Genomic DNA, 57415 nt, shown 5'->3' with positions numbered 1-57415 from the left:
TCCTGGTCTCCGCCACCCCGGAGGTGCCCGCGCCGTCCGCCGATGCCGATGTCGAGGAGGTCTTCCTCGGCGGGCTCGACCGGGCCGGCGGGGTGGACATCCTGGAGCGCACGGTCGGGCGGGTGCTCACCGAGGAGGAGGCCAACTGGGCGGGCGACCTGTGGTTCGAGTCCGAGGGGCTGCCGCTGCGCTTCGTCCAGGCGGGCGCGTTGCTGCGGCAGCGGGACCAACTGCGGGCCGAGACCGGGGCGGTGGACGAGTACGGCGTCTTCGAGGACGTACGGCCCGTGGTGCACACGGTGCGGGAGTTCTCCGGCGAGGACGGCGGACCGCTGCCCTCGCTCGGCGAGGCGGCCGCCCCCGCGCCGCTGCTCGCCTCCCGGCTCAGCGCCTCCGCCCGCGCCACGCTGCGCTTCGCGGTCGCCCTCGGGGGCGAGGTCCCGCACCAGGCGCACCTGCCCGCGCTGGTCGGCGACACCCATGCCGACGCGGCGCTCGGCGAGTTGGCGAGCTGCGGGCTGGTCTCCCCGGCGGGCTCGCGCTACCGGCTCGCGGCGGGCGTGCGCGCCCAGCTGGAGGCCGCGGGGTACGGCGACGACGCGCCGGAGCGGGCGCGCACCGCCGCCGAGCACTACGCCTGGTGGGCCGGGCACCCCTCCGTCACCCCCGAGCGGGTCGGCGCGGAGGCCGACGCGGTGCTCGCGGCGCTGGCGGCCGTGGTGCCACCGGCCGAGGACGACGAAGGGCGGGCGGTACGGCTCGCGCGCACCGCCGCGCCCGCGTTCGCCGCCGCGCTGCGGTGGAGCGCCTGGGAACGGGCCCTGCGGCTCGGGGCGCAGGCCGCGCTGCACTCCGGCGAGGTGCCCGAACAAGCCTATTTCCACCACGAGTTGGGAGTCCTCGCGCTGTGCGGGGGACGACTGGACCGGGCCCGCGCGGAGCTGGAGGCGTCGATCGGGCTGCGCGGCGCGCTCGCCGACAAGCGGGGCGCGGTCGCGGGGCGCCGGGCGCTGGCGCTGGTCGCGGACCGGGCGGGGGAGCTGCCCGGAGTGCCGGTACAGGCGCCGGTGCCGGTACCGGGCGTCGTGGGGGAGCCGGCGACGGAGCCGCTGCCGGCGCTGCCGTCCGTGCTGTCGGTGTCGGCTGTGCCGGACACCCTGGTCACGCCGCAGGTCGTCGCCGCGCCCCCGGCGAAGGGGATCGGCATCCGGCGGCTGGCGCGCCGCAACCTGGTGGCGGCCGGTTCCGGCGCGCTGCTCGCGGCGGTCCTGGGCACGGTGGTGACGCTCGGGATGACCTCTCACGACGGCGACGACAAGAACCCCGCGGGACGGGCCGACGACAACCCCTCCACCAGCCAGGACGCGGGCGGCCCGGCCACCGGACCGGCCCCGGCGGGGGCTACGGGCACGGACTCGGGCCCGGCCACGGGGCAGCGTTCGACCCCGGTGCCGGCGGGCACGTACGCCGGGACGAACGCCCCCGTGCGGCCGTCGACGAGCCCCACGGCGGACCCGACGGGCCCGACGGGCGCGGGCACGGCCACCGGTGGCGGCGGCACCGGGAGCAGCGGAGGCAGCGGGGGCACGTCCCCGGCGCCGACCAGGACCGGGACCAAGTCGCCGTCCCCGACCCCGACCAAGCCGACGCCGAGCGCGCCCTCGACCTCCCCGTCCGGCTCGACCACCCCGCCGACCCCGACGGGCCCGCCCTCGGGCTCCGCGAGCGACCTGGCGCCGTTCACCAGGTCGGCGTCCGAGCCGGCCGCACCGACGGACTCGGACCCGGCGGCACCGTCCCAGCAGTGACAAACGGCGGTGCCGACCCGGCACCGCCGTTCACCGCCGTTCAACGCCGTACGAGAGCCGTCGCCGCGGGAGAGAGTCGCCGCCCTCGGGACCAGCGCCCCCCCTGGAAGGCTCCCGGTCCCTCAGAACAGCCGCAGCTTGTCGTCCTCGATGCCGCGCAGGGCGTCGTAGTCCATGATGTGGCAGTCGATGCCCCGGTCGGTGGCGAGGACGCGGGCCTGGGGCTTGATCTCCTGGGCGGCGAAGATGCCGCGGACCGGCGCGAGGTGGGGGTCGCGGTTGAGGAGTTCGAGGTAGCGGGTCAGCTGCTCCACGCCGTCGATCTCACCGCGGCGCTTGATCTCGATCGCGACCGTCCGGCCCTCGCCGTCCCGGCACAGGATGTCCACCGGGCCGATCGCCGTCATGTACTCGCGGCGGATGAGCGTGTACCCCTCGCCGAGCGTCTCGATGCGGTCGGCGAGCAGCTCCTGGAGGTGCGCTTCCACGCCGTCCTTGATGAGGCCCGGATCCACACCCAGCTCGTGCGAGGAGTCGTGGAGGATCTCCTCCATCGTGATGATCAGTTTCTCGCCCGCCTTGTTGACGACGGTCCACACGCCCTCGTCCTCGCCCGTGCCCTCCTTCAGCGTGCAGGGCGGCGACATCCAGTTGAGGGGCTTGTAGGCCCGGTCATCGGCGTGGATGGAGACGCTGCCGTCCGCCTTGACCAGGATCAGGCGGGGCGCCGAGGGCAGGTGGGCGGTGAGCCGGCCGGCGTAGTCGACCGAGCACCGGGCAATGACGAGACGCATGGTCGGCAACGCTACTCGACACCCGCCGCCGCACGCGATTCGCCCGAGCCGCTCCCTGTGGATCGTCCCACTTGTCACTGCTTTGTCCCTGGAAACTCTTGTTCATCCATGGCCGATTGTGGGTGCAACCCGACCGTTCCATATACGCATTCTGGTGGTGTGGTCACCGACCGTTGCCTACCGTAGGGACGGGAGGTCGCGATCCATGTACTCAGCGTGTTTTCCGGCGCCGAACTCCCTTTATCCGTCCGGCAACCCCTGCTCGTCGGGGGTGCGAGAGGAGAACCCATGTCGCTCGACGTCTCACCGGCCCTACTCGACGCGGCCGAGCGAGGCGAGGTCGACGAAGCAGACTTCGTCGACTGCGTCCGGACCTCCCTGCCCTACGCATGGGAGATGATCAGCTCCCTGGTGGCCCAGCTGAAGGTGGACGGCGGACCCTTCGCCGACAACCAGACGCCCCCGCCCAACGAGCAGGCGCGTGGCCAGCTGCTGCGCGCCCTCGCGAGTGACGCCATCCGCGGCGCGCTGCAACGGCACTTCGGCGTGCGGCTGGCCTTCCAGAACTGCCACCGGGTCGCGGTGTTCCCGCTGGACGCCTCGGTGGACGAGACGCTGACCCGCTTCACCTCGGTGCGGGCCCAGCTGCTGAACCAGTCGCCGGAGCTTCGGGACTGCTGACCCGCTGCCCCGGTGCGTCCGGGGCGGTGCGTCGCCTGCTTGCCGCTCCGCCCGTGGGAGGTGCACTCGGTGCTGGGGCGGCAAGCCCCCCAGGTGGCTTGCCAGTCGTACCGTTTCGTCAGCCTTGGCCGACCTGTGTCAGCGCATCCGCCGGCTTGTGTCAGCGCAGCTGCGGCAGCACCTCGGCGCCCAGGCGCCGCAGGGTGTCCTCCGTCGCCGCCAGATCGCCCGAGCCCTCGACCAGCAGGGCGAAGCGGGAGATGCCCGTGCGCTCGGCGGTGGCCGCGAGCCGGTCGCCGGCGAGCCGGGGGGTGCCCACCGGGTGCAGCCCGCAGAGCAGCTCGGTGTAGGCGACCGGGTCGCGCATCGCGCGCTTGCGCCCGTCGACCGTCACATGCGCGTCGAGCCCCTGTTTCAGCCAACCCGGCATCGCCTTCAGCAGGGTCTCCGCCGCGTCCTGACGGCGGTCGGCGAGCTGGCAGACCCCGGCCGCCACATGCGCCGCCGCCGCGATCTCCTCGGGATCCCGGCCCGCCGCACGGGCGGTGCGCCGCCACAGGGCGACCATCTCGGCCTTCTCCTCGTCGCCCGCGTGCATCCCGAGCAGCATCGGCAGCCCGCGCTCCGCGGCCAGCCGTACGCTCGTGGGCGAGGTGCAGGCGACGACGACCTCCGGGCCCGGAGTGTCCGTCAGGGCCTCCGAGGGGCGGGGTACGACGGGCACCTCGCGGAACGCGAACCGCTCCCCGGAGGCGCCCACCGCGGGCTCGCGCAGCCAGCGCAGCAGCAGATCGAGTGACTCGGGGAACCCGTTTTCGTACGCGTCCAGGCCGCTGCCGAACACCTCCAGGTCAACCCAGGGGCCGCCGCGGCCCACCCCGAGGGTGAACCGTCCGCCGCTCGTCAGGTGCAGCAGCGCGGCCTGCTCGCCGAGGGCGACCGGGTGGACCGTGGGCAGTACGCTGACCGCGGTGCCCACCCGGATCCGGCGGGTGCGGCCGAGCAGCAGCGCGGCCAGGGTGACGGCAGACGGACAGGTGCCGTACGGCACGAAGTGGTGTTCCGCCAGCCACACCGAGTCCAGCCCGGCCTCCTCGGCGACCTCCGCCGAGCGGACCGCCCGGTACAGGGCCTCCCCCTGGCCCTGGCCCGGGAACTGGGCGCCCAGCACAAAGCTTCCTACGTACATCGCATTTCCCGCCTTCTCGGCTCCGACCCGAGCTCCCCCACCGGCATAACCGTCTGACACGTGCCAAGGACACGGCCTGGCGAGGTAATTGACGGATTGTCTTCAGAATCGGCTGTCGTGGAGGGGGACTTGCGCCGCTTGGCGGCCTTCGCGTACCCCGCCCGGCGGCGCGTACGCTGGGCGCAGCCCTTTCTTGCCGCCGAGCCCCGAGAGGTGTCCCGTGTCCCCGCGCCGCAACCGACCGAAGGCCGCCGGCTCGTCCGGCCGCAGCGCCGAGGACGACCCCAGCCGGCGGTACGGCGGCTTCCAGTCCACCGAGGACTGGCAGGGCGAGGAGTGGAGCGTGCGCCATGTCGCGGGCGCGAGCGCCGAGGGCAAGACGTACCGCTGCCCCGGCTGCGACCAGATGATCCCCTCCGCGGTGCCGCATGTGGTGGCCTGGCCGGAGTACGCGGGCGTGGACGACCGCCGCCACTGGCACAAGGCCTGCTGGAACGCGCGAGACCGCCGCACCAGCCGGGTGCGGCGGTCTCGTAACGCGCCGAAGTTCTGAGGGCCCGCGCTCACACGTCCCGGTTGCGCAGCAGCGCGTACGCGCCCGCGCCGGCCGCCGCGGTCAGCCCCATCATGATCCACAGCGGGTCCCAGCCGCGGGGGCCGGAGCCGCTGAGCGTGTTGTCGTAGAAGACGCTGAGCTGGCTCGGGAAGCTGTACTCGAACAGGAAGTCGCGCACCGAGTGCAGCGACTCGGTCGCCATGAACAGCGCCAGCACCAGCGGGGCGAGCACCAGGCCGATCATGATGGTGATGCCGCCCGCCGAGTGCCGGATCATCGAGCCGACGAGCAGCGCGAGCAGGCCGAGCAGCGCGATGTACAGGCTCACGCCGACGGTGGCCTTGAACCAGTCCGCGCCGGAGGGCGACTTCGCGCCGGAGCCGGTCAGCATGGACGACTGCACCATCGCCACGAAGGTGACCGACACCAGGGACACCACGAAGGCCACCGCGAAGAACACGATCGCCTTGGCGGCCAGCACCCGGCCGCGGCTCGGGCACGCCGTCATCGTCGTACGGATCATGCCGGTGCCGTACTCCGAGGCCGTGGTCAGCACGCCGAGCGTGATGAGGCACATGTTGCCGACGAGCAGCCCGAAGAAGCCGAAGGAGAGCGGGTTGGTGCCGCTCAGCGAGGACTCGCTCGCGTGGGCCGACACCAGCGCTCCGACGAGCAGGCCGATGCCCACCACGAGGAACACGAAGACGCTGAGCGTCCAGATCGTGGAGCGGACCGACTTGATCTTCGTCCACTCCGAGGCCACCGCGTGCCCGAGATGGGTGGGCACGACGGGGATCGGCGAGGTGTAGCCGGGGTACGGCCCGCCGGGCGCCGCCTGCCGGTCGGGCGCGGCGGGGGCCTGCGGCATCGGGGGCTGGTGGGTGCTCATCGGGCGTCCTCGGGCTGGTTCGGGTCGGCGGCGGGGGAGGAGGCGTCAGGAGTGGCGGCGGGGGCGGCCGGGGGCGCGGCGGGGGCCTGCAGCTGCGCGGCCGGGGCCTGCGGGGCCGGCTGGGCGTACGGGTTGGCGGCGGCGGGCGCCGGGCCCGCGGGGGCCGCGGGAGCGCCGTACGCGCCCGCCGGGGCGCCGCCGTACGGGCCCGCGGGCGCGCCGGGGCCGCCCGCCGGCATCCCGAAGGGCTGCCCGCCCTGCTGGGGCGGCGGCGGGGCGTACCAGCCGGGCTGGCCCTGGCCGGGCACCGGCATGGGCGGCTCGGCGCCGGGCGGCAGCGGCTGCTGGAGCCCCGCCTTCTGGTCGGTGGTGGAGCGGTAGTCCACCGCGCCCTGGGTCATCCGCATGTACGCCTCCTCCAGCGAGGCCTGGTGCGGGGACAGCTCCCACAGCCGTACGCCCGCCTCGTGCGCGAGGTCGCTGATGCGGGGCAGCGGCAGCCCCATCACGCGCAGCGCGCCGTCCTGCTCCGGCAGCACCTGGCCGCCCGCGCCGGTGAGCGCGGCGCCGAGCTTCTCGCGCAGCTGCGGCTCGGTGTCGGGGGTGCGCACCCGCGCGAAGTCGGCGGAGTTGGCGGAGATGAAGTCCTTGACGCTCATGTCGGCGAGGAGCTGGCCGCGCCCGATCACGATGAGGTGGTCGGCGGTCAGCGCCATCTCGCTCATCAGATGGGAGGAGACGAAGACCGTCCGGCCCTCCGCGGCCAGCGCCTTCATCAGGTTGCGCACCCAGAGGATGCCCTCGGGGTCGAGGCCGTTGACCGGCTCGTCGAAAAGCAGCACCTGAGGGTCGCCGAGCAGCGCGGCGGCGATGCCGAGGCGCTGGCCCATGCCGAGGGAGAAGCCCTTGGAGCGCTTCTTGGCGACGTCCTGGAGGCCGACCACGCCGAGCACCTCGTCCACGCGGCGGGCCGGGATGCCCGACAGCTGGGCGAGGCTCAGCAGATGGTTGCGGGCGGAGCGGCCGCCGTGCACGGCCTTGGCGTCGAGCAGCGCGCCGACCTGGCGGGGCGCGTTGGGCAGCCTGCGGTACGGGTGACCGCCGATGGTCACCTGGCCGGACGTGGGGTTGTCCAGGCCGAGGATCATCCGCATCGTGGTGGACTTGCCCGAGCCGTTGGGCCCGAGGAAGCCGGTCACGGCTCCCGGTCGCACCTGGAAGGAAAGGTTGTACACGGCGGTCTTGTCGCCGTACCGCTTCGTCAGGCCTACAGCCTCGATCATGCTCCGCACCCATCGGAAGGTTCAGGACAGCCGGGAACCGCCCCCGTAAGGGTTAGGAGGATAACGGGGCGCTGACGGTTCCGCCCAAAGAAAAGTAAAGCTGAAGTAATACGCTGCGTGAACGGGGCCTCTACTGCGCGTCCCGGCGCCTGAGCAGCGCGTACCCGCCCGCGAGGGCGGCGATCACCCACAGCGCCATGATCCCGAGCCCGCCCCAGGGCCCGTAGGGGGTGCCGTCGGCGCCCGGCACCGCCTGCATGATCCGGCTGCCGGCCTGGTCGGGCAGGTACCGGGCGACCTTCTTGGTGGTGTCGACGGCGGCCAGGATGTTGGAGATCAGGAAGAAGAACGGCATCAGGATGCCGAGCGACAGCAGCGGCGAGCGCAGCATGGTGGCCACGCCCATGGAGAACACCGCGATCAGGGTGAGGTACAGCCCGCCGCCCACCACCGCGCGCAGCACTCCGGGGTCGCCGAGCCCCGCCCGGTAGGGGCCGAGCATGGCCTGCCCGAGGAAGAACGCGGCGAAGCTGGTGACCATCCCGACGAGCAGGGCGAGCGCGCCCGCCACCGCGATCTTGCCGGACAGGAAGGCGCCGCGGCGCGGTACGGCGGCCAGCGAGACCCGGATCATGCCGGTGCTGTACTCGCTGGTGACCACCAGCACGCCGAACACGATCATGGCGAGCTGGCCGAGGGTCATGCCGGCGAAGCTGGTGAAGGTCGCGTCGAAGGCCAGCCGCTCCCGGACCGGCATCGAGTCGTACTCGTTGCGGGTCAGCGCGGAGATGAGCATGCCGATGCCGATGGTGACCACGACGGCGACCGAGAGGGTCCAGCCCGTGGACGACACCGACCGGATCTTCGTCCACTCGGACCGCAGGATCCGCGCGGCACGGGCGCCCGCCGGGCCGGCGCTCGTCATGCCGTACCCCCCTGCCGGCCGGCGCCCCAGCCCCGCGGGGCGGTATCCGACTGCGCGTGGTACTCCACCGACCCGGCCGTCAGCCGCATGAACGCCTCCTCCAGGGACGCCTGCCGGGGGCTCAGCTCGTGCAGCACGATCCCGTGGCCCGCGGCCAGCTCCCCGATCCGCTCGGCCTGGTCGCCCTCCGCCTCCAGCGCCCCGTCCGCCGCCCCGGCCACGGTGATCCCGGCCTCGTGCAGCGCGTCCAGGAGCCGTTCGCGCTGGGGCGAGCGGATGCGCACATAGCTGCGCGCGTGCCGCCGGATGAACTCCGCCATGGAGGTGTCCGCGAGCAGCCGGCCCTGCCCGATCACGATGAGGTGGTCGGCGGTCTGCGCCATCTCGCTCATCAGATGGGAGGAGACGAAGACCGTCCGGCCCTGCGCGGCCAGCGATGTCATCAGATTGCGGATCCAGTGGATGCCCTCGGGGTCGAGCCCGTTCACCGGCTCGTCGAACATCAGGATCCGCGGGTCCCCGAGCAGCGCGGCGGCGATCCCCAGCCGCTGCGACATGCCGTACGAGAACCCCTTGGCCTTCTGCCGGGCGACGGCCATCAGGCCCACCGTCTCCAGCACCTCGCCCACCCGTGCGCGCGGGATGCCGTTGCTCTGCGCGAGGCACAGCAGATGGTGGTAGGCGCTGCGCCCGCCGTGCACCGCCTTGGCGTCCAGCAGCGCGCCGATGTACGTCAGCGGGTCCGTCAGCTGGTCGTACCGCCTGCCGTCGATCCGCACAGCACCGGCGGTCGGATGGTCGAGCCCCAGGATCATCCGCATGGTCGTGGACTTCCCGGCGCCATTGGGCCCGAGGAACCCGGTGACGACGCCGGGCCGCACCGCACAGGTCAGACCGTCGACGGCCACCTTCTCGCCGTACCGCTTGGTCAGCCCGTCCAGCTCGATCATGGAGCCACGCTAGAACGGGACAAAGCCCCCTGCCACTTGAGGCAGGGGGCTCACACGCGTGCCCCGTAAGGGGCGCGGGGCATCGCCGGTATGGGCTCCGCCGCGTGGGCGCGGCCGGCCACAACGGGCCCGCGGCCACCCCGCGACCGGCGACTACCGCGTCTGCTGCGCCGGAACTCCACGGGAAACAGGCTCGTCCTCACCGGTCGTGCCGGCGGCGGCCACCGCCGCGCCGGTCAGCGTCGCCAGCATCTCGCGGACGTTCGTCAGCTGGGCGTTGATGCTGTCGCGGCGGTTGGTGAGGGCCGCCAGCTCCCGCTCGGATTCCGAACGGATGCGGTCCGCCTTGGCGTTGGCGTCGGCCACGATGTCCTCGGCCTGGCGCTGCGCGGTCTCCACCGTCTGGCGGGCGCGGCGCTCGGCGTCGGTGCGCAGCTTCTCCGCCTCCAGGCGCAGCTGCTCGGCGCGGTGCTCGATCTCCGCCAGCCGCTTCTCCGCCTTCTGCTGACGCGAGGCCAGGTCGCGCTCGGACTGCTCGCGGCGCTTGGCCAGGTTCGTCTCGAAGTCGGCGGCGGCCTGCGCGGCCTTGGCGCGGGTCTCCTCGAAGAGGGCGTCCGCCTCCTCGCGCTTGGACTGCGCGTCCTTCTGCGCGTCGGCCCGCAGCTGAGAGGCCTCGCCCTTGGCCTTCTCGACGATCCGCGCGCCCTCGTCCTCCGCCTTCGCCTTGCGCTCGGTGGCGTAGGACTCGGCGTCGTTGCGCACCTGCTGGGCGGCCGACTCGGCCAGCTCGCGGTGCTGTTCGGCCGCGCGGCGGGCCTCCTCACGCAGCTCCTTTGCCTCTTCCTCGGCCAGGCGCAGGATCTTCTCGACCCGCGCGCCGAGACCGGCGTACGACGGCTCGGCGTCGCTCACCTGGGTCTGGGCGTTCTGCGTCTCGAGGTGCAGCTCCTCGATCCGCTTCTCCAGGGCGGTGATACGGGCGTTGGCCTGGTCACGTTGGGAGACGAGGTTGGAGATACGTTCGTCCACCTGAGCGCGGTCGTACCCACGCCGCACAAGCTCGAAGCCGTAGGGGGAAGTGTCGCTCATGGGGTTCCTGTCAAATGAGACCGGTGAGGTGATAGGGGGAATCCTAGGCGCCGAAGCGGTGTGTCATCGAGCGGATACGTGTTTGATCTGGAGAATGACACCTCTTTTGAGTGGCTGACCGCCAGAGGGCTTGCCAACGAGCAGGGCAAAGCCCTCAGTCGACACCGAAACACCCCTTGGATGCTAGCCGTCTGACGACTTGCCACCCGAACGGGGGGCGCCGACCGTCGCACCGGCCTTGACCGAACCGTCCTTGCCCGCACCCGGCGCCTCGAAGGACTCCAGCGCGTCCAGCACATCCTGGACGCGGGAGATCTCGGCGTTGATGTCCTTGCGCCTGCGCACCAGGACCTCCAGCTCGCGCTTGCCCTCCTCGACCGAGCGCCGCGCCTCCTGGATGGCCTCCGCCTTCAGCTCCTCGGCCTCCTTGACCAGCCGCGCCTTCTTCTGCTCGGCCTCCTTCAGCAGGCCCTCCGCCTTCTTGACGGCCGCGATGCGCACCTTGCCCGCCTCGGAGTCGGCGTCCGAGAGGATCTCCTTCGCCTTCGTCCGGGCCTTCTCCAGCTGCTCCTCGGCTGCCTTGATGAGCGCGTCGCAGCGGTCGCCGGCGGACTTCATCGTCTCGGCGGCCTCCCGGCGGGCCCGCGTGTGCAGCTCCTCGATCTCGGCGGTGACCCGCTCGCGCAGCTCCTCCGCCCGCTCCCGGATCGCGGTCGCGTCCCGGCGCGCGCCCACCAGCAGCTCGTCCGCGTCCGTACGGGCCTTCTCCACCAGGGAGTTGCCCTCGATGGTCGACTCGGCGACGATCCGCTCGGCCTCGCTGCGGGCCGCGCCCACCATGGTGTCGGCCTGCGCCTCGGCGTCCGCCGTGGTCTTCAGCGCCTGCTGCTGCGCCTCGGTGAGCAGCTTGTCGGCCTCGGCCGTGGTCTCCCCGATGAGCTTGTCGACCTGCTCGGCCGCCTCCGAACGCCGCTTGTTGGCCTCCTTGCGGGCCTCGTCCAGCGTCCGCTCGGCCTCCTCGCGCGCCGAACCGAGGAGCCGTTCGGCCTCCGCCGCCGCGTCCGCCTTGACCCGCTCGGCCTCCGCCCGCGTCTGCTCGGCGTGCGCCTGCGCGGAACCCACCGTCTCGGCGGCCTCGGCCCGCAGCCGCTCCGCCTCCGTGGTGGCCTCGCCGACCAGCTGGTCCGCGGCGGCCCGCGCCTCGGCCCGCACCCGCTCGGCCTCGGCCACGGACTCCGAACGCACACGCTCGGCCTGAGCCAGGGATTCCGTGCGCAGTCGTTCGGCCTGAGCCTCCGACTCCGTGCGCACCCGCTCGGCCTCGGCGGCGGTCTCCGCCTGGAGCCGCTCCGCCTCCGCGACCGTCTCGGTCTGGAGGAGCTCGGCCTCCTTGCGGGCCTCCGTGATGAGCCGGTCGGCCTGCGCCGCCGCGTCCGAACGGATGCGGTTGGCGTCCTCGCGGGCGTCCGCACGCGTCCTCGCCGCCGCCTGGTCCGCCTCCGCCAGCGCGTCGGACGCCTCGGTCCGCACCCGCTGCGCGTACTCGCCCGCGTCCGCCCGCAGCCGCTCGGCCTCCGCCGTCGCCTCCGCGAGGGTGCGCTCGGCCAGCTCCCTGGCCGCCTCGGACTCCTCGCGCGCCTCCTGCCGCAGCCGCCCGGCGTCCTCGCCCGCCCGCTCCCGCTCGGCGTGCGCGTCGGCCCGCAGCCGCGCGGCCTCCTCCTCGGCCTCCGCCCGCGTACGCTCCGCCGCGTGCTCGGCGGCCGAGCGCAGCCCGGCGATCTCCTCCTGCGCCTGCTCGTGCAGCCCGGCCACGGAGTCCCGCACCTGCTGCGCGTGCTGCTCGGCGGCGGACACCATCTCGCCGGCCCGCCGCTCGGCCTCCTCGACCAGCCGGACCGCCTCGGCCTGCGCGTCCTCGACCCGCTTGCGCGCCGAGGCCAGCAGCTCCTCGCTCTGCTCGCGGGCCCGCCGGCGCTCCTCGTCGGCCTCCTCGCGGGCCGCGCCGAGCAGTTCCTCGGCCTCGCGGCGGCGCCGGGCGGCCTCCTCCTGCGCGGCGGCCAGCGTCTCGGACGCCTCGGCCGCCAGCCGCTCGGCGGCCGACTGCGCCTCCGCGCGCACCCGGTCGGCGCTCTCCTGCGCCTCCGTCTTCAGCCGCTCCGCCTCGGTCGCGGCCTCGCTGCGCAGCCGTATGGCGACGGCCTCGCCCTCGGCGCGGGAGGCGGACGCGTCGGCCGCCGCCTCGGTGCGCAGCCGGTCCGCCTCGGTCTCGGCCTGCTCCTGGAGCGTCCGGATCCGCTCGGCGGCCTCGGTGCGCAGCCGCTCGGTCTCCTCGGCGGCCTCCTTGCGGATCCGCCCGGCCTCCTCGCGGGCGTCCGTGAGCGCCTGCTCGGCCGCGGTGAGCCGCTCCTGCGCCTCGGTCCCGAGCCGGGTCAGCTCCTCGGCGACCTCCGCGCGCCGCGCCTCGACCGCCTTGTCGGTCTCCTCGCGCAGCTCGCGGGCTGCCCGCTCGGCCTCCGCCTCGACCGACTCGGCCCGCTCGGCGGCTTCGGTGCGCAGCCGCTCGGCCTCCTCGCGGGCGCGCTCCAGGGTCTCCTCGGCCTGCCGGCGCAGCGCCGTGGCCCGCTCGATGGCCTCGGTGCGGACCTTCTCGCTGTCGGCGGTCGCCTTCTGCCGCAGCTCGTCGGCGTCCGCCTTGGCCTTGGCCAGCAGTTCCTCGGCGGACTTGGCCGCCTCCTCGATCTTGGTGACCGACTCCCGGCGGGCCTCCGCGCGGATCGACTCGCCCTCGGCCACCGCGTCGGCGCGCAGCTGCTCGGCCTCGCCGCGCAGCCGGCGGGCCTCCTCCTGGAGCTCGACCGTCTTGGCGCGGTACTCCTCGGTGTCGTCCTTCGCCGCGCCCTTGAGCTGCTCGGCGATGTCGTGCGCCTCGGCGCGCAGCCGGTCCGCCTCGGCCTCGGCCTCCTTGCGGATCCGCTCGGCCTTCTCGGCGGCGGCCTTCGTGGTCTTCTGGGCGTCCTCCGACGCCTTGTTGAGGACCTCCTCGGCGGTCCTGGCCGCCTTGGACAGCTGGGTCGCGGTCTCCTCCGCGGTGACCGCGCGGGCCTTCTCCGCGGCCTCGGCGACGATCTTCTCCGCCTCGGCACGGGCGTCCGCCACCAGCTGCTCGGCCTCCGAGCGGGTGGCCTCGGCCTCCTTGGTGGCCTCCTCGACCAACCGCGCGACCTGCTCCTTGGCGGTGCGAGTGCGCGTCTCGTTGGCGGCCTCGGCGCTCGCCAGCTTCTTGGCGGCGGCCTCCTCGGCCGCGGCGACCAGCTTCTCGGCCTCGGACTGCGCCTTGCGCAGCGCCTCCTCCGCCTCGGCCATCTGCTTCTCGGCGGCCCGGCTCAGCTCGGTCGCCTGCCGGCGGGCGGCGTCCGACTCGGTGGCCGTGGTGGTGCGCAGCCGCTCGGCGTGCTCGGTGGCCTCCTGCGCCTGCGTGGACGCCGCGTTCAGCAGCCGCTCGGCGTCGGTGCGGGCCCGGCGCAGGATCTGCTCGGCCTCCGCGCGGGCCTCCTCGGCCTCGCCGCGCAGCCGCTCGCGGGCCTCGCGGGTCAGCCGTTCGGCCTCCGCACGGGCCGCGGCCATCGCCTGCTCGGCCTCCGCGCGGGACTCGTCGAGCAGCCGGCGGGCCTGCTGCTCGGTGCGGGCGCGCAGCTGCTCCGCCCACGCCACGTTCTCGTTGACGTGCGACTCGACGGTCGCCCTGCGCTCGGCCAGCTCCTGGTCGAGCTGCTGGCGCCGGGTCACCGCCTCCTGGTGCAGCTCGGCCTGGAGCCGCGCGGCCTGCTCGGCGTGCTCCTGGAGGATCCGCTGGGTCTGCGCGCGCACCTGGCTCAGCTCGCGCTCGGCGTCCTGCCGCAGCTGCTCCGCCTGCATCTGGGCATTGCGGAGCAACTGTTCGGCCTGGTAGCCGATGTCGCCGCCGTCGAAGGCGGGACGGGTCATCAGGGTGCGGCGCGCCTCGTGCAGCTTGGCGCGCAGCACCTCGACCTGGTAGCCGAGGTCCTCGGCGTGCTGGATCGCCTTCTCCCGCTCGGTCCTCAGCCGCTTCATATCGGCCTCGAACCGAGAGAGGTGGTCGACGTCAGCCGCCGGCTCTCGCTCCTGGCTCTCGTAGCCCCGCACTGCGCGGTCCCATCCGTCCCCTGGTCAGCTTCTCCAACGAGCCACGTCCAACCGCCGAACGGGGCCCCCGGGGAAATGGTGTCAGATCAACGGCGGAGCACGGCCTGCTGCCCCGACGCACGTCCCCCGAAACCCGGACCCCGGCATGCGGCCGCCCCGGTTCAACGGGACGACCGCCCCCAACCCTACCGGCCCTTATGTACGGCGGTCAGTGCTCGGGAGACTCAACAGGCGCCGAAGTCACCAGTTCTGTGAGGACGCCATGGCAGTCCTTGGGGTGCAGGAAGGTGATCCGGGACCCCATGGAACCGCGTCGCGGCTCGTCGTAGAGCACCCGTACGCCCTTGCCGCGGATGTCCGCGGAGTCGGCGTCGACGTCCGCCGTGCCGAAGGCGATGTGATGCACGCCCTCGCCGTTCTTTGCCAGCCACTTGCCGACCGCGGAGTCCTCGCGGGTCGGCTCCAGGAGCTGGAGGTAGGAGGCGCCGCCGTCCGAGGTCTCGTTGATCTTGAGCATGGCCTCGCGCACGCCCTGTTCCTCGTTGACCTCGGTGTGGAACACCTCGAAGCCGTAGGTGGCACGGTAGAACTCGACGGTGGCGTCGAGGTCGTGGCAGGCGATCCCGATGTGGTCGATTCGCGTCAGCATGGATTCAGTGCAGCGCCACGGCGGTGGTTACGCAACGTGCGCGCGATCACACCGACAGGACGATGACGGCACTGAGTGACGCTCAGTACATTCGAGTAAACCCTCGTTCACTCCTCGGCTCTGCGGAGCTGGAAGGGGATCGCACCTCATGTCTTCTGGAACGAACAGCTCGGTGATCGTCGCGGGCGCCCGTACGCCCATGGGGCGGCTGCTGGGCTCCCTGAAGTCCTTCTCCGCGGCCGACCTGGGCGGCTTCGCGATCAAGGCCGCCCTGGACCGCGCGGGCATCGGCGGCGACCAGGTGCAGTACGTGATCATGGGCCAGGTGCTCCAGGCCGGCGCCGGCCAGATCCCGGCCCGCCAGGCCGCCGTCAAGGGCGGCATCCCGATGAGCGTCCCGGCCCTCACCGTCAACAAGGTGTGCCTGTCCGGGCTCGACGCGATCGCCCTGGCCGACCAGCTGATCCGCGCCGGCGAGTTCGACATCGTCGTGGCGGGCGGCATGGAGTCCATGACCAACGCCCCGCACCTGCTGCCCAAGTCCCGCGAGGGCTACAAGTACGGCGCCATCGAGATGCTCGACTCGATGGCGTACGACGGCCTGACCGACTCCTTCGAGAACATCGCCATGGGCGAGTCCACCGAGCACCACAACGGCCGGCTCGGCATCGGCCGCGCCGAGCAGGACGAGATCGGCGCCCTGTCCCACCAGCGGGCCGCCGCCGCGCAGAAGAACGGCGTGTTCGAGGCGGAGATCACCCCCGTGGAGATCCCGCAGCGCAAGGGCGACCCGATCCTGTTCAGCAAGGACGAGGGCATCCGCGCCGACACCACCGTGGAGAGCCTGGGCAAGCTGCGCCCGTCCTTCACCAAGGACGGCACCATCACCGCCGGCACCTCCTCGCAGATCTCCGACGGCGCCGCCGCCGTGGTCGTGATGAGCAAGGCCAAGGCGGAGGAGCTGGGCCTTCAGTGGCTCGCCGAGATCGGCGCGCACGGCAATGTGGCGGGCCCGGACAACTCGCTGCACTCCCAGCCGTCCAACGCCATCCGCCACGCCCTCGGCAAGGAGGGCAAGGAGGTCGCCGACCTCGACCTGATCGAGATCAACGAGGCCTTCGCCGCCGTCGCCGTGCAGTCAATGAAGGACCTCGGTGTGTCCACGGAAAAGGTGAACGTCAACGGCGGCGCGATCGCGCTCGGCCACCCGATCGGCATGTCCGGCGCCCGCCTCGTGCTCCACTTGGCGCTGGAGCTCAAGCGCCGGGGCGGCGGCCTCGGCGCGGCCGCGCTGTGCGGTGGCGGCGGCCAGGGTGACGCGCTGATCGTGCGGGTACCGAAGGCCTGAGCCCTTCCGTCGGTCGGTGAAGTGAACGGAGCTGTGCGATGCAGGACGTCTCCTCTCTGGTGGCCCAGGCCAGGGACGGCAGGCCGCGGGCCGTGGCCCGGCTGATCTCCCTGGTGGAGGGGGCGTCCCCGCAGCTCAGGGAGGTCATGGCGGCGCTGGCCCCGCTGACCGGCAACGCCTATGTGGTGGGCCTGACCGGCTCGCCGGGCGTCGGCAAGTCGACCTCCACCTCCGCGCTCGTCGCGGCCTACCGCAAGCAGGGCAGGCGGGTCGGCGTGCTGGCCGTCGACCCGTCCTCGCCCTTCTCCGGCGGCGCCCTGCTGGGCGATCGCGTGCGCATGTCGGAGCACGCCTCCGACCCCGGCGTCTACATCCGCTCCATGGCCACCCGCGGCCACCTCGGCGGCCTCGCCTGGTCCGCCCCGCAGGCGATCCGCGTCCTGGACGCGGCCGGCTGCGACGTGGTCCTGGTCGAGACGGTGGGCGTGGGCCAGTCCGAGGTGGAGATCGCCGCCCAGGCGGACACCAGCGTGGTGCTGCTGGCGCCGGGCATGGGCGACGGCATCCAGGCCGCCAAGGCGGGCATCCTGGAGATCGGCGACGTCTACGTCGTCAACAAGGCGGACCGGGACGGCGCCGACGCCACCGCCCGCGAGCTGAACCACATGCTGGGCCTCGGCGAGGCCCGCAAACCCGGCGACTGGCGGCCGCCCATCGTGAAGACGGTCGCCTCCCGCGCCGAGGGCGTGGACGAGGTGGTCGAGGCGCTGGAGAAGCACCGCGCCTGGATGGAGGAGCACGGGGTGCTCACCGAACGCCGGCGCGCCCGCGCGGCCCGCGAGGTGGAGTCCATCGCGGTCACGGCGCTGCGCGAGCGCATCGGGGACCTGCACGGCGACCGGCGCCTGGGCGCCCTCGCGGAGCGGATCGTCGCGGGCGAACTCGACCCGTACCGGGCGGCGGACGAACTGGTGGCGGGGATCACGCAGGGCTGAGCCCACGGGACGAGACGGGACCGGCGCGGGTGCGGGTGCCGGTGCCAGCGATGGTGTCGGGGCTGGTACTGGACTCGGGGCCGGGGCTGGGTACCGGCCGGAGCCGGTGACGAAGCCGAGTTCCGTAGGCCGGAGTTGGTGCCGAAGCCGGGTCCGGGGGGCCGGGGCTGGTCAACGGCCGTATCGGGCGGCTAAGTTGGGTTTCATGTTCCTGCTGCTGGCATAGAGCACGCCCCGCGCGCGACGCCGTGACGATTCCGGCGCCGCGTGCCTTCGCGTGCCCTTTTCCGCCTCCACCAGAGGAACTTCCGCATGTCCACGCATGCTCCCGCGCGGCCTTCGTACGCCGCCGTGCTGCGCCTGCCGGGCGCCCGCCGCGCCTTCACGGCCGCCCTGACCGCCCGCCTCTCCTACGGCACCGTCTCCCTCGCGGTGATGCTGTCCGTCACCCGCGCCACCGGCTCCTACGCCGTCTCCGGGACGCTGATGTCCCTGTTCGGTGCCGCGTCGGTCTTCCTGATGCCGGTACGCGGCGCCCTGATCGACCGGCACGGCCCCCGCCGGGCCCTCGCCCCCATGGCGCTCGTGTACGGCGCCCTGCTGGCCCTGCTCGCCGCCCTGACCTGGCGTCCCGGTGCGCCGGTGGCCCTGCTCGCGACGGTCGCGGCGCTCGCCGGCGCGTGTACGCCGCCGCTCGGGCCGACGATGCGCTCGCTGTGGGCCGAACTCGCGCCCGACCGGCTCCTGTTGCAGCGCGCCTACAGCCTCGACGGCGTCGCCGAGGAACTGCTCTACGTCTCCGGGCCCGTCCTGGTCGGCGCCCTGACCGGGTTCGCCCCGCCGGCCGCCGGTCTCCTGCTCAGCGCGGCGCTGATCGTGGGCGGCACCGGGTTCTTCGTCATGTCCCCGGTGCTGCCGGACCCCCGGCCCGCCGCCCGTCCCGCCCGGCTCCGGGGCGCCCCCGGTCTGCTCGCCCCCGTCGTCGTCACCCTCGGCGCCGGGCTGACCCTCAGCGGGGTGGACCTGCTGACCATGGCGTACGCCTCCGCGCACGCGTACGACACCGGTCTCGTGCCGTGGGTGCTGGGCGCGATGTCGGCGGGCAGCGTGCTGGGGGGCCTCGCGAACGGGGCGGTACGGTGGCTGATACCGGCCCGCACGCGGCTGCTCCGCTTCTCGGCGGGGCTGGGCCTGATCGTCGCGGTGGCCGGTCTGGCCCCCGGCCTGTGGGTGCTCACCGCCGCGCTGGCCCTCGCCGGGGCCCTCATCGCACCGACCCTGACGACGGCGTACCTCGCGGCCGACGAGTCGGTGACCGCCGAGTCCCGGACCCAGGCCGGGGCGTGGGTCAACATGGGGGTGAACGCGGGAAGTTCGGCCGGAGCGCTGGCGACAGGGCTGCTGATCGGCCGGATGCCGCTGGCCGTCTGCTTCCTGGTGGCCGGCGGCACGGCTGCGGCGTCCGCCGTCGCGGCAGGGGCCGGTGGCCTCGCGCGGTCGCGTCGCGGCTGACCGCGTGGTTCCCCGCGCCCCCAAGGTGCGCGGGGAACCGGCGCCTGTCTAGGGCCGTCCCCGCTGTCCCCGCAGGTGTTCCGCGATCGGCTTCAGGGCCTTGTCCAGTTCCACCAGGGCCTCCGGCGAGAGCAGGTCGATGAAGTGCCGCCGTACCGAGGACACATGGTGCGGCGCCACCTTCTTCATCGTCTCCATGCCGTGCTCCGTGAGCACCGCGTACAGCCCCCGGCGATCCGATTCGCAGTTCTCGCGGCGCACGAGGTCCGCGTTCTCCATCCGGGTGATCTGGTGCGAGAGCCGGCTCTTGGACTGGAGCGTCGCGGAGGCGAGGTCGCTCATCCGCATCCGTACGTCCTCCGACTCGGACAGGTTCACGAGGATCTCGTAATCGTTCATCGTCAGGCCGAACGGCTGAAGATCCTTCTCCAGCTGGTACGTCAACAGCCTGTTGACCTCCAGGTGGGTGCGCCAAGCGCACTGCTCCGCATCGGTCAGCCAGCGCGTGGCCGTCTCGGTCTCCATGAATGAAGTCTACCTAAGAAGTTGAATGACGAACTACTTCGGGTGGTGTGACTGTGCGCACGCGTTCGACGTCACACTCCGCAGACTACCGCTCACAGCCCGAAGCGACGCTGGAGGTCTCCCAGCTGTCCGGGAAGGCGCGGTGCACCGGGTGGTTGCGGACCGTGTCCGGCCCGCCCCGGTGCGCCGTCGCCGGGCGTCCCCGGATCGGACGGGACGACCCCCGTGTCGACCTCGGCCATCAGTGCCTCCGACGACTGGAGCAGCACCGTCCCCGCGCCGACGAACTCGAACTGGTGCTCCTCGCCGGAAACCCCGCCCAGGCCGGTCATCGCACGGAGTCCGCCCAGTACACCGGTCAGGTACCCATGGTCGTAGTGATGGCACGGGGAGGGGCAGTCGGCCCAGCCGACGAGCGCCTGAGGATCTACCCGCAGGGGAGGCTCCATGAACACCACCGGTCCGTTGGACGCGGCCACGAATCGTCCGGTTCCGATGAGGGTCAGAAAACCCGGCACGATCGATTGTTTGAGCGCGAGAGTTGGCTGAAAAGCGAGCAGATTGCCCGCGCGAATGGTCAAGTTCCCGTCGTCCAGGTCGTACGAGTTGACGTCGAAGGCCCGGTCGGCGAGGAGCATCTTGCCCGAGCCGTGCGCCACGACCCAGTCGCTCGCGTGCAGTGGCGAATGGAACGAGGTGCGCACGAGATGGTCGAGCCGGCCGTGTCCGATGCCATTGAACTCGATCGCCCCGTAGTAGGCGATCATCTTCCCCTTCTGGAGGAACCACTGTCCGTCCTTGAGCTCGACGCAGAACGTGTAACTGTTCACGTTGTCGTCGGCGGGCAGGGTCATCGGGTCGTACACCACCGGGCCGCCGGGACCGGCGGTGCCGTAGGTGCCCGAGTACGCGCTCACAGCTTTTCCTCCGAGGCCTGGACGTACACCGTGCCGCTGCCGCTCAGCTCCAGCTGGAACGCCTCGCCGGAGCCGCGGCCCACCATCTCCCGCCAGCCGAGGGCGGTGGAGAGTCTGTTGCGCACGTCGCCGTGGTGGGCGACGTACGCCTGCGGGTCCACATGGACCGGGCGGTCGGGGGTGATCGGCAGCTCGAAGACGCCGCCGTGTGCCATCACGGCGACCGCGCCCTGGCCCTGGAGGGTGGTGGTGAACAGCCCCTGGCCGGTGACCTGGCCGCGCACCAGGCCCATCACCCCGCCCTGCGAGCCCATGAACATGGTGCCCTGGCGCAGGGTGCCCTCGAAGGCGAGCAGGCGGTCGGCCTCCACGTACAGGGTGTCGCCGGTGAGGTGGATGACGTGGACGTGATGGCCGCCGTGCCCGAAGAACACCGTGCCGCTGCCCTCCACCGTCATCAGCGGGGTCGCCTCGCCGGTCACCCGGCGCCCCAGCATGGACATCACGCCGCCCTGGCCGCCCTGGATGCTGGGCGTGAAGGACACCTCGCCCTTGTAGGCGAGCATCGCCCCGCGCTGGCTGAACAGCCGCCGGCCGGGGAGCACCGTCGCCTCGACCATCTTGGAGTTGATCTCGCGGAAGGTCATCTCACAGATCCCCCGCGATCGTGTTCCGCTCGCTCGGCTGCACGTACACCAGGCCGTCCCCCTCGAAGCGGATCTGGAAGGCCTCGCCGCCGCCCTCCCCGAGAAAGGTGCGGAACGTCACACCGGACTGGAAGGACTGCCGCACATTGCCCTGATGGGCGACATAGGCCCCCGGATCGACGGTCAGCGGGTACTGGGGGCTGACCCGGAGCACCACCGCCGGGCCGTCGGACATGATCGCCGCCTGGCCGTGTCCCTCCACCGTCGTGGTGAACAGGCCGTTGCCCTGGGAGGCGCCGCGCAGCCCGGTGAACGTGGTGCCCGTACGCAGCGCCGCCTCGGTCACCAGCAGGTTGCCCGACTCGACGTACAGCTTCTCGCCCCGCAGCCGCACCAGGTTGATCTCGGTCGCCCGGTCGGCGAACCAGCAGGTGCCGTGCCCCTTCACCTCCATCACCGCCATCTGCTCACCGGTGAGCCGGCGGGTCACCATCCCGCGCAGCCCGTCCCCGCCCCCACTGAGTTTCTTGAAGGACATCTGCCCGTCGTACGCGACCATCGAGCCGTTCTTCGCCTTCACGGCGTCGCCGGTCATCTCGACGGCGAGCACCTTGCTGCCTTGCAATCGGAACATCGCCACGCTGCGAACGTAGCGCCGCCGCGGGTGGACCGAACAGCACCCGCGGGTGGAGCCACACCCTGAGCGGACCCCTAGGGGCACGGTTTGCCACAATGGCGGCACGCTTGTGCGTGCCTTCACAAAGCCGATCACGACAGCGGACGCGCCCCAGCGCCCCTCAGCGACACTCCCACCGAAGGTGACCCGTGGACCTCAAGACAGCCTCCGCCATCCGCCGCCTGCGCCTGATCTCCGTGCCGGAGGGCATCTCCTGGATCGTCCTGGCGGCCTGCACGATCATCAAGTACACGGTCGACTCCGGCGTGAACGTCGCCCCCGTGATGGGCCCGATCCACGGCGTGCTGTTCATCCTCTACGTCCTCTTCTGGGCGGACGCCTGGAACCGCGCCAAGTGGAACAAGGGCAAGGCCGGCCTCTACATCGCCTACTCGGTCATCCCCTTCGGCGGCTTCATCATCGAGCGCGCGCTGCGCCGCGAGGCCGAGGACGCCGTGATCGCCGCCCGCGCCCGCAAGGAAGGGGTCGTGAACGCATGATCGTCGCCTTCTCCGTGACGCCCCTCGGGGTCGGCGAGGACGTCGGGGAGTACGTCGCCGACGCCGTCCGCGTGGTCCGCGAGTCCGGCCTGCCGAACCGCACCGACGCCATGTTCACCTCCATCGAGGGCGAGAGCTGGGAGGAGGTCATGGACGTCGTCCGGCGCGCCGTCGCCGCCGTGGAGCGGCGCGCCCCGCGCGTCTCCCTCGTCCTCAAGGCCGACATCCGGCCCGGCGTCACCGACGGCCTCACCTCCAAGGTGGAGACGGTCGAACGCCACCTGGCGGACCAGCCGGCCACCACCCTGGCGGACTAGCCGGCCACCACCCCCGGCGGACGGGCCGGACACCGCCCCCGGCGGACGGGCCGGACGCCGCCGCGCGGGCCGCGGTTTTGAGCGACCGCTCAAAGGGAAGTACCTTCTCCTCGAAGATCCTTTGAGCGGTCGCTCAATCAGCGGCCTGACGTGGGGGAACACCATGGGTCTCTATACGGAGACACACATACGCGCCGACCTCGACCGACTGTGGGCGCACACCCAGGACCCCGGCCTGCACCGGCGCTGGTACCTGCTCGTCACCGAGCTGCACCACCTCCCGAGCGCCCCCGGCGAGCCGCGCCCCTTCCGCTTCACCGCGCGCCTGCCCCCCTTCCTCACCCTCTCCGGCACCGGCGTCTCGGCCGGCGAGAAGGAACGCCCCGACGGCACCCGCACCTCCGCCCTCTGCTTCTCCTCCACCCACCCCCTCGGCCTGATCGCCGAGGGCAGCGGCTACTGGCGCTACGTCCCCGACGCACAGGGCGTGCGCTTCCTCACCGGCTACGACTACCGCCCCCGCGGTGGAGCCCTCGGCGCCGCCGCCGACCGACTGCTCGTCCGCCCGCTGCTCGACTGGGCCACCGCCTGGTCCTTCGACCGGCTCCGGCTCTGGCTGGAACGCGGCATCACCCCCGAGCGCGCCCTGGGCAACTGGCTCGCCGAGATCGCCGTACGCGCCCTGCTGCTCGCCGCGTGCCTCGGCGGACTGCGCATGGAGCGGCTGCTGCGCCTGTTCGGGCCCTTCGCCGCCGCCATGGCCTACCTGTGCCCGGTGCTGCTGCTCGGCGCGGTCTGCCTCGCCCTGTTCAAGGCGCCGCTCGCGTGCACCCCGGCCGCCCGCCGCTGTCTGCGCGCGCCCGCCACCCGCATCCGGGCACCGCGGCTGCTGCGGGCCCTCCAGAAGCGCGTGGAGGCGCCCGCGTGAGCCCCGAGACGGCGAAGGCACGGGAGACCAAGACCAAGCTGCTGGAAGGCGCCCTGCGCACGCTCACCGAGCAGGGCATCGCCAAGACCTCCGCCCGTACGGTGGCCGCCGCAGCCGGCGTCAACCAGGCGCTGGTCTTCTACCACTTCGGCACGGTGGACGAGCTGCTCGCGGCGGCCTGCCGGTACGGCGCGGAGCAGGCGGTCGGCCGCTACCGGACGCGGCTCGCCGCCGTCACCTCGCTGTCCGAACTGCTCGCCCTCGGGCGGGAGATCCATGAGCACGAGCGGGACGGCGGCCATGTCGCCCTGCTCGGCCAGCTGCTCGCCGGCGCCCCCACGCACGCGGCACTCGGGCCGGCGACGGCGGCGGGGCTGCGGCTGTGGATCGCCGAGATCGAACAGGTGCTCGCCCGGCTGCTCGCCGGGACCCCGGTCGCCGAGTTCGTCGACCCCGCGGGGTTCGCGCGGGCGGTGGCCGCGTCGTTCGTGGGGATCGAGCTGTACGAGGGGGTCGACGCGGAGGGGGCGGAGGCGGCGCTGGGAGCGCTGGACCAGCTGGCCGCGCTGGTGGCGGCGTTAGAGGAGCTGGGGCCGGTGGCACAGCGGGCCGTACGGCACCGCCTGCGGCGGGCCGGGCGGTGAGGAGGGGAGGGCACGCGTGGCGCCGGGAAGAAGCGGTCCCTGGACGCGGGCGGCCGAAAGGTGAGACGGAGCTGACCGGCATATGACCGGCCGGTAGGGTCTGATGACGTGCCGAAGCCTCTCAGCCTCCCGTTCGACCCCATCGCCCGCGCCGACGAGCTGTGGCAGCAGCGCTGGGGAAACGTGCCGTCCATGGCCGCGATCACCTCGATCATGCGGGCCCAGCAGATCCTGCTCGCCGAGGTGGACGCGGTGGTCAAGCCGTACGGGCTGACGTTCGCCCGCTACGAGGCGCTGGTGCTGCTCACCTTCTCCAAGGCCGGCGAGCTGCCGATGTCCAAGATCGGCGAGCGGCTCATGGTGCATCCCACGTCCGTGACGAACACGGTGGACCGGCTGGTGAAGTCCGGCCTCGTCGCCAAGCGGCCCAACCCGAACGACGGCCGCGGCACCCTCGCCGTGATCACCGACAAGGGCCGCGAGGTGGTCGACGCGGCCTCCCGCGACCTCATGGCCATGGACTTCGGGCTCGGGGTGTACGACGCGGAGGAGTGCCGGGAGATCTTCGCCATGTTCCGCCCGCTGCGGATCGCGGCGCTGGACTTCGACGAGGGGTGACCCCCGCCAAGATCTCCCGGAACGGGTGGTTACGCTCGACTCCATGAAGAAAAGCGTGCTGACCCGCTACCGCGTCATGGCCTACACCACGGGTGTCCTGCTGGTGCTGCTGTGCCTGAGCATGATCGCGAAGTACGGGCTGGACATCAGCGGCGCGGCCGACGTGACCCGTGTCGTCGCCATCGCCCACGGCTGGCTGTACGTCGTCTACCTGGTCTTCGCCTTCGACCTGGGCTCCAAGGCGAAGTGGCCGGTCGGGAAGCAGTTGTGGGTCCTGCTCGCCGGCACCATCCCGACCGCCGCTTTCTTCGTGGAGCGGAAGATCAGCCACGAGCTGGACGGCAAGATCGCCGGGCGCACCCCGGCCGTCGCCGAGGCGTAGGGCCCGCGGCGGAACTCGGGCCGCAGCCGCCGTACGGCACCCGTACGGCGGCTTTGCCATCGACAGTTACTAGGGCGTCCAAGTAAATTCGCTGGTATGGACGCTCACGCGATCGAGGAGGGCCGCCGGCGCTGGCAGGCCCGATACGACGCCGCGCACAAGCGTGACGCCGACTTCACCACGCTCTCCGGCGACCCCGTGGAGCCGGTGTACGGGCCGCGGCCCACGGACACGTACGAGGGCTTCGAGCGGATCGGCTGGCCGGGGGAGTACCCGTTCACGCGGGGGCTCTACTCGACCGGGTACCGCGGGCGCACCTGGACGATCCGGCAGTTCGCCGGGTTCGGCAACGCCGAGCAGACCAACGAGCGCTACAAGATGATCCTCGCGGCGGGCGGCGGCGGGCTGTCCGTGGCGTTCGACATGCCCACGCTGATGGGGCGGGACTCGGACGATCCCCGCTCGCTCGGCGAGGTCGGGCACTGCGGGGTCGCGATCGACTCGGCCGCCGACATGGAGGTCCTGTTCAAGGACATCCCGCTCGGCGAGGTCACCACGTCCATGACGATCAGCGGGCCCGCCGTGCCCGTCTTCTGCATGTACCTGGTCGCCGCGGAGCGGCAGGGCGTGGCTCCCTCGGTGCTCGACGGCACGCTCCAGACGGACATCTTCAAGGAGTACATCGCCCAGAAGGAGTGGCTGTTCCAGCCGGAGCCGCATCTGCGTCTGATCGGCGACCTCATGGAGTACTGCGCGGCCGGCATCCCCGCCTACAAGCCGCTGTCGGTCTCCGGGTACCACATCCGGGAGGCGGGGGCGACGGCCGCGCAGGAGCTGGCGTACACGCTCGCGGACGGCTTCGGGTACGTGGAGCTGGGCCTGAGCCGGGGCCTGGACGTCGACGTGTTCGCGCCCCAACTGTCGTTCTTCTTCGACGCCCACGTCGATTTCTTCGAGGAGATCGCCAAGTTCCGTGCCGCGCGGCGCATCTGGGCCCGGTGGCTGCGGGACGTGTACGGCGCGCGGAGCGAGAAGGCGCAGTGGCTGCGATTCCACACGCAGACCGCCGGGGTCTCGCTGACCGCGCAGCAGCCGTACAACAACGTGGTGCGCACCGCGGTGGAGGCGCTGGCCGCGGTGCTCGGCGGGACCAACTCGCTGCACACCAACGCCCTGGACGAGACGCTGGCGCTGCCCAGTGAGCGGGCCGCGGAGATCGCGCTGCGCACGCAGCAGGTGCTGATGGAGGAGACCGGGGTCGCGTCGGTGGCGGATCCGCTGGGGGGCTCGTGGTACGTCGAGCAGCTGACCGACCGGATCGAGGCGGCCGCGGAGGAGATCTTCGAGCGGATCAGGGAGCGGGGGCTCGCGGCCCATCCGGACGGGCGGCACCCCATCGGGCCGATGACCTCCGGGATCCTGCGCGGGATCGAGGACGGCTGGTTCACCGGTGAGATCGCGGAGTCCGCCTTCCGCTACCAACAGGCCGTGGAGAAGGGGGAGAAGAAGGTCGTGGGCGTCAACGCGCACACCGGTTCCGTCACCGGCGAACTGGAGATCCTGCGCGTCGGCCACGAGGTGGAACGGGCCCAGGTGCGGATCCTCGGGGACCGCAGGGCCGCGCGCGACGAGGGCGCCGTACGCACCTCCCTCGCGGCGCTCCTCACCGCCGCCCGCGACGGCTCCAACATGATCGAGCCGATGCTGGCCGCGGTCCGCGCGGAGGCGACCCTCGGCGAGATCTGCGGTGCCCTGCGCGACGAATGGGGCGCGTACACGGAACCGGCGGGCTTCTGAGGACGGCCGGGCCTCCGGCACGTTCACACGGGCGCCGTCGGACTCTGCCGCGGGGCCCCCGCCCTCACGCCGGCGCCGACAAACCCAGCAGCAGCGCTCTGATGAAGCTCCGTACCCACGGGCCGTCCGCTGGTTTGCCGCTGATCAGGGTGCGGTGGACGACGGCGCCGGCGACCATGTCGAAGGTGAGGTCGATGGTGCGGGCGGTTTCCTCCGGGTCGGATTCCGGGGGGAGTTCGCCGCGGGCCTGGGCGCGCGAGCGGCCCTCGACGACCAGCCGTTTCTGGCGTTCCACGACCGAGGCGCGGATGCGTTCGCGCAGCGGTTCGTCGCGGGTCGACTCGGCGACCACCGCCATCAGACCGCTGCGGCACTCGGGGCGGTCCAGGAGTGCCGCGAACTGGAGGACCACGCCCTCGATGTCGGCGGCCAGACTGCCCGCGTCGGGCAGCCGCAGCTCGTCGAAGAGTTCCGCGACCGCGTCCACGACCAGCTCGTTCTTGCCGGCCCAGCGGCGGTAGAGGGTGGTCTTCGCGACCCCCGCGCGCATCGCCACGTCCTGGAGGGTGAGCTTGGACCAGCCCAGCTCCACCAGCGCTTCCCGGGTCGCGGCCAGGATCGCGGCGTCCGCGGCGGCGCTCCGCGGGCGCCCGGTGCGGCTGGCGGGGGTGCGGCTCTGCATGCCCCGACCATAACCGGCCGGTACCGGCCCATTCCGTGGCGCCGTGAGGCAGATCACCGGATCATGGTGGAGCGTGACCCCTCATTGCCATTACGCTACGGGTCGTAGCGAAAGCTCGCGACGGACGTACGCGGGCGGTACGGCACGGCGCGGGTGGGGACCCGGCGCCGGACATCGGCGCTTTTTTCTTCAGACGCGGGATCGGGGGAGGATAGATCCATGCAGCCACGGAACATGTCCATGAGCGGCGTGGTCGACCTCGCCGCGGTGAAGGCGGCCCAGGAGGCCAAGGCCAAGGCCGAGCAGGCGCGCGCCGAAGCGGCCCGGCAGGGCGGCACGGGTGCCGTCTCCCCGGCCGATCTCGTCATCGACGTCGATGAGGCGGGCTTCGAGCGCGAGGTGCTCCAGCGCTCCGCCGAGGTGCCCGTCGTCATCGACTTCTGGGCCGAGTGGTGTCAGCCCTGCAAGCAGCTGAGCCCGGTCCTGGAGCGGCTGGCCGTCGAGTACAACGGGCGCTTCCTCCTCGCCAAGATCGACGTCGACGCCAACCAGATGTTGATGCAGCAGTTCGGGGTGCAGGGCATCCCGGCGGTGTTCGCCGTCGTCGCGGGGCAGGCCCTGCCCCTGTTCCAGGGGGCGGCCGCCGAGGCGCAGATCCGCGGCACCCTCGACCAGTTGGTGCAGGTCGCCGAGGAGCGGTTCGGCCTGACCGGTCTGACCGTCGACCCGGACGCGCAGCCGGGCGCTGCGCCCGGCGCGGGCGCCGAGGCCCCGGCGGGCCCGTACGAGTCGCTGCTGAACGCGGCCGCCGCGGCACTGGACGCCGGCGATCTGGACGGCGCGGTCCGCGCCTACCAGAATGTGCTGGCCGACGACCCGGCCCACCCGGAGGCCAAACTCGGTCTCGCGCAGGCCGAGTTGCTGCGCCGGGTGCAGGGCATGGACCCGCAGAAGGTGCGCCGGGAGGCGGCCGAGAAGCCCAAGGACGCGGAGGCGCAGATCGCCGCCGCGGACCTGGATCTGGTGGGCGGTCATGTCGAGGACGCCTTCGGGCGGTTGATCGAGACCGTGCAGCGCACGGCAGGTGACGAGCGGGACGCGGTACGTCGCCGGCTCCTGGAGCTGTTCGAGGTCGTGGGCTCCGAGGACCCGCGGGTGGTCGGGGCGCGCAGGGCGCTCGCGCGGGCGCTTTTCTGACCAGTCGCTAAACACCACGGCCTGTGATGCCGAGGTGAAAGGTTCGCCGACAAGGCGTTGAGGCCGCTCCGCTTTGCCAAATCTTGGCAATCGGGGCGGCTGTTACTCCGAGTAAATCAAGGCCGTTGATCTGTCTGGTTTCGTACAGAGATCAACGGCTTTGCTCTGCCCTGTGTTGCGACGGAGTGTCGCGCTCCGGGATCACCTGGTCGTGTCCCGGTTATCCCCCCGTTACTAGCCAGTAACGAACCCCCTTGTGCGGGCGGCCAATTTGCACCACGATCGGCGACGCTCGGTCCATTCCCGCACCCCGGCACCCGGTCGGGGCGAGGGAGACTCTGGGTCCCCACCGAGCAGAGCCGGCGGCAGTGGCGCCGGCTCTCGGGCAGGGGGGTCTTCGCCGGCCGGCGAAGCCTGTCCAGCAAGGTTGTGCGTGATGTGTGTCAGGCGCGACCAGTGGTTGTCGCTCGGGGGTGATCGCCGGTGATTCGGGCGCGCTATGCGCCCGCGAGTACGGGCGCTCCTTCCCGAGGACGTAGCACTTCTCCCATCCCTGCCCCGGCTGAGCCGCCGTACGTGGGCGAGTCCGGGCCAGGAGATGTACGTCCGAGAAGGAGGAAATATGGAGTCCCAGGTGCGTGGCGGGACCAGATGGAAGCGGTTCGCTGTGGTCATGGTGCCCAGCGTCGCCGCCACGGCGTGTATAGGCGTGGCCCTCGCTCAGGGTGCGCTGGCCGCCTCGTTCAGCGTGTCGGGTCAGTCCTTCAAGGTGACCGCGGACAAACTGGTCGGCCAGGGCTTCGAGCAGTACGGCGCGCTCGACAACGGCTACACCCTCAGTGGTGACCAGACGACCCACCCGGTCGCGGTCTCGGCCTTCAAGTCGGCCCAGATCACGAACATGTGCCAGTCGGTCGTCACGCCGAACATCCCGGTGCTCGGCTCGGTCAGCCTCGTGCTGAAGGCGGGCGCGGACAAGCCGGTCGAGGCCGACCAGCTGTACATCGACGTCGACGACCTGAACGCCGACGCCACCTTCAACAACATCGACATCGGTGTTGCGGCCAAGGACGCCGCCAAGGGTCCGGGCATGAAGGGCGGCAAGGAGCAGGCCAACCCGTTCGGCTTCGCGCAGCAGGCCGACTCGGCCACGCTGACGGGTGTGAAGCAGACGGCGTGGGCGACCACGGCCGGCACCTTCAAGCTCAGTGGTCTGCACATGTCCGTGCAGGCGGGCACGCACGAGTGCTACTAGGCACTCGTTGACGGGCGGGGGAGCCGACGGCGCCCCCGCCCGCGCCACATCCGCCGCGTCTTCACGCGCGGCACACGTCATCACCACAGCAATGCCGCACCAGGGAGCTGTTTTCCATGAGCGCCGAGACCCCTGCCGCCGACCCCGGCCAGTTCACCATCCGGAGGCAGCAGTTCCGCGCCTGGCGGGGCGCGCGGCCGTTCTGGGCAGGTCTGTTCGTCTTGCTCGGCGGCTTTCCGATCATGTACTTCCCGTACGCCCATCTCCAGCTGGGACACCTGACGCTGGCGATGGCGACCACCGCGGGAGCGGGGTCCCTGATCATCGGTGTGCTGCTCGTCGTGCTGGGGATCAGCCTCTGGTTCCAGAAGCATGTGCGGACCTTCGCGGGAGTCGCCGCCATCCTGCTGGCGCTGGTGTCTCTCCCCGTGTCCAACTTCGGTGGATTCGTCCTCGGCTTCCTGTTCTCCCTCATCGGCGGGGCGATGGCCGTGGCGTGGGCGCCGGGCGAGCCCGCGGGGCCGGAGGCGCAGGCCGGTGAGGCCGCCCCGGACGCGGGCGGCGCACCCGGAACCGTGCCGCTGCCAGGTCAGGGCACCGGCGGGGCGTACGAGCCGAACGACCTGTCAGGAACGAGCCCGGCCAACGGGGCGAACGGGAGGCACAGTGCCGGCTGACGAGGTGAGCCGCGGGAGCGATGCGGACGAGTCCCGCGGGAGAACCGGACCCCGCCACGCGGCTCCCAGGAAGCCGCTGTTCACCAGGTTCCACATGCCGGCCGGCAAGGCGATAGCCACCGTGGCGATGCCGACGGCCGTGCTCATGGGCATGGGCTTCACCTCCACGCTCGCCCTCGCGGCGGGCAACGGCGGCGGCCCGGCCACCTCGCCCGCGGCCAAGAGCATGTCGGCGGAGGAGTACAAGGACTGCGTCAAGGCACTGGGCGACGGCAAGGACACCTCGACCTCGCCCTCGCCCTCGGCCGACAAGTCCACCGACGCGCCGTCTCCGTCGTCCTCGCCGAGCGGCGACGCGACGAAAAACACGGGCAAGGACACCTCCAAGGACACGTCCGAGGACACGCCGGGCTCCCCGTCGTCGTCCAAGGACACGGGTTCGGACTCGGGCTCGGACTCGGGTTCGGGTTCGGACTCGGGTTCCGCGGGCAAGACCGCGCCCAAGCCGACCGGGACCTCCGGCTCCTCCGGCTCGGGCTCCGGCTCGGGGTCGGGTTCGGGTTCGGGTTCAGGCTCCGGTTCCGGTACGACGACGGGCACGTCCCCGAGCCAGAGCAGCGGCGGCGGGCTGCTCGGCACCATCGGCGACACCATCGGGAACATCCTCACCGGCGGCAAGCACGACTCTCCCGCGCCCTCCGCGAGCAGCACGCCCTCGGCGAGCCCCTCGCCCTCCGCGTCCGGCTCCACGGCGTCGTCGTCCGGCACGAAGGCGTCCGACACCGTCAAGGACACGACCTCCAAGGCCGCCAAGACGGTCGGGGACACGGTGAAGAACACCACCGGCACGGTCTCCAAGACGGTCGACGGCGCGGGCAAGGCGGTCGACGGCGCGGGCAAGACGGTCAAGGACACGGCGGACCCGGCCACCACGGGCCCGTCCCCGAGCCCCTCCGCCAGCACCAGCCCGAGCCCCTCCGCCACGGACTGCCCGGCGGCCACCACCGACGAGGGCGGCGTCGACAACGCGGTGCCGGTGGCGGACGACCCCTGGTACCTCCAGGCCAGCTCGCTGCTGCTCAAGGGCGCCGACTACCAGGGCATCGTGGAGGTGAGGACGGCGAGCGGCACCACCAAGAAGGTGCTGAAGTACGTCATCTCCGACGGCACGGACATCGGCGACCTGCACCAGACCGTGCACGACTCGCTGTCCGGCAAGACGTACCACGTCCAGGCGGCCAAGGGTTCGACGTCGACCATCAGCGACGGCAAGACCGTGATGTACACCGAGTCGATCTCGGGCAACCTGTTCGGTCTGATCCCGATGACGTTCAGCCCCGACAGCCCGCCCCCGCTGAACCTGCCGCTGATCTACTTCACCAACGTGAAGGTGACCCAGGCCGCCCAGTTCGGCGGCAGCCTGCACGTGCCCGGAATGCATGTGTACACGACCGGCTGACCGGTCCCCCCGACCCGTCCGGGAGCCGCGACACCGCTGAGGGCGCCCCCTGTTCGCAGGGGGCGCCCTCAGCGCCGTTCAAGGCCCGTACGGGCCGCGTCAGTTGTCGGTGCCCAGGTGGTGCACCCGGATCATGTTGGTGGTGCCGGGGACGCCGGGGGGCGAGCCGGCGGTGATGACCACGGTGGCGCCCTTCTCGAACCGGGCCAGCTTGGCCAGCTCCTGGTCCACCTGCTCGACCATGTCGTCGGTGGTGTCCACGAACGGCACCACGTACGGCTCCACGCCCCAGCTCAGCGTGAGCTGGTTGCGGGTGGACTCCTCGGTGGTGAAGGCGAGGATCGGCTGGGCGGCGCGGTAGCGCGACAGGCGGCGCGCGGTGTCACCGGACTGGGTGAACGCGATCAGGCCCCGGCCGCCGAGGAAGTCGGCGATCTCGCAGGCCGCGCGGGCCACCGAACCGCCCTGCGTGCGCGGCTTCTTGCCCGGCACCAGCGGCTGGAGGCCCTTGGAGAGCAGCTCCTGCTCGGCGGCCTGGACGATCTTCGACATCGTCTTGACCGTCTCGACCGGGTAGGCGCCCACCGAGGACTCGGCGGACAGCATCACCGCGTCGGCGCCGTCCAGGATCGCGTTGGCCACGTCGGAGGCCTCGGCGCGGGTCGGCCGGGAGTTGGTGATCATCGACTCCATCATCTGGGTCGCCACGATCACCGGCTTGGCGTTGCGCCGGCACAGCTCGATCAGGCGCTTCTGCACCATCGGGACCTTCTCGAGCGGGTACTCCACCGCGAGGTCGCCGCGCGCCACCATCACCGCGTCGAACGCCGCGACGACGTCCTGCATGTTCTCCACCGCCTGCGGCTTCTCCACCTTGGCGATGACCGGGACCCGGCGGCCCTCCTCGTCCATGACGCGGTGCACGTCCTGGACGTCCTTGGCGTCCCGCACGAAGGACAGCGCGACCATGTCGCAGCCCATGCGCAGCGCGAACCGCAGATCCTCGACGTCCTTCTCGCTCAGCGCGGGCACGTTGACGGCCGCGCCGGGCAGGTTGATGCCCTTGTGGTCGGAGACGACGCCGCCCTCGATCACGATCGTCCGGACCCGCGGGCCCTCCACGTCCACGACCTTCAGCTCGACGTTGCCGTCGTTGATCAGGACCTGGTCGCCGCGCGAGACATCGCCCGGCAGCCCCTTGTACGTCGTCCCGCAGATGTGCCGGTCGCCGGCCACGTCCTCGGTGGTGATGACGAACTCGTCGCCGCGCTCCAGCTCGACCGGGCCCTCGGCGAAGGTCTCCAGGCGGATCTTCGGGCCCTGGAGGTCGGCGAGGACACCGATGGGGCGGCCGGTCTCCTTCGCCGCGGCCCGGACGCGGTCGTACCGCGCCTGGTGCTCGGCGTGGGAGCCGTGGCTGAAGTTGAAGCGGGCCACATTCATGCCCGCCTCGATCATGGCGACGAGCATCTCGTGGGAGTCGACCGCGGGGCCGAGAGTACAGACGATTTTCGAACGGCGCATGGGGCGATCCTATCGGTTTGTTTCGCTACGGAATATTCCGTCTGGCGGAAGATACAAATGAGAGGCGGCCTGCTCAGCTGCTCTCAATTGCTCTTTCCGACCAGTGCGTAGGTCTGCGTCGCGATCTCCAGTTCTTCATCCGTCGGCACCACGGCCACGGCCACCCGTGCGGACGCGGGCGAAATCAGCCGCGCCGCGCCGCTCCGTACGAGGTTCAGCTCCGGGTCGACCGCCGCGCCCAGCCCCTCCAGGCCCGCGATCGCCGCCTCCCGCACGGGCGCCGCGTTCTCCCCGACCCCGGCGGTGAACGCGATCGCGTCCACCTTCCCGAGGACGGCGAAATAGGCGCCGATGTACTTCTTGAGCCGGTGAATGTAAATGTCGAAGGCGAGGGCGGCTTCCTCGTCGCCCTCCTCGATCCGGCGGCGGATCTCCCGCATGTCGTTGTCCCCGCACAGACCGAACAGGCCGCTCCTCTTGTTGAGAAGAGTGTCGATCTCGTCCATGGACATTCCGCCAACCCGCGCCAAATGGAAGATGACGGCGGGATCCAGATCACCGGATCGCGTACCCATCACCAGCCCCTCCAAAGGCGTGAGCCCCATGGAGGTGTCCACGCACCGGCCCTGAGCCACCGCCGAAGCGGAGGCGCCGTTGCCCAGGTGCAGCACGATCACGTTGACCTCGGCCGGGTCCTTGCCCAGCAGCCGGGCCGTCTCGCGGGACACATAAGCGTGCGAGGTGCCGTGGAAGCCGTAGCGGCGCACCCGGTAGCGGTCGGCGATCTTCGGATCGATGGCGTAGCGCGCCGCCGATTCCGGCATCGTGGTGTGGAAGGCGGTGTCGAACACGGCGACCTGCGGCAGGTCGGGGCGCAGCGCGCGGGCGGTGCGGATGCCGGTGAGGTTGGCCGGGTTGTGCAGCGGGGCGACCGGGATCAGCCGCTCGATCTCGGTGATCACCTCGTCGTCCACGACGGTGGGCTCGGTGAAGAACATCCCGCCGTGCACCACCCGGTGCCCGATCGCCAGCAGGTCCGGCGAGTCCAGGCCGATGCCGTCGCGGGCCAGTTCCCCGGCGACCGCCTTGAGCGCGGCATCGTGGTCGGCGATCGGGCCGTTCTGCTCGCGGGTCTCGCCGCTGCTCGCGCAGGTGTGCTTGAGCCGGGAGGTCTGCTCGCCGATCCGCTCCACCAGACCGAGGGCGAGCCGGCTCGCGTCCCGCATGTCGAGCAGCTGGTACTTCAGCGAGGAGGAACCGGAGTTGAGGACGAGGACACGGGTCGCGGTCACGGTACGGGCACGCTTTCTGCTCGGTCTGCGGAGGTCTGGGCCTGGATGGCGGTGATGGCGACGGTGGTCACGATGTCCGGCACCAGGGCGCCGCGGGACAGGTCGTTGACCGGCTTGTTCAGCCCCTGCAGGACCGGGCCGACGGCGATCGCGCCGGCCGAGCGCTGCACGGCCTTGTAGGTGTTGTTGCCGGTGTTGAGGTCCGGGAAGATCAGCACGGTGGCCTGCCCGGCGACCTCGGAGCCCGGCAGCTTGGTCGCGGCGACGGTGGGCTCCACGGCGGCGTCGTACTGGATCGGCCCCTCGATCTTCAGGTCCGGCCGGCGGGCGCGCACCAGCTCGGTGGCGGCGCGCACCTTGTCGACGTCGGCGCCGGTGCCGGAGGTGCCGGTGGAGTACGACAGCATCGCGATCCGCGGCTCCACCCCGAACCGGGCCGCCGTACCGGCCGACTGGATGGCGATGTCCGCGAGCTGCTCGGCGTCCGGGTCGGGGTTGACCGCGCAGTCGCCGTAGACCAGCACCTTGTCGGCCAGGCACATGAAGAACACCGAGGAGACGATCGCCGCCTCCGGGCGGGTCTTGATGATCTCGAAGGCCGGGCGGATGGTGGCCGCCGTGGAGTGCACCGAGCCGGAGACCATGCCGTCGGCGAGGCCCTCCTCGACCATCAGGGTGCCGAAGTAGTTCACGTCCGTGACCACGTCGTACGCCAGCTCCACCGTGACGCCCTTGTGGGCGCGCAGGGCCGCGTACTTCTCGGCGAAGCCGTCGCGCAGTTCGGAGGTGGCCGGGTCGATCAGCTGGGTGCCGCCGAGGTCGATGCCCAGGTCGGCGGCCTTCTTGCGGATCTGGTCGACGGGCCCGAGCAGGGTCAGGTCGCACACGCCCCGGCGCAGCAGCACCTCGGCCGCGTGCAGCACCCGCTCCTCGGTGCCCTCCGGGAGCACCACCCGGCGCCGGTCGGCGCGGGCCCGCTCCAGCAGCGTGTGCTCGAACATCATCGGGGTGACGCGGTCGCCGCTCGGCGCGGAGATGCGGCGCGCCAGCTCGGCGGTGTCCACATGGCGTTCGAACAGGCCGAGCGCGGTCTCCGCCTTGCGCGGGGTGGCCGCCGTCATCCGGCCCTCCAGCGAGAACAGCCGCTCGGCGGTGGGGAAGCTGTTGCCGCGCACCGACAGGACGGGGGTGCCCGGTGCGAGCCGGGCGGCCAGCGTGAGGATCTCCTGGCTCGGCACCTCGTCCAGGGTGAGCAGCATGCCGGCGATCGGCGGGGTGCCGGCGCTGTGCGCGGCCAGCGCGCCGACCACCAGGTCCGCGCGGTCGCCCGGAGTGATCACCACGCAGCCCGGCGTCAGGGCGGTCAGCAGATTCGGCAGCATGGCGCCGCCGAAGACGAAGCCGAGGGCGTCGCGGGCGAGCCCGGAGTCGTCGCCGAGCAGTACCCGCGCGTCCAGGGCCTGGGCGATCTGCGCGATGGTCGGCGCGGACAGGGCGGGCTCGTCGGGCAGCACGTAGCAGGGCACCGGCAGCCGGGAGGCCAGGCGCTCGGCGATCTCGGCGCGGTCCTCGCGGGCGACCCGGTTGGCGATCATGGCGAGGACGTCGCAGCCCAGGCCGTGGTAGGCGCGGTAGGCGTTGCGGACCTCCGCGCGCACCGAATCCGCGTGCTGCCCGCGGCCGCCGACGACCGGCAGCACGGAGGCGCCGAACTCGTTGGCCAGCCGGGCGTTGAGGGCCAGCTCGTCGGGGAGCTGGGTGGCGGCGAAGTCGGTGCCGAGGACGAGGACGACGTCGTAGTCGCGGGCCAGCAGGTGGAAGCGGTCCACGAGGGCGGAGACCAGTTCGTCGGTGCCCCGCTCGGCCTGGATCGCGGACGCCTCCCGGTAGTCCATGCCGATCACGGTCGCCGGGTCCTGGGAGAGGCGGTAGCGCGCCCGCAGCAGCTCGAACAGCCGGTCGGGGCCGTCGTGCACGAGCGGGCGGAAGACGCCCACCCGGTCGACCTGCCGGGTCAGGAGCTCCATGACCCCCAGCTCCACGACCTGGCGGCCGTCGCCGCGGTCGATGCCGGTCAGGTACACGCTGCGCGTCACGTGTCCACTCCGTTTCTGCTGTCGCTCGCCGTCGGAAGATCGTCGTCAAAAGGGTCGGCATAAAAATCGCCCACCAGGGTGAGCGGAACCCTCTTGACAGTACCCCTCAGCCGGGATAAGGCGCCCGTCAGGATCCCAGGGCTCCCCGGCGGACGTGAAAGAATCGCTGCAGGCTCACGCACGGACGAGACAGCGAGCAGGAGACACAGCACGATGCGCATCGGAGTTCTCACCGCAGGCGGCGACTGCCCCGGCCTGAACGCCGTGATCCGTTCGGTCGTGCACCGCGCGGTGACGCAGTACGACGACGAGGTCATCGGATTCGAGGACGGCTACCGGGGCCTGCTCGACCGCCACTACCGCGCCCTCGACCTGGACGCGGTCGGCGGCATCCTCGCCCTCGGCGGCACCATCCTCGGCTCCTCCCGGCTGGAGCGGGACCGGCTGCGGGAGGCGTGCGAGCGGGCCACCGACATGGTCGGCGAGTTCGGCATCGACGCGCTGATCCCGATCGGCGGCGAGGGCACCTTGACGGCCGCCCGGATGCTCTCCGACGCGGGCCTCCCGGTCGTCGGCGTGCCCAAGACGATCGACAACGACATCTCCTCGACGGACCGCACCTTCGGCTTCGACACCGCGGTGGGCGTCGCCACCGAGGCGATGGACCGCCTCAAGACCACCGCCGAGTCCCACCAGCGGGTGATGGTGGTCGAGGTCATGGGCCGGCACGCGGGCTGGATCGCGCTGGAGTCCGGCATGGCCGCCGGCGCCCACGGCATCTGCCTGCCCGAGCGGCCCTTCGACCCCGCGGACCTGGTCAAGATGGTCGAGGAGCGCTTCGCGCGCGGCAAGAAGTTCGCCGTGATCTGCGTCGCCGAGGGCGCGCACCCCGCCGAGGGCACCATGGACTACGGCAAGGGCGCGATCGACCAGTACGGCCACGAGCGCTTCCAGGGCATCGGCACCGCCCTCGCCTACGAGCTGGAGCGCCGCCTCGGCAAGGAGGCCAAGCCGGTCATCCTCGGCCATGTCCAGCGCGGCGGCGTGCCCACCGCCTACGACCGCGTGCTCGCCACCCGCTTCGGCTGGCACGCCGTGGAGGCCGCCCACCGCGGCGAGTTCGGCCGGATGACGGCCCTGCGCGGCACCGACATCCGGATGGTCCCGCTCGCGGAGGCGGTGACCGAGCTGAAGACGGTCCCGAAGGACCGGATGGACGAGGCGGAGTCGGTCTTCTAGACCGCCCCGTTTCCCGGAGGTGACCCTGCTTAGGCGGGAGTTCTACGGCTCCCGCCGGACGGCCGCCCAGAAGTTCTCCACGATCCGCTCCAGGAACTCCTCCCCGGCGGCCCCGGCCGCACCCCCGCCGCCCCAGCCGAGGGTGGCGGTCATCCGGCCCTGGTAGTCCCGGTGCAGCCGGCGCAGCGCCTCCTCCAGGACGGGGCGCTCCACGGCCACCAGCTCTCCGACCTGCCGTACATAGGCCTGCCAGCGGGTGGTCACGGCCCCGCGCAGCAGCTCGGCGAGCCGCTCCGTACGACCCGTGACGGCCACCACGTCCGGCGGCTGGAGGCGCAGCACCCGGACGAGCTCCGCCAGTTGGCGCTCGGTGCCGCGCCAAGTGCCGTCCTCCTCCATCCGCAGATACGCCGGAAGGTCCATGCCGACGGCGCGGGCCACGTCCTGCGGCGCGACCCCGCGGGCGATGCGGTGCTCGCGCAGGGTGCCGGGGCGGCCGAGGAGTTCGCCGGGGTCGCACCACAACGCTCCGGCCAGAGCGGCGAGTTCGGTGTGGTCCGGGGCGGCGGCGCCGCGCTCCCAGGCGAGCACATGACCGGGGGTGACGTAGGGCAGCCCGTACGAGGAGCGCAGGGTGTGGGCGACATGCTCGGGACCCATGCCGAGCGCGCCGCGCAGCCGGCGGGCGGCGAGGGCGTCGAACGGGGGCGGGGGCGAGGAGGGTGGGCGCACCCCGCACAAGGTAGGCCCGGCGGGGCGCGGGGGATACGGTCCGTTCCGACAGGATCACGGATTGTCCGAACGCACAGGGCCCCGGACCCCGCTCAGCCCTTGACCGCGCCGCCCAGCGCGAAGCCGCTGCCCAGACGGCGGGAGACCAGGGCGTAGAGCAGGATCACCGGGGTCGAGTAGATGACGGAGAACGCGGCGAGCTGGCCGTAGGCGACCATGCCGCGGTTGCCGAAGAAGTCGTTGACGCTGACCGAGGCCGGCATCTGGTCGGGGGTGAGCAGGAGCATGAAGGGGACGAAGAAGTTGCCCCACATCATGACGAACGAGAAGACCGTCACGACGGCGAGGCCCGGCCCCATCAGCGGCAGCACGATGCGCGGCAGCGACTGGAGGGGCGAGGCGCCGTCGGTCCGGGCCACCTCCTCCAGCTCCTTCGGCACGCCGTCCATGAAGTTCTTCATCAGCCAGATGGCGAACGGGAGTTGGGTCGCGGCGAAGAACAGGATGGTGCCCTGGAGGGTGTCGATCAGGTTCACCCGGACGAACAGCGCGTACACCGGCACCATGATCGCGGTGATGGGCAGGCTGGTGGCGAAGCGGATCGTCAGAAGGAACGGCCGGTTGAGCCGGGAGCGGAACCGGGAGAGCGGGTACGCGGCGAGCGCGGCGCAGACGACGGTGAGCGCGGTGCCGCCGCCGCACAGGATCAGGCTGTTGAGCAGCGGGGTGTAGGCGATGTCCGGGGTGAGGACCGCCCGGAAGTTGCCGAGGGTGAGCGCGTGCGGGACCCGGACGCGCAGACCGGCGGCCGGGTCCAGGCTGGCCAGCACCACCCACGCCAGCGGCAGCGCGAACGCCGCGGCCACCAGCAGCAGACAGGCGTCCGCGAGCAGGCGGCGCGCGGCACGGGCGCGGACGCGGGGGCGGGAACGCGGGTGGAGGCGAGGGCGGGGGCCGGCGTGGAGGCGGGCGCGGGACATCAGACCTCTGTACGCAGCAGCCGCAGGTACATCTGCTGGAGCTTGGTGCAGTACTCCGAGTCCGGCGCCTTGATCGGCACGAACTCGACCTTCTTTCCGGGGTGTTCGCGCTCGAACTGCTTCTTGATCCCGGCGAGGTAGGTGTCCATCACCTTGACGGAGTTGTCGGTCGACTGCTTGTACGACACCTTCAGGGTGTCGGGGCCCTCGCCGGACCCGGCACCGCACGCGGTGAGGGCGGTGGCGGCGAGGACGGTGGTGAGGAGGGCGGTGTAGGCGGCGGTGGGGCGCACGGCATGACCTCCTGCGGGCACACGTGGGGGTGGCCTCGGTGGTGTCCGTGAAGGTAAGAGCGCCGGTCCGCTCAGGTCAATGCCGCGTGCGGTGAAAGGGAGTCGGTGATCACGCCGGGCTCACCGCGGCCCCGGCACCCAGCGGTACACCAGCTCCGGCCGCCCCACCTGGCCGTACAGCGGGCTGCGCGCGGCCCGGCCGGTGGCCACCAGGTGTTCCAGGTAGCGGCGCCCGGTGATCCGCGAGATGCCCAGGGCCTCGGCGGCGCCGGCCGCGGTGAGCCCGTCCGGCGCCTCGCGCAGGGCGCCGGTCACCCGCTGGAGCGTCGGCCCGCTGAGCCCCTTGGGCAGCGCCGCGGGCGCGGGTGCCCGGAGCGCGGCGAGCGCCCGGTCCACCTCGTCCTGCCCGCTCGCCTCGCCCGCCGCGGCGCGGAACTCCGCGTAGCGCACCAGCCGGTCGCGCAGCGTGGCGAAGGTGAACGGCTTGAGCACGTACTGCACCACCCCCAGCGAGACCCCCTCGCGCACCACCGCCAGATCCCGCGCCGAGGTCACCGCGATCACATCCGCGTGATGGCCCGAGGCGCGCAGCGAGCGGGCGAACTGGAGCCCGTGCACATCGGGCAGATGCAGATCGAGCAGGAGCAGATCCACCCCGGTGCGGTCCAGGACGCGCCGCGCCTCGGCACCGGTGCGGGCCTTGGCGACCGGGACGAACCCCGGTACCCGGCCCACGTACAGCTCGTGCGCGTCGGCGGCGACCGGGTCGTCCTCCACCACGAGCACTCTGATGGCCTCCGTCACGCGGCACCGCCCTCGGCCGGCACCGGCGCCGGGCGCAGTGGCAGCCGTACCTCGAACACCGCGCCGCCGCCGGGCGCCGCGTCCGTGACCGTCAGCGTGCCCTCGTGCCGGGTCACCGCCTGCCGTACGAGCGCGAGCCCGAGCCCCCGTCCGCCGGGCCCGGCCGGCTTGGTCGTGAAGCCGCGCTGGAACAGCAGGCCGGCGTGGCCGGGGTGGACACCGGGGCCGGTGTCCGCGACGCGCAGCACCAGTGCGGCCGCCGAGGCGTACGCCGTCACGGTCACCCGCGCCGGCGTGCTGCCCTGCGCCGCGTCCACCGCGTTGTCGATCAGGTTGCCGAGCACGGTCACCAGGTCCCGCGCGGGCGGACCGCCGGCCAGCAGCCCGTCGTCCAGGCGGCTGTCCGGCGACACCACCAGCTCCACGCCCCGCTCGTTGGCCTGCGCGGTCTTGCCCAGCAGCAGCGCGGCGAGGACGGGTTCGGCCACCGCCGCCACCACCTGGTCGGTCAGCGCCTGCGCCAGCTCCAGTTCGGCCGTGGCGAACTCCACCGCCTCCTCGGAGCGGCCCAGTTCGATCAGCGAGACCACGGTGTGCAGCCGGTTCGCCGCCTCGTGCGCCTGCGCGCGCAGCGCCTGGCTGAAGCCGCGCTCGGTGTCCAACTCGCCCATCAGCGACTGGAGTTCGGTGATGTCCCGCAGGGTGACGACGGTCCCCCTGCGCTCTCCGCCGGAGACCGGGGAGGTGTTGACCACCAGGACGCGGGAGGCGGTCGGATGCACCTCGTCCACGCGGGGCCGCGAGGAGAGCAGCGCGCCCGTCAGCGGTGCCGGCAGGCCCAGTCCGGCCACCGACCGGCCCACCACCTCGTCGCGCGGGCCGATCCCGAGCAGTTCCCGGCCGCCGTCGTTGATCAGCGCCACCCGGTACTGCCCGTCCAGCATCAGCAGGCCCTCGCGGACCGCGTGCAGCGCCGCCTGGTGGTAGTCGTGCATCCGGCTCAGCTCGGCGGCGTTCATGTTGTGGGTGTGCCGGCGCAGCCGGGCGTTGACGACGTACGTGCCCACCGCGCCCAGCAGCAGCGCCCCGCCGGCCACCCCGAGCAGCGCCGTGACCTGGTCCTGGAGCCGCTCGCTGATCCGGTCCACGGTGATGCCGGCGCTGACCAGGCCGATGATCCGGCCGCCGTCCGTCACCGGGGTCACCGCCCGCACGGAGGGGCCGAGGGTGCCGGTGTAGGTCTCGGTGAAGGTGCGGCCGTGGCGGGCGGGGGCGGTGGTGCCGAGGAAGCGTCTGCCGATCTGCCGGGGATCGGGGTGGGTCCAGCGGATGCCGTCCGGGCTCATGATCGTGACGAAGTCGACGTTGGTGTGCCGGGTGACCTCCAGGGCGTACGGCTCCAGGCGCGCGGTCGGGTCCGGGGAGCGGATCGCGTCGCGGACCGCGGGGGAGTCGGCGACCGAGCGGGCCACCGCGGTGGTCTGCCGGGCGGCCGCGTCCCGCGCCTGCCGCCGGTCGCTGACGTAGGCGAACAGCGCGTATCCGGCCACGAGCACCGCTATCAGCACCGCCTGCATGGCGAACAGCTGGCCCGCCAGGCTGCGCGGACGGGTCAGGGACGGAAGGCGCATGCCAGTCAGTGTGCCCCCGGTTCTGGCGTGAACTAAATGAACGCAAGCGTGACCGCCCTCACAGGACGCGAGATAGTCGCCGCGTTCCCCAGCACCGCCCGGACGTGAGCCGCACGCCGGTCGTGCACCGACGACGACGTCGACGAAGACGTCAAGGAGGGCAGTCGTGGCCGCCACCACTGACGAGACGGCACCCGCCGCACCCCGAGCCCGGCGGGACCGGACCCATTACCTGTACATCGCCGTCATCGTGGCCGTCGCGCTCGGCATCGCCGTCGGACTCCTGTGGCCGGATGCCGCCGTCCGGCTCCAGCCGCTGGGCACCGGATTCGTCAACCTGATCAAGATGATGATCTCGCCGATCATCTTCTGCACGATCGTGCTCGGCATCGGCTCGGTGCGCAAGGCGGCCAAGGTGGGCGCCGTCGGCGGCATCGCCCTCGGCTACTTCCTCGTGATGTCGCTGGTCGCGCTCGCCATCGGGCTCGTCGTCGGCAATGTGCTGCACCCCGGCGCCGGGCTCCATCTGACCCACGCCCTCAGGCAGACCGGACACGCCCAGGTCAGCAGTGACGCGCTGCCGCCCGTGGACTTCGTCCTGTCGATCATCCCGAAGACCTTCGTGTCCGCCTTCACCGAGGGCCAGGTCCTCCAGACGCTGCTGGTCGCGCTGCTCGCCGGGTTCGCCCTCCAGGCCATGGGCGCGGCCGGGCAGCCGGTGCTGCGCGGCGTCGAGCACCTCCAGCGGCTCGTCTTCCGCATCCTGTCCATGGTCATGTGGGCCGCGCCGGTCGGCGCGTTCGGCGCGATCGCCGCCGTCACCGGCTCGGCCGGGCTGGACGCGCTGAAGAGTCTCGCCGTGCTGATGCTCGGCTTCTACGTCACCTGCGCGCTGTTCGTCTTCGTGGTGCTCGGCGCGGTGCTGCGGATCGCCGCCGGGGTGAACGTCTTCGCCCTGTGCCGCTACCTCGCCCGCGAGTTCCTGCTGATCCTGTCCACCTCCTCCTCCGAGTCCGCGCTGCCGCGCCTGATCGCGAAGATGGAGCACCTCGGCGTCAGCAAGCCGGTCGTCGGCATCACCGTGCCGACCGGCTACTCCTTCAACCTCGACGGCACGATGATCTACATGACCATGGCGTCGCTCTACATCGCGGACGCGCTGGGCACGCCGATGTCGGTCGGCGAGCAGATCCCGCTGCTGCTGTTCCTGCTGCTGGCGTCGAAGGGCGCGGCCGGCGTCAGCGGCGCGGGCCTCGCCACCCTGGCCGGCGGCCTCCAGTCGCACAAGCCCGCGCTGGTGGACGGCGTCGGCCTGATCGTCGGCATCGACCGGTTCATGAGCGAGGCGCGGGCGCTGACGAACTTCGCGGGCAACGCGATCGCCACGGTGCTGGTGGGCACCTGGACCAAGGAGATCGACCGGGCGCGGGTGGCGCGGGTGCTCGCGGGAGACCTGCCGTTCGACGAGACGGTGATGGACGCGACGGCGGGTACCGTGACCGGGGCCCCCGAGCCCCGCGAGGACCGGCTGGCCAAGGCATAGCCCCCGGCCCCCTGCTCCGGATGCCCGGCCCCGCCTGAACCGGGTCCGGGCATCCGGCCGTTCGCGCGGTGTCTTACAGGTCCGAACTCACCTTGGTCACCAGGGCGGTGGCCAGCGAGGCGGGTACGCCCGCCGAGGTCAGCACGGTGACCGCGGCGGCGCGGCCGGCCTCCTTGGCGGCCAGCAGCCCGTCGTTGACCGCCTCCATGACCGCGAAGAGGGACTGCTCGTGCACATAGGCGAGCGCGGGCGCGGGCAGCGGGGAGGTGAACACGCCCTCGTCCAGGCCCTGTTGGAGCACCCGGATCTTGGCCGCGCGCACCGGGGCGAGGCGTTCGCGGATGCCCTGCACGGTGACCGTGCGCTGCGCGAGGGCGATCAGCAGCCGGTAGCGGTCGGCGATCGCCCAGAGCCCGAGCACCGAGCGGGCGAGGGCCTCCGCCGGGTCCGTGATCCCCGTACGCACCGCCGCGTCCGCGTCCGCGAGCGCCTGCACCGCCTCGTCGGTGAGGGTGCTGATCAGCGCCTCCCGGCTGGGGAAGTGACCGTACACGGTCCGTCGTACGACTCCGGCGGCGCGCGCGATCTGGTCCATCGAGGCGTCCGGGTCGCGCAGCAGCTCGGCGAGGGCGACGTCGAGGATGCGGCGGCGGTTGGCGTCGGCGCGGCTGGGGTTACCCGTGGTCATGGAGGCCATTCTGCCCTTCCTCACCCGACTTGCACAGTGCTGTGCAGCGGCGTACATTGCACATTGTTGTGCAATTGCACGATGCTGTGCAACTTCCGTCGCGAACCTGAGGAAGGCAAATCCCTGCCATGCGACTCGTCATGACCGAACCGGTCGAGAAGATGGAGCGCCCGTACGCCCGGCGCTGGTGGGCACTGCTGGTGCTCTGCCTGAGCCTGCTGATCATCGTGATGGCCAACACCGCCCTCACGGTCGCGGCGCCCGACATGACGAAGGACCTCGGCCTCTCCAGCGCCGACCTCCAGTGGGTGATCGACGGCTACACCGTGCCCTACGCGGCCCTGATGCTGCTGCTCGGCGCGATCGGCGACAAGTACAGCCGGCGCGGGGCGCTCGTGCTCGGCCTGCTGGTCTTCGGCGGCGGCGCGGTCTTCGGCTACCTCGCGGACAGCGCGGCGACCGTGATCGCGGCGCGCGCGGTGATGGGCGTCGGCGCGGCGCTGATCATGCCGGCCACGCTGTCGCTGCTCGCGGCGACCTTCCCGCGGGCCGAGCGGGCCAAGGCGATCGTGCTGTGGACGGCGACGGCGGGCCTCGCCATCGCCGCCGGACCGGTGGTCGCCGGCGCGCTGCTGCGCGACCACGGCTGGTCCTCCACCTTCCTGATCAACGTGCCGATCGCGCTCGTCGCGCTCGTCGCCGCCTTCGTCCTGGTCCCGCCCTCCAAGGCCGGCCACCACGACCGCATCGACTACGTCGGCGGCCTGCTGTCCGTGATCTGGACCGGCTCCCTGGTCTACATGATCATCCAGGGCCCGCACTTCGGCTGGAGCGGCAAGGCCGTCGCCGCCGCCGTGATCGCGGGCGTCGGCCTGATCGCCTTCGTCCTGTGGGAGCTGCGCCACCCGCGCCCGATCCTGGACGTCCGCCGCTTCGCGCACCGCCGCTTCGCCGGCTCCAACCTGGCCGTCGCCCTGTTCTTCCTGGCCGTCTTCGGCGCGTTCTACTTTCTCACCCAGCACCTCCAGTTCGTCCTCGGCTACGACGCCCTGGAGACCGGCGTACGGATGCTGCCGCTGGCCGGCGCCGTGTTCGCCGGCTCGGCCCTCACCGGCTGGCTCACCCCGCGCCTCGGCATGAAGTGGACCGTCAGCGCGGGCATGGTCCTCGGCACGGTGGCGCTGGGACTGCTCACCCAGGTGGATGCGGGCTCCACGTACGGCGACTTCCTGGCCCCGCTGATCATCCTCGGCCTCGCCATCGGCCTCGCCCTCTCGCCCTGCACCGACGCGATCATGGGCGCGTTCCCCGAGTCCGAACTCGGCGTCGGCGGCGCGGTCAACGACACCTCGCTGGAACTCGGCGGCTCCCTCGGCATCGCCATCCTCGGCTCGCTGCTCGCCACGTCGTACGGCAACCACCTCACCGACGCGACCGCCGGCAGCAAGCTCCCGCCGAGCGCCCTTGCCACCGCCAGGGACTCGGTCGGTGCCGGCTACGCCGTCGCGCAGGGCATCGCCGACAAGGCCCACCAGGCCGCCGCCCGGGCCGCTCACGCGAGCAGCCCCCAGCAGGCCGCCGCGCTCAAGCAGCAGGCCGCCGAACTGGCCGCGGGCGCCCGCCAGATGGCCGACGCCGTGGGCTCCTCCTTCTCCTCCGCCGTGGCCCACACCAGCCTGGTCGGCGCGGTCATCCTCGGCATCGGCACGGTCCTGGTCGCGTTCCTGCTGCCGCGCCGCGCGACGACCGAAGAGGTGAAGGAAACGGAGAAGGAACTGGCACAGACCACCGCCGGCTGACGGTTTCCGGCCGACATCCATTAGCGTGCCGTTCCGGATCACCGGAACGGCACGCTCGTGCGTGGCGTCTGTACCGTCATGGAGGCACGGGGGACATGAAGATCGACTGGGACCGGCGGACCTGCGCGCGCAAGGGGCATGTGACCTACGCGCCCGACGATCCGCGGCTGCGGGTACGGCTGCACGCGCAGACCGGGCTCGGGGACGCGTGGCGCTGCCTGCGCTGCGGGGACTTCGTGCTCGGCGAGCCGCACGGGTCGGGACCGGCGCGAAACGCGCCGCTGGTGCCGCGGGGCAAGGTGCTGCGGGACCTGTTCATCCTGCGGTTCCTCGCCGTCGAGCGAGCCGTGCGCGGGGTGTTCATAGTGCTGGTCGCGGTGGCCGTGTGGAAGTTCAGCAACAGCCAGGACGCGGTGCGGCGGCTGTTCAACGAGTACCTGGCCGTGCTGCGCCCGGTCTTCCGGCACTTCCACTACGACCTGGACCACTCACCCGTGGTCGGCTCCATCCAGAAGGCGTTCGGCTACAAGCACTCCACGCTGCTCCTCGTCGCCGGACTGCTCCTCGCCTACGCGCTGATCGAGCTGGTGGAGGCGGTCGGCCTGTGGCGCGCCAAGCGCTGGGCGGAGTACCTCACGGTCGTCGCCACGGCCGCGTTCCTCCCGCTGGAGATCTACGAGCTGACGGAGAAGGTCAGCTACCTCAAGATCGCCACCCTCGCCCTGAACATCCTCGCCGTCCTCTACATCGCCTTCGCCAAACGCCTCTTCGGCCTGCGCGGCGGCCGCCGCAAATTCGACGAGGAACGCCACAGCGCGTCCCTGCTGGAGGTGGAGGAGTCGGCGGGGGTGCTGGTCTGAGGTCACCGCGAAAGTCCTCGCCGGCTCGCGGTCGGGTGGTTCCTCCCGTCCTCGTAGCAGTGCCCTCCCACCGGCCGGTAGGAGGGCACTGCTGTGCGTGCGTGTTCCGCCGAAGCGGTCTCAGTCGTCGCCGACCAGCTGTTCGATCCGGAAGAAGTGGGAGTCGCCGTACCGGAACCGTTCGCCCAGGGCCGTGTACCCGGTGAACCGCTCGCGGGTCAGGGGCACGGCCAGCGCGGCCAGGGCCCGCAGGAACAGCCGGAACCCCAGGTCGGGGTCCACCCGCGTGACGACCCTCTCCAGCGCTGCCGCCACGGCGGAGCCGGGCAGCGCCTCCCCGCCGTGGCCGACGACCCGGCCGGCCATGTCCTGCGCCGCCGCGCGGAGCTCGCGCAGCACCTCCGGCGTCGCCCCGGCATCGACGGGGCGCAGGACCGGGGCGTACGCGGGAGCGACGTCACGCAGACGTTCCTCGCACACCGCGACGACCTCCTCCAGCCACCGGCGACCGTCGCCGCCGAACAGATGGACACCGCTACCTTGTTCCGAGGCCGCGAGCCACAGCGTGGTGAGGGTTTCCGTGGACAGACCGGACCGGAGCACGCGCAGCACGTCCTCCAGCACAAGAGCCGCTTCCGTACCGGGGGTTCGCTCGAACCCGTCCCAGGAGAGATAGCCGCTCAGGGTGTCACGGGACGTATGCGGGTGCCATGAACCGGCGAACCGCTCGGCGAGTCCGGACAGACCGAAATCCCGTTCGGCGTCCCGCCGCCGGGTGTCGATGGGCGGCCAGCACACGTCGAGACCGTCATGGACGACCGCGAGCGGGTAGCCGAGGGGACCGGCGGGCGCGAGGAGCCTGTCGTAGCGCTCCTTGTCGATCCGCAGCCGGGACACCTTCAGTGCCCGCAGGAAGATCCGGTACCCGAGGTCGACGTCCGCTTGGACGACGACCTGCTCCAGGCGCGCGGCCAGGCCCGGAACGCCGTGCGCCCGGTCCAGGTCCGCGCCCAGGTCCCGGATCTCCTCCACGACCAGGCGGCCGAGCCCGGCGTCCCGCACCGGCCGGGTCTTTGGTGGGACGTAGGAGCGCTTGTTCCGCCGCAGACGGCCTGCCGACAGCTCCGACAGTTCCGTCAGCCAGGCACGGGCATCCATCCCGTGGGAGGCCGGATCGAAGCACGCTCCGACGGAAGCCAGCCACACGGTGCGCAGGATGTCGTCGGAGACCGGCGAGGACAGCAAACGGCGTGCGTCCTCGCCCAGTTCGACGGCCTCCTCGCCCTCCGACCCGTCTGCCAGCCCGGCCGCGAGGGCGAGAGCCGACGTCCGGTCCACAGCGCGCCCGCAGGCGTGAATCCGCTCCGCCAGCCCGGTCAGCCCGAAGTCACCGCAGTAGCCGAGCGTGACGTACGTGGAGCGCTCATCCATGATCGGGCCCCTCACCGCGGATACGCCACCTTCATCCGGCGTTCGAACCGGTTGCCACGCGCACAAGAAATCCCCCGGACAATTGCGTCCGGGGGATTTCTGCGGGTATATTCAATGGTTCGCGACTTCACAGCCGTGCGGTCACGAAAAGCTTTGTGGGCACAGTATATCCGGGCGGGAGTGGAATTGTCAAACGCCGAATTTCCAGACGATGAATTGCGCCGCGAGCAGGAATTCATCGACGGACTGTACGCGCGCGTCGACGTGCTGCGCGGTGACGCCGAGGCGGCGGTCGGGGACGCGCTCGCGCAGGGTGACAAGCCCATGCAGGCCCGGCTGGAGCGGGACATCCTGGTCGCGGAGCGATCGGGGCTGCTCGCCGCGCTGAACGCCGTCGACGGCTCGCTCTGCTTCGGGCGGATCGATCTCGCGAACGGTACGACCCACCACATCGGCCGGATCGGGCTGCGCGCGGACGACGCCGAGCGCACGCCCGTGCTGATCGACTGGCGCGCCGATGTCGCCCGGCCGTTCTACCTGGCCACCGGGCACACTCCGATGGGGCTGCGGCGGCGCCGGCACATCGCCACCGAGGGCCGTACCGTCACCCAGCTGCACGACGAGATCCTGGACCTCGGCGACGCCACCCGCACCGGGCACGAGGACCACAACGGCGACGCCGTGCTGCTGGCCGCGCTGAACTCGGCGCGCACCGGCCGGATGGGCGACATCGTGCGCACCATCCAGGCCGACCAGGACCGGATCATCCGGGCGCCGCACCGGGGCGTGCTGGTGGTGGAGGGCGGCCCCGGCACCGGCAAGACCGCGGTGGCCCTGCACCGGGCGGCGTACCTCCTGTACGAGCACCGGGAGCTGCTGGCCCGCCGCGCCGTGCTGATCGTCGGCCCCAACCCGGCCTTCCTCGGCTACATCGGCGAGGTGCTGCCCTCCCTCGGCGAGACCGGCGTCCTGCTGGCCACCGTCGGCGAGCTGTTCCCCGGTGTGAAGGCGACGGCCACCGACACCCCCGAGGCGGCCGCGGTCAAGGGGCGCGCCGGCATGGCGGACGTGCTCGCCGAGGTGGTCCGCGACCGGCAGGCGCTGCCCGACCCGGTCCTCATGATCGAGCACGACCGCGAGGTGCTGATGCTGGACGACGGCCTGGTGGGCGTCGCCCGCGAACGCACCCGCGCCGCGAAGCTGCCGCACAACGCGGCCCGCGAGTACTTCGAGGGCCACATCCTCAACACGCTCACCGAGCTGTACGCCGAGCGGGTCGGCACCGACCCCTATGACGGGAGCAGTCTGCTCGACGCCGCCGACCTCACCCAGATCCGCGACGAGCTGGCCGAGAACCCCGAAGTCTGGTCCGCCATCGACCAGTTGTGGCCCCGGATCACCCCGCAGCGGCTGGTCGCCGACTTCCTGGCCGAACCCGAGGGGTACCTGAGCGACGCGGACGCCGCCGCGATCCGCCGCCCGGTGACCCGCGCCTGGACCGTCGCCGACGTGCCGCTCCTGGACGAGGCCGCCGAACTCCTCGGCGAGGACGACCGGTCGGCCCGGCTGCGCGCCGATCGCGAGCGCGAGACGCAGATCGCGTACGCGCAGGGCGTGCTGGACGTGTCGTACGCCTCGCGGACGTACGAGTTCGAGGACAAGGAGGACGGCGACCCGGACGCCTCCGAGGTGCTGTCCGCGCACGACATCATCGACGCCGAGCGGTTCGCCGAGCGGCAGGAGGAGGCGGACCACCGCAGCGCGGCGGAGCGGGCGGCGGCCGACCGGACCTGGGCGTTCGGGCACATCGTCGTGGACGAGGCGCAGGAGTTGTCGCCGATGGCCTGGCGGCTGCTGATGCGGCGCTGCCCGACCCGCTCCATGACCCTGGTCGGCGACCCCGCGCAGACCGCGGAGGCGGCCGGGGTCGGCTCCTGGGCCGAGATCCTCGCGCCGTATGTCGAGGACCGGTACGAGCACACGCGCCTCGGCGTCAACTACCGCACCCCCTCGGAGATCATGGACCTCGCCGCGGCCGTGGTCCGCGCCGAGCACCCGGACTTCCGGCCGCCCAGCTCGGTGCGCTCCACCGGGGTACGGCCCTGGGTGCGGCGGGAGGACGACGACCTGCCCGGCGCGGTCGCCAAGGCCGCCGCCGAACTCGCCCCGGTCGAGGGGCGGTTGGCGATCATCGCGCCGCGCCGGCTGCACCGCCCGATCGCCGCCCGCCTGGACGGTGTCACCGCCGGCGCCGAACCCGACCTCACCCGGCCGGTCGTCCTGCTCGACCCCCGCCAGTCCAAGGGCCTGGAGTTCGACTCGGTGCTGGTGGTCGAACCGGCCGAGTACGGCACCAGCGACCTGTACGTCGCCCTGACCCGCGCCACCCAGCGCCTGGGCGTCCTGCACACCGGGAACCTCCCCGAGGCCCTGGCCCGGCAGGAGGCGTAGGACGAAGGTGCCGCGCGGGCCCCGGAGAAACCCCCCTTCTCCGGGGCCCGCGCATCCCCCCGTGATCCCCGCCGCCCGGCGCCGATCCCTAAGCCGGTCGCAGCCACACCGTGGCCAGCGGCGGCAGGGTCAGGCGGAGGGCGGCCGGGTGGCCGTGGGCGCCTCGGGGCTCCGGTTTCAGGGGGTCCGGGTTGGTGACGCCGCTGCCGCCGTAGGCGGGGGAGTCCGTGTTCAGGATCTCCGTCCAGGCGGGCACGGAGTCCGGGACGCCGATGAGGTAGTCGGGGCGGACGACGGGGGAGAAGTGGCAGACGGCGAGGAGCGGGGAGCCGGCGGCGTCCCGGCGCAGGAACGCGAGGACGTTGTCGGCCGCCGCGTCACCGGCGATCCACTCGAAGCCCGACGGGTCGGTGTCGCGCTGCCACAGGGCGGGGGTGTCCCGGTAGCGGGCGTTCAGGTCGCGGACCAGATCGCGCACGCCCCGGTGGTCGGGGGCGGCGGGGTATGACGGGTCGAGCAGCCACCAGTCGGGCCCGGCGGCCTCGGACCACTCCGCGCCCTGGGCGAACTCCTGCCCCATGAAGAGGAGTTGCTTGCCGGGGTGGGCCCACATGAAGGCCAGGTAGGCGCGCAGGTCGGCGCGCTGCCGCCACCAGTCGCCCGGCATCTTGGACACCAGGGACCCCTTGCCGTGCACCACCTCGTCGTGGGATATCGGCAGGACGTAGTTCTCGCTGTACGCGTACACCATGGAGAAGGTCATCTCGTCGTGGTGGTACGCGCGGTGCACGGGGTCGTGCGCCATGTACTGGAGCGAGTCGTGCATCCAGCCCATGTTCCACTTCAGGCCGAAGCCCAGCCCGCCGAACCCGCTCGGACCCTGCACATGGGTCGGCCGGGTCACCCCGTCCCAGGCGGTGGACTCCTCGGCGATGGTCACCACGCCGGGACAGCGCCGGTAGACCGTGGCGTTCATCTCCTGGAGAAAGGCCACCGCGTCCAGGTTCTCCCGGCCGCCGCGCTCGTTCGGCCGCCAGCCGCCCGGCTCGCGCGAGTAGTCGAGGTAGAGCATGGAGGCCACCGCGTCCACCCGCAGCCCGTCCACATGGAACTCCTCGCACCAGTACAGGGCGTTGGCCACGAGGAAGTTGCGCACCTCGCGCCGGCCGAGGTCGAACTCCAGCGTGCCCCAGTCGGGATGCGCGGCCCGCAGCGGATCGGGGTGCTCGTACAGCGGCCGCCCGTCGAACTCGGCCAGCGCCCACGCGTCGCGCGGGAAATGGGCCGGCACCCAGTCCATCAGCACCCCGATACCGGCCTGGTGCAGCCGGTCCACCAGGTACTTGAAGTCGTCCGGGGCGCCCAGCCGGGCCGTCGGCGCGTAGATACCGGTCACCTGGTAGCCCCAGGAGCCGCCGAAGGGGTGCTCCGCGACCGGCATCAGCTCCACATGCGTGAACCCCATCTCCAAGACGTACGCGGTGAGTTGGTCGGCCAGTTCGCGGTAGGTCGAGCCGGGGCGCCAGGAGGGCAGGTGGACCTCGTACACCGAGAACGGCGCCTCGTGCACCGGGGTGTCCCCCCGGTGCGCCATCCACTGCGCGTCGCCCCACTCGTAGTGCGAGGCGTGCACGATCGACGACGTGGCGGGCGGCGCCTCGGTGCGGCGGGCCAGCGGGTCGGCGCGCAGGGTGTGCGAGCCGTCCGGGCGGGTGATCTCGAACTTGTACAGCTCGCCCTCGCCGATCCCCGGCACGAACAGCTCCCAGACCCCCGACGCGCCCAGCGACCGCATCGGGAACCCGGTGCCGTCCCAGAAGTTGAAGCTCCCCGCGACCCGCACCCCGCGCGCGTTCGGCGCCCACACCGCGAACCGGGTCCCGCGCACCCCCTCGTGCGTCAGGACGTGCGCGCCGAGCGCCCGCCACAGCTCCTCGTGCCGGCCCTCGCCGATCAGATGCAGATCCAGTTCGCCGAGCGTGGGCAGGAAACGGTAGGCGTCCGCCGTCTCGTGGACCGTGTCGCCGTACGCCACCCGCAGCCGGCTCTCCTCCGGTACGGCGTCCAGAGGGAGCAGACCCGAGAAGAAACCGTCGCCGTCGTCGCGCAGTTCGGTGTGCTGCGTGCCGCAGACGACGGTGACCGAGCGGGCGCCCGGCCGCAGGACGCGGTAGGCGACCCCGCCCGGCACCGGGTGGGCGCCCAGCACGGAGTGCGGGTCGTGGTGGGCCCCGGCCAGCAGCCGCGCGCGGTCCTCGGCTCCCACGGCGGGATCGGACAGGTGCTTCTTCGACGTCACGAGCGAGTCTCCCCTGGGGCGAGAGTCGGGTCAGTGAGGGTCGGACACGGCGAGGCGGCGGACCGCCGACAGCGGCACGGACAGCCAGTCGGGGCGGTGGCGGGCCTCGTACACCACCTCGTAGACGGCCTTGTCGGTCTCGAAGGCGCGCAGCAGCACCGGATCGGTGCGCGGATCGCGGCCGGACACCTCCGCGTACCCGGAGCAGTAGGCCGCCCGGCAGTCGTGCGCCCACCGGGGCGGGGCCGAACTCGCCGTGCAGGCCGCGTAGTCGAAGGAGCGGAGCATCCCCGCGATGTCCCGCGCCGTCGGCTGCGGCATCCGCCGCTCGGCGGGGGGCCGGGCCGGTTCCCCCTCGAAGTCGATCAGCGACCAGTCGCCGGACGGCGCGCGCAGGCACTGCCCGAGGTGAAGGTCGCCGTGGATGCGCTGCGCGGTCCAGGTGCGGCCGTCGGCGGCCAGCTCGCCGAGCGCGGTGTACGCCGACCGCAGCCCCGGCTCGTACGGCAGCAGCGCCGGTACGGCCTGTACCGCCGCCGCGAGGCGTTCGGTCATCCCCTGGACCAGCGGCCCGAGTTGGGCCGGGCCGAGGGTGACCGTCGGCAGGGCGCGGGCCAGCGCGGTGTGCACCTCGGCGGTGGCCCGGCCCAGCGCCCGCGCCTCGGCGGTGAAGTCCTCGCCTTTGGCCAGCTCGCGCAGCGCCAGCTCCCAGCCGTCGGCGGCACCGCTCACGAAGGGCTGCAACACCGCGAGCACATACGGCTGTTCGTCCAACTCGGCATGGAGCCACGCGGTCGGCGCGGGCACCCGAGGGCAGCCCTCGCGGGCCAGCGCGAGCGGCAGCTCCAGATCGGGGTTGACGCCGGGGACGACCCGGCGGAACAGCTTGAGGATGAACGTATCTCCGTAGACCACCGAGGAGTTGGACTGCTCGGCGGCCAGTGGCCGGGCCACCAGATGGGGCCGGATCTCCCGGCTCGGGTCCCGTTCGAAGCGCAGCCCGCCGACGCGGGCCCCGGTGCGCAGGGCTTCCAGGAGCACTTCGGCGGGCCGGCGGTCGTACAGGGCGTCGTACACCGTGCGTCCGGCGAGCGGGCCCTGGTCCACATGGCCGATCAGCGCGGGCGCCAGCCGGGGTGGCAGCGCCTCGCGCGTGCCTATGAGGAGCTGGTAGCAGTCGCCGGGGTGCGCGGTCTCCGGTGGCTGGTGGACGCGCAGGAGCACGTGGTACAGGCCCAACCGACCGCTGGGTGGCAGGAGTTGGGTCACGGCCACGGGGGTGAACCCGGTGACCGGTTGGCCCTTGCCCGCGAACCAGCGCTGCCGGGGCAGCCAGGCGCGCAGCAGGGGGGCCAGTGAATCGAGGGTGGTGCTCGCCGAAGGGGTGACCGCTTCCGTCACGGGCGTCACGTCCTTTCCCCGGATCTGGTCGGGGTGTCACTGATGGGTGCCCGGACCGGGGCGGCGAAAACACACCGCCGCCCCGACGGGCGGTATCACGCCGGATCGCGACGCAGCCGGAACCAGTAGAAGCCGTGTCCCGCCAGGGTCAGCAGATACGGCAGGTCGCCCACGGCCGGGAAGCGCACCCCGCCGAAGAGTTCCACCGGGTGCCGTCCGCGGAACCGGCTCAGGTCCAGCTCGGTGGGCTGGGCGAAACGCGAGAAGTTGTGGACGCACAGCACCAGGTCGTCCTCGTACTCGCGCAGGAAGGCGAGCACTGCCGGGTTGGAGGACGGGAGTTCGTCGTACGAGCCGAGTCCGAAGGCGGGGTTCTGCTTGCGGATCTCGATCATGCGCCGGGTCCAGTGCAGCAGCGAGGACGGCGAGGACATGGCCGCTTCCACGTTGGTGACCTGGTAGCCGTAGACCGGGTCCATGATCGTGGGCAGGAAGAGGCGCCCCGGATCGCTGGAGGAGAAACCGGCGTTGCGGTCGGGGGTCCACTGCATGGGGGTGCGGACGGCGTCGCGGTCGCCGAGCCAGATGTTGTCGCCCATGCCGATCTCGTCGCCGTAGTACAGGATCGGCGAGCCGGGCAGGGAGAGCAGCAGGGCGGTGAACAGCTCGATCTGGTTGCGGTCGTTGTCGAGGAGGGGGGCGAGGCGGCGGCGGATGCCGATGTTGGCGCGCATCCGCGGGTCCTTGGCGTACTCGGCCCACATGTAGTCGCGTTCCTCGTCGGTGACCATCTCCAGGGTCAGCTCGTCGTGGTTGCGCAGGAAGATGCCCCACTGGCAACCGGAGGGGATCGCGGGCGTCTTGGCGAGGATCTCGGACACGGGGTGGCGCGATTCCCTCCGTACGGCCATGAAGATGCGCGGCATGACCGGGAAGTGGAACGCCATGTGGCACTCGTCGCCGCCGCTCGGGAAGTCGCCGAAGTAGTCGACCACGTCCTCCGGCCACTGGTTGGCCTCGGCCAGCAGCACCGTGTCCGGGTACTGAGTGTCGATCTCCTTGCGGACCCGCTTCAGGAACTGGTGGGTCGCGGGCAGGTTCTCGCAGTTGGTGCCCTCGCTCTGGTACAGGTACGGCACCGCGTCCAGCCGGAAGCCGTCGATGCCGAGGTCCAGCCAGAACTTCAGCGCGGAGATCATCTCCTCCTGCACCGCCGGGTTCTCGTAGTTGAGGTCCGGCTGGTGCGAGAAGAAGCGGTGCCAGTAGTACTGCTTGCGTACCGGGTCGTACGTCCAGTTGGACGCCTCGGTGTCCACGAAGATGATGCGGGCGTCCTGGTACTGCTTGTCGTCGTCGGCCCAGACGTAGTAGTCCCCGTAGGGGCCGTCGGGGTCCTTGCGGGACTCCTGGAACCACGGGTGCTGGTCGCTGGTGTGGTTCATGACGAAGTCGATGATCACGCGCATACCGCGCTGGTGGGCGGCGTCCACGAACTCCACGAAGTCGGCGAGGTCGCCGAACTCCGGCAGTACGGCGGTGTAGTCCGAGACGTCGTAACCGCCGTCTCTCAGCGGCGACTTGAAGAAGGGCGGCAGCCACAGGCAGTCCACGCCGAGCCACTGGAGGTAGTCGAGCTTGGCGGTCAGGCCCTTGAGGTCGCCGACGCCGTCGCCGTTGCTGTCCTGGAAGGAGCGGACCAGGACCTCGTAGAAGACGGCACGCTTGAACCAGTCCGGGTCCCGGTCCCGGTCGGGAGTGTCCGCGAAGGTGTCCGGGACGGGCTCATTGACGATCATATGGTGGGTGACCCTCCGATCTGCGGGTTGGACGGTCGCAGGACGGTGAGGACGTGCGCGGGGCGCCGGCCCGGTTCGAGGCGCACGTAGTTGGCCCTGCCCCAGTGGTAGGTCTCGCCGGTCAGCTCGTCGCGTACCGGCACCGACTCGTGCCAGTCCAGGCCGAGTTGCGGCATGTCCAACGAGACCGTGGCCTCCTGGGTGTGGTGCGGGTCGAGGTTGGCGACGACCAGAACCGTGTTCGACCCCGCACGCTTGGAGTAGACGATCACCGCGTCCTGGTCGGCGTGGTGGAAGTGCAGGTCACGCAGCTGGCGCAGGGCGGGGCTGCGCCTTCTGACCGCGTTGAGGCGGGTGATGAGCGGCGCGATCGTACGGCCCTCGCGCGCGGCCGACTCCCAGTCCCGCGGCCTGAGTTGGTACTTCTCGGAGTCGCGGTACTCCTCGCTGCCCTCCCGCAGCGGGGTGTTCTCGCACAGCTCGTAGCCGCTGTAGATGCCCCA

General features: G+C 72.0%; 48 protein-coding genes and 2 pseudogenes (1 of these 50 cut by a window edge). 22 read left to right on the top strand and 28 right to left on the bottom strand.

Annotated features, from left to right (window positions below):
* A protein-coding gene (locus tag AC069R_RS19685) for an ATP-binding protein (protein ID WP_478768119.1) crosses the window boundary here: on the top strand, nt 1-1808 show its 3' portion. The gene continues 652 nt to the left of window position 1, outside the view; the window shows 1808 of its 2460 coding nt (coding positions 653-2460); its start codon lies off the left edge, out of view; the stop codon is at nt 1806-1808.
* A 122-nt stretch (nt 1809-1930) separates the two neighbouring features.
* Here AC069R_RS19685 and nucS read toward each other — a convergent pair whose 3' ends face one another.
* On the bottom strand, nt 1931-2602 hold the full coding sequence (gene nucS / locus AC069R_RS19680) for an endonuclease NucS (protein WP_397983992.1): 672 nt from the start codon (nt 2600-2602) through the stop codon (nt 1931-1933).
* A 288-nt stretch (nt 2603-2890) separates the two neighbouring features.
* Between nucS and AC069R_RS19675 the strand changes: the two genes are divergently transcribed.
* Nucleotides 2891-3283 (top strand): SCO5389 family protein, encoded by a 393-nt coding sequence (locus AC069R_RS19675; RefSeq protein WP_478768118.1) that lies wholly within the window; start codon nt 2891-2893, stop codon nt 3281-3283.
* A 160-nt stretch (nt 3284-3443) separates the two neighbouring features.
* Here the strand turns inward: AC069R_RS19675 and AC069R_RS19670 are convergent, their stop codons facing one another.
* Entirely contained in the window at nt 3444-4472 is a 1029-nt protein-coding gene (locus tag AC069R_RS19670) for an LLM class flavin-dependent oxidoreductase (protein WP_397983990.1), read from the bottom strand.
* Between the two features lie 220 nt (nt 4473-4692).
* On the opposite strand from AC069R_RS19670, the gene AC069R_RS19665 reads away from it, so the two are divergent.
* Nucleotides 4693-5025 carry an ATP/GTP-binding protein gene (locus AC069R_RS19665; protein WP_478768117.1) on the top strand — a complete coding sequence of 111 codons (333 nt, stop codon included), beginning with the start codon at nt 4693-4695 and terminating at the stop codon, nt 5023-5025.
* Between the two features lie 10 nt (nt 5026-5035).
* On the opposite strand, the gene AC069R_RS19660 is transcribed toward AC069R_RS19665, so the two are convergent.
* The 7 genes from AC069R_RS19660 to mce all read right to left on the bottom strand — a co-directional run bounded on the left by AC069R_RS19660 (nt 5036) and on the right by mce (nt 14977).
* Nucleotides 5036-5917, bottom strand: coding sequence for an ABC transporter permease (locus tag AC069R_RS19660; protein ID WP_478768116.1), 882 nt, complete (start codon nt 5915-5917; stop codon nt 5036-5038).
* Nucleotides 5914-7200 (bottom strand): ABC transporter ATP-binding protein, encoded by a 1287-nt coding sequence (locus tag AC069R_RS19655; protein WP_478768115.1) that lies wholly within the window; start codon nt 7198-7200, stop codon nt 5914-5916. The genes AC069R_RS19660 and AC069R_RS19655 overlap by 4 nt, the downstream gene beginning before the upstream one ends.
* A gap of 130 nt (nt 7201-7330) precedes the next feature.
* The gene (locus tag AC069R_RS19650; RefSeq protein ID WP_478768114.1) at nt 7331-8125 is read right to left on the bottom strand and encodes an ABC-2 transporter permease; all 795 of its coding nucleotides are present in this window, start codon (nt 8123-8125) and stop codon (nt 7331-7333) included.
* A complete protein-coding gene (locus AC069R_RS19645; RefSeq protein ID WP_478768113.1) occupies nt 8122-9075 on the bottom strand; it encodes an ATP-binding cassette domain-containing protein in 954 nt (317 codons plus the stop codon). The genes AC069R_RS19650 and AC069R_RS19645 overlap by 4 nt, the downstream gene beginning before the upstream one ends.
* 153 nt (nt 9076-9228) lie before the next feature.
* Nucleotides 9229-10164, bottom strand: coding sequence for a coiled-coil domain-containing protein (locus AC069R_RS19640; RefSeq protein WP_397983984.1), 936 nt, complete (start codon nt 10162-10164; stop codon nt 9229-9231).
* A 183-nt stretch (nt 10165-10347) separates the two neighbouring features.
* Nucleotides 10348-14328: a polarized growth protein Scy gene (gene scy, locus AC069R_RS19635; RefSeq protein WP_478768112.1), complete on the bottom strand. Its 3981-nt coding sequence runs from the start codon at nt 14326-14328 to the stop codon at nt 10348-10350.
* 208 nt (nt 14329-14536) lie between these two features.
* Nucleotides 14537-14977, bottom strand: coding sequence for a methylmalonyl-CoA epimerase (gene mce, locus AC069R_RS19630; protein ID WP_397983982.1), 441 nt, complete (start codon nt 14975-14977; stop codon nt 14537-14539).
* A 148-nt stretch (nt 14978-15125) separates the two neighbouring features.
* Between mce and AC069R_RS19625 the strand changes: the two genes are divergently transcribed.
* From AC069R_RS19625 to AC069R_RS19615, 3 genes are all read left to right on the top strand, one after another.
* Nucleotides 15126-16325, top strand: a complete 1200-nt coding sequence (locus tag AC069R_RS19625; RefSeq protein WP_478768111.1) for an acetyl-CoA C-acetyltransferase — start codon at nt 15126-15128, stop codon at nt 16323-16325.
* Nucleotides 16326-16363: 38 nt separating this feature from the next.
* On the top strand, nt 16364-17320 hold the full coding sequence (gene meaB / locus AC069R_RS19620; protein WP_478768110.1) for a methylmalonyl Co-A mutase-associated GTPase MeaB: 957 nt from the start codon (nt 16364-16366) through the stop codon (nt 17318-17320).
* A gap of 312 nt (nt 17321-17632) precedes the next feature.
* The gene (locus tag AC069R_RS19615; protein ID WP_478768109.1) at nt 17633-18832 is read left to right on the top strand and encodes an MFS transporter; all 1200 of its coding nucleotides are present in this window, start codon (nt 17633-17635) and stop codon (nt 18830-18832) included.
* Between the two features lie 48 nt (nt 18833-18880).
* Here AC069R_RS19615 and AC069R_RS19610 read toward each other — a convergent pair whose 3' ends face one another.
* From AC069R_RS19610 to AC069R_RS19595, 4 genes are all read right to left on the bottom strand, one after another.
* On the bottom strand, nt 18881-19357 hold the full coding sequence (locus tag AC069R_RS19610; RefSeq protein WP_046424311.1) for a MarR family winged helix-turn-helix transcriptional regulator: 477 nt from the start codon (nt 19355-19357) through the stop codon (nt 18881-18883).
* A 92-nt stretch (nt 19358-19449) separates the two neighbouring features.
* Complete coding sequence (locus tag AC069R_RS19605) at nt 19450-20211, bottom strand: AIM24 family protein (RefSeq protein ID WP_478768199.1); 762 nt, start codon at nt 20209-20211, stop codon at nt 19450-19452.
* A 59-nt stretch (nt 20212-20270) separates the two neighbouring features.
* Nucleotides 20271-20921, bottom strand: coding sequence for an AIM24 family protein (locus tag AC069R_RS19600; protein WP_478768108.1), 651 nt, complete (start codon nt 20919-20921; stop codon nt 20271-20273).
* 1 nt (nt 20922) lies between these two features.
* Nucleotides 20923-21555 (bottom strand): AIM24 family protein, encoded by a 633-nt coding sequence (locus tag AC069R_RS19595; RefSeq protein WP_478768198.1) that lies wholly within the window; start codon nt 21553-21555, stop codon nt 20923-20925.
* Between the two features lie 191 nt (nt 21556-21746).
* On the opposite strand from AC069R_RS19595, the gene AC069R_RS19590 reads away from it, so the two are divergent.
* The 7 genes from AC069R_RS19590 (at nt 21747) to AC069R_RS19560 (ending at nt 26783) form a co-directional block, all read left to right on the top strand.
* Nucleotides 21747-22097: a DUF3817 domain-containing protein gene (locus AC069R_RS19590; protein ID WP_478768107.1), complete on the top strand. Its 351-nt coding sequence runs from the start codon at nt 21747-21749 to the stop codon at nt 22095-22097.
* Nucleotides 22094-22414, top strand: a complete 321-nt coding sequence (locus AC069R_RS19585; protein WP_478768106.1) for an MTH1187 family thiamine-binding protein — start codon at nt 22094-22096, stop codon at nt 22412-22414. Before AC069R_RS19590 ends, AC069R_RS19585 begins: the two co-directional genes overlap by 4 nt.
* Before the next feature lie 163 nt (nt 22415-22577).
* Complete coding sequence (locus AC069R_RS19580) at nt 22578-23342, top strand: SRPBCC family protein (RefSeq protein WP_478768105.1); 765 nt, start codon at nt 22578-22580, stop codon at nt 23340-23342.
* Nucleotides 23339-23986, top strand: coding sequence for a TetR/AcrR family transcriptional regulator (locus AC069R_RS19575; RefSeq protein ID WP_478768104.1), 648 nt, complete (start codon nt 23339-23341; stop codon nt 23984-23986). Before AC069R_RS19580 ends, AC069R_RS19575 begins: the two co-directional genes overlap by 4 nt.
* Before the next feature lie 108 nt (nt 23987-24094).
* Complete coding sequence (locus tag AC069R_RS19570; RefSeq protein ID WP_397983973.1) at nt 24095-24604, top strand: MarR family winged helix-turn-helix transcriptional regulator; 510 nt, start codon at nt 24095-24097, stop codon at nt 24602-24604.
* A 43-nt stretch (nt 24605-24647) separates the two neighbouring features.
* Entirely contained in the window at nt 24648-24986 is a 339-nt protein-coding gene (locus tag AC069R_RS19565; RefSeq protein ID WP_392217873.1) for a DUF3817 domain-containing protein, read from the top strand.
* 96 nt (nt 24987-25082) lie between these two features.
* Nucleotides 25083-26783, top strand: coding sequence for an acyl-CoA mutase large subunit family protein (locus AC069R_RS19560; protein WP_478768103.1), 1701 nt, complete (start codon nt 25083-25085; stop codon nt 26781-26783).
* Nucleotides 26784-26847: 64 nt separating this feature from the next.
* Here the strand turns inward: AC069R_RS19560 and AC069R_RS19555 are convergent, their stop codons facing one another.
* The gene (locus AC069R_RS19555) at nt 26848-27465 is read right to left on the bottom strand and encodes a TetR/AcrR family transcriptional regulator (protein ID WP_397983970.1); all 618 of its coding nucleotides are present in this window, start codon (nt 27463-27465) and stop codon (nt 26848-26850) included.
* 219 nt (nt 27466-27684) lie between these two features.
* Between AC069R_RS19555 and AC069R_RS19550 the strand changes: the two genes are divergently transcribed.
* The 4 genes from AC069R_RS19550 (at nt 27685) to AC069R_RS19535 (ending at nt 32053) form a co-directional block, all read left to right on the top strand.
* Nucleotides 27685-28662 carry a tetratricopeptide repeat protein gene (locus AC069R_RS19550; protein ID WP_478768102.1) on the top strand — a complete coding sequence of 326 codons (978 nt, stop codon included), beginning with the start codon at nt 27685-27687 and terminating at the stop codon, nt 28660-28662.
* A 622-nt stretch (nt 28663-29284) separates the two neighbouring features.
* A complete protein-coding gene (locus AC069R_RS19545; protein WP_478768101.1) occupies nt 29285-29917 on the top strand; it encodes a DUF6230 family protein in 633 nt (210 codons plus the stop codon).
* Between the two features lie 116 nt (nt 29918-30033).
* Nucleotides 30034-30594, top strand: a complete 561-nt coding sequence (locus tag AC069R_RS19540) for a DUF6114 domain-containing protein (protein WP_478768100.1) — start codon at nt 30034-30036, stop codon at nt 30592-30594.
* Nucleotides 30584-32053 carry a hypothetical protein gene (locus AC069R_RS19535; protein WP_478768099.1) on the top strand — a complete coding sequence of 490 codons (1470 nt, stop codon included), beginning with the start codon at nt 30584-30586 and terminating at the stop codon, nt 32051-32053. The genes AC069R_RS19540 and AC069R_RS19535 overlap by 11 nt, the downstream gene beginning before the upstream one ends.
* Before the next feature lie 99 nt (nt 32054-32152).
* Here the strand turns inward: AC069R_RS19535 and pyk are convergent, their stop codons facing one another.
* The 3 genes from pyk to pta all read right to left on the bottom strand — a co-directional run bounded on the left by pyk (nt 32153) and on the right by pta (nt 36965).
* Nucleotides 32153-33577 carry a pyruvate kinase gene (gene pyk, locus AC069R_RS19530; protein ID WP_478768098.1) on the bottom strand — a complete coding sequence of 475 codons (1425 nt, stop codon included), beginning with the start codon at nt 33575-33577 and terminating at the stop codon, nt 32153-32155.
* Between the two features lie 83 nt (nt 33578-33660).
* Nucleotides 33661-34869, bottom strand: a complete 1209-nt coding sequence (locus tag AC069R_RS19525) for an acetate kinase (protein ID WP_478768097.1) — start codon at nt 34867-34869, stop codon at nt 33661-33663.
* Nucleotides 34866-36965, bottom strand: a complete 2100-nt coding sequence (gene pta / locus AC069R_RS19520; protein ID WP_478768096.1) for a phosphate acetyltransferase — start codon at nt 36963-36965, stop codon at nt 34866-34868. Before pta ends, AC069R_RS19525 begins: the two co-directional genes overlap by 4 nt.
* A gap of 213 nt (nt 36966-37178) precedes the next feature.
* Between pta and AC069R_RS19515 the strand changes: the two genes are divergently transcribed.
* Entirely contained in the window at nt 37179-38204 is a 1026-nt protein-coding gene (locus AC069R_RS19515) for an ATP-dependent 6-phosphofructokinase (RefSeq protein WP_397983962.1), read from the top strand.
* A gap of 42 nt (nt 38205-38246) precedes the next feature.
* Here the strand turns inward: AC069R_RS19515 and AC069R_RS19510 are convergent, their stop codons facing one another.
* The 5 genes and pseudogenes from AC069R_RS19510 to AC069R_RS19490 all read right to left on the bottom strand — a co-directional run bounded on the left by AC069R_RS19510 (nt 38247) and on the right by AC069R_RS19490 (nt 42644).
* Nucleotides 38247-38945, bottom strand: a complete 699-nt coding sequence (locus tag AC069R_RS19510; RefSeq protein WP_478768095.1) for an XRE family transcriptional regulator — start codon at nt 38943-38945, stop codon at nt 38247-38249.
* An 83-nt stretch (nt 38946-39028) separates the two neighbouring features.
* Nucleotides 39029-39916 carry a carbohydrate ABC transporter permease gene (locus AC069R_RS19505; RefSeq protein ID WP_478768094.1) on the bottom strand — a complete coding sequence of 296 codons (888 nt, stop codon included), beginning with the start codon at nt 39914-39916 and terminating at the stop codon, nt 39029-39031.
* Between the two features lie 29 nt (nt 39917-39945).
* Nucleotides 39946-40209 (bottom strand): annotated as a pseudogene (locus AC069R_RS19500) (ABC transporter substrate-binding protein); the annotation flags it as partial.
* A 120-nt stretch (nt 40210-40329) separates the two neighbouring features.
* Complete coding sequence (locus tag AC069R_RS19495) at nt 40330-41013, bottom strand: response regulator (RefSeq protein ID WP_478768093.1); 684 nt, start codon at nt 41011-41013, stop codon at nt 40330-40332.
* Complete coding sequence (locus AC069R_RS19490; RefSeq protein ID WP_478768092.1) at nt 41010-42644, bottom strand: sensor histidine kinase; 1635 nt, start codon at nt 42642-42644, stop codon at nt 41010-41012. The genes AC069R_RS19495 and AC069R_RS19490 overlap by 4 nt, the downstream gene beginning before the upstream one ends.
* Nucleotides 42645-42810: 166 nt before the next feature.
* On the opposite strand from AC069R_RS19490, the gene AC069R_RS19485 reads away from it, so the two are divergent.
* The gene (locus tag AC069R_RS19485) at nt 42811-44187 is read left to right on the top strand and encodes a cation:dicarboxylate symporter family transporter (RefSeq protein ID WP_478768091.1); all 1377 of its coding nucleotides are present in this window, start codon (nt 42811-42813) and stop codon (nt 44185-44187) included.
* A 73-nt stretch (nt 44188-44260) separates the two neighbouring features.
* Here AC069R_RS19485 and AC069R_RS19480 read toward each other — a convergent pair whose 3' ends face one another.
* A complete protein-coding gene (locus tag AC069R_RS19480; RefSeq protein ID WP_478768090.1) occupies nt 44261-44884 on the bottom strand; it encodes a TetR/AcrR family transcriptional regulator in 624 nt (207 codons plus the stop codon).
* Between the two features lie 119 nt (nt 44885-45003).
* Here AC069R_RS19480 and AC069R_RS19475 point away from each other — a divergent pair, with 119 nt between their 5' ends.
* Together AC069R_RS19475 and AC069R_RS19470 are read left to right on the top strand one after the other, a co-directional pair.
* Nucleotides 45004-46674, top strand: a complete 1671-nt coding sequence (locus AC069R_RS19475; RefSeq protein WP_478768089.1) for an MFS transporter — start codon at nt 45004-45006, stop codon at nt 46672-46674.
* 95 nt (nt 46675-46769) lie between these two features.
* Nucleotides 46770-47534: a DUF2127 domain-containing protein gene (locus AC069R_RS19470; RefSeq protein WP_471065140.1), complete on the top strand. Its 765-nt coding sequence runs from the start codon at nt 46770-46772 to the stop codon at nt 47532-47534.
* A gap of 120 nt (nt 47535-47654) precedes the next feature.
* On the opposite strand, the gene AC069R_RS19465 is transcribed toward AC069R_RS19470, so the two are convergent.
* Nucleotides 47655-48965 carry a hypothetical protein gene (locus AC069R_RS19465; protein WP_478768088.1) on the bottom strand — a complete coding sequence of 437 codons (1311 nt, stop codon included), beginning with the start codon at nt 48963-48965 and terminating at the stop codon, nt 47655-47657.
* A gap of 216 nt (nt 48966-49181) precedes the next feature.
* Between AC069R_RS19465 and AC069R_RS19460 the strand changes: the two genes are divergently transcribed.
* On the top strand, nt 49182-51416 hold the full coding sequence (locus AC069R_RS19460) for a HelD family protein (RefSeq protein WP_478768087.1): 2235 nt from the start codon (nt 49182-49184) through the stop codon (nt 51414-51416).
* 88 nt (nt 51417-51504) lie between these two features.
* Here AC069R_RS19460 and glgB read toward each other — a convergent pair whose 3' ends face one another.
* From glgB to AC069R_RS19440, 4 genes and pseudogenes are all read right to left on the bottom strand, one after another.
* On the bottom strand, nt 51505-53715 hold the full coding sequence (glgB, locus tag AC069R_RS19455) for a 1,4-alpha-glucan branching protein GlgB (RefSeq protein WP_478768086.1): 2211 nt from the start codon (nt 53713-53715) through the stop codon (nt 51505-51507).
* A gap of 30 nt (nt 53716-53745) precedes the next feature.
* Nucleotides 53746-55116, bottom strand: coding sequence for a maltokinase N-terminal cap-like domain-containing protein (locus AC069R_RS19450; protein WP_478768085.1), 1371 nt, complete (start codon nt 55114-55116; stop codon nt 53746-53748).
* 95 nt (nt 55117-55211) lie between these two features.
* A complete protein-coding gene (treS, locus tag AC069R_RS19445) occupies nt 55212-56912 on the bottom strand; it encodes a maltose alpha-D-glucosyltransferase (protein ID WP_478768083.1) in 1701 nt (566 codons plus the stop codon).
* Nucleotides 56909-57415: pseudogene (locus AC069R_RS19440) on the bottom strand (alpha-1,4-glucan--maltose-1-phosphate maltosyltransferase); the annotation flags it as partial. The gene treS and the pseudogene AC069R_RS19440, both read right to left, overlap by 4 nt.

The sequence above is a fragment of the Streptomyces sp. NPDC043952 genome, assembly GCF_056435325.1.
This window is presented reverse-complemented; position numbering and strand designations above follow the sequence as displayed.

Coding starts and splice junctions, on each gene's coding strand:
- nucS (WP_397983992.1), bottom strand. CDS start 2,602: ATGCGTCTCGTCATTGCCCGGTGCTCGGTCGACTACGCCGGCCGGCTC.
- AC069R_RS19675 (WP_478768118.1), top strand. CDS start 2,891: ATGTCGCTCGACGTCTCACCGGCCCTACTCGACGCGGCCGAGCGAGGC.
- AC069R_RS19670 (WP_397983990.1), bottom strand. CDS start 4,472: ATGTACGTAGGAAGCTTTGTGCTGGGCGCCCAGTTCCCGGGCCAGGGC.
- AC069R_RS19660 (WP_478768116.1), bottom strand. CDS start 5,917: ATGAGCACCCACCAGCCCCCGATGCCGCAGGCCCCCGCCGCGCCCGAC.
- AC069R_RS19655 (WP_478768115.1), bottom strand. CDS start 7,200: ATGATCGAGGCTGTAGGCCTGACGAAGCGGTACGGCGACAAGACCGCC.
- AC069R_RS19650 (WP_478768114.1), bottom strand. CDS start 8,125: ATGACGAGCGCCGGCCCGGCGGGCGCCCGTGCCGCGCGGATCCTGCGG.
- AC069R_RS19645 (WP_478768113.1), bottom strand. CDS start 9,075: ATGATCGAGCTGGACGGGCTGACCAAGCGGTACGGCGAGAAGGTGGCC.
- AC069R_RS19640 (WP_397983984.1), bottom strand. CDS start 10,164: ATGAGCGACACTTCCCCCTACGGCTTCGAGCTTGTGCGGCGTGGGTAC.
- mce (WP_397983982.1), bottom strand. CDS start 14,977: ATGCTGACGCGAATCGACCACATCGGGATCGCCTGCCACGACCTCGAC.
- AC069R_RS19625 (WP_478768111.1), top strand. CDS start 15,126: ATGTCTTCTGGAACGAACAGCTCGGTGATCGTCGCGGGCGCCCGTACG.
- meaB (WP_478768110.1), top strand. CDS start 16,364: ATGCAGGACGTCTCCTCTCTGGTGGCCCAGGCCAGGGACGGCAGGCCG.
- AC069R_RS19615 (WP_478768109.1), top strand. CDS start 17,633: ATGTCCACGCATGCTCCCGCGCGGCCTTCGTACGCCGCCGTGCTGCGC.
- AC069R_RS19610 (WP_046424311.1), bottom strand. CDS start 19,357: ATGGAGACCGAGACGGCCACGCGCTGGCTGACCGATGCGGAGCAGTGC.
- AC069R_RS19605 (WP_478768199.1), bottom strand. CDS start 20,211: ATGACCCTGCCCGCCGACGACAACGTGAACAGTTACACGTTCTGCGTC.
- AC069R_RS19600 (WP_478768108.1), bottom strand. CDS start 20,921: ATGACCTTCCGCGAGATCAACTCCAAGATGGTCGAGGCGACGGTGCTC.
- AC069R_RS19595 (WP_478768198.1), bottom strand. CDS start 21,555: ATGTTCCGATTGCAAGGCAGCAAGGTGCTCGCCGTCGAGATGACCGGC.
- AC069R_RS19585 (WP_478768106.1), top strand. CDS start 22,094: ATGATCGTCGCCTTCTCCGTGACGCCCCTCGGGGTCGGCGAGGACGTC.
- AC069R_RS19580 (WP_478768105.1), top strand. CDS start 22,578: ATGGGTCTCTATACGGAGACACACATACGCGCCGACCTCGACCGACTG.
- AC069R_RS19565 (WP_392217873.1), top strand. CDS start 24,648: ATGAAGAAAAGCGTGCTGACCCGCTACCGCGTCATGGCCTACACCACG.
- AC069R_RS19560 (WP_478768103.1), top strand. CDS start 25,083: ATGGACGCTCACGCGATCGAGGAGGGCCGCCGGCGCTGGCAGGCCCGA.
- AC069R_RS19555 (WP_397983970.1), bottom strand. CDS start 27,465: ATGCAGAGCCGCACCCCCGCCAGCCGCACCGGGCGCCCGCGGAGCGCC.
- AC069R_RS19550 (WP_478768102.1), top strand. CDS start 27,685: ATGCAGCCACGGAACATGTCCATGAGCGGCGTGGTCGACCTCGCCGCG.
- AC069R_RS19545 (WP_478768101.1), top strand. CDS start 29,285: ATGGAGTCCCAGGTGCGTGGCGGGACCAGATGGAAGCGGTTCGCTGTG.
- AC069R_RS19540 (WP_478768100.1), top strand. CDS start 30,034: ATGAGCGCCGAGACCCCTGCCGCCGACCCCGGCCAGTTCACCATCCGG.
- pyk (WP_478768098.1), bottom strand. CDS start 33,577: ATGCGCCGTTCGAAAATCGTCTGTACTCTCGGCCCCGCGGTCGACTCC.
- AC069R_RS19515 (WP_397983962.1), top strand. CDS start 37,179: ATGCGCATCGGAGTTCTCACCGCAGGCGGCGACTGCCCCGGCCTGAAC.
- AC069R_RS19505 (WP_478768094.1), bottom strand. CDS start 39,916: ATGTCCCGCGCCCGCCTCCACGCCGGCCCCCGCCCTCGCCTCCACCCG.
- AC069R_RS19490 (WP_478768092.1), bottom strand. CDS start 42,644: ATGCGCCTTCCGTCCCTGACCCGTCCGCGCAGCCTGGCGGGCCAGCTG.
- AC069R_RS19480 (WP_478768090.1), bottom strand. CDS start 44,884: ATGGCCTCCATGACCACGGGTAACCCCAGCCGCGCCGACGCCAACCGC.
- AC069R_RS19475 (WP_478768089.1), top strand. CDS start 45,004: ATGCGACTCGTCATGACCGAACCGGTCGAGAAGATGGAGCGCCCGTAC.
- AC069R_RS19470 (WP_471065140.1), top strand. CDS start 46,770: ATGAAGATCGACTGGGACCGGCGGACCTGCGCGCGCAAGGGGCATGTG.
- AC069R_RS19465 (WP_478768088.1), bottom strand. CDS start 48,965: ATGGATGAGCGCTCCACGTACGTCACGCTCGGCTACTGCGGTGACTTC.
- treS (WP_478768083.1), bottom strand. CDS start 56,912: ATGATCGTCAATGAGCCCGTCCCGGACACCTTCGCGGACACTCCCGAC.